Raw genomic sequence first — 57,671 nt, 5'->3', positions numbered from 1 at the left:
TTACGGTTGGCGTGGGGCTGATATGCAGAATATCTTGGATTTCGAGAAAGATTATCCTCAAGCCAAGGTAGTTTTGCTAGAGGAAAATTACCGTTCAACCAAAACCATTCTCCAAGCTGCCAATGACGTCATCAAAAACAATCAAAATCGCCGCCCCAAGAATCTCTGGACCCAGAATGCTGATGGGGAACAGATTATTTACTATCGTGCAAATGACGAACAAGATGAGGCTGTTTTTGTAGCCAAAACCATAGATGAACTTGGTCGTAGTCAAAACTTCCTCCACAAGGATTTTGCAGTTCTTTATCGGACTAACGCCCAGTCTCGTACTATTGAAGAGGCCCTCCTAAAGTCCAATATTCCTTATACCATGGTTGGTGGGACTAAGTTCTACAGCCGTAAGGAAATCCGTGATATTATTGCTTATCTGAATCTTATTGCTAATTTGAGTGACAATATCAGTTTTGAGCGCATTATTAACGAACCAAAACGTGGAATTGGCCCAGGAACCGTTGAGAAAATTCGCGACTTTGCTAATATGCAAGACATGTCTATGCTGGATGCTTCAGCCAATATCATGCTGTCTGGCATCAAAGGAAAAGCAGCACAGTCTATCTGGGATTTTGCCAATATGATTCTGGATTTGCGGGAGCAACTGGATCAATTAACTATCACCGAGCTGGTGGAGGCTGTTCTAGAAAAAACAGGTTATGTCGATATTCTTAATGCTCAGGCAACCTTGGAAAGCAAGGCGCGGGTTGAAAATATCGAAGAGTTCCTATCTGTTACCAAGAACTTTGATGACAATCCTGATAGCCAAGAAGAAACAGGTTTGGATAAACTCAGTCGTTTCTTGAATGACTTAGCCTTGATTGCAGATACGGATACAGGCAGTCAGGAGACATCAGAAGTGACCTTGATGACCCTCCATGCAGCTAAGGGACTTGAGTTCCCAGTTGTCTTTATCATTGGGATGGAGGAGAATGTCTTTCCCCTTAGCCGTGCGGCCGAGGATCCAGATGAATTAGAAGAAGAACGCCGTTTGGCCTATGTAGGTATCACGCGCGCGGAGAAAATCCTCTATCTAACCAATGCCAACTCTCGCTTGCTTTTCGGTCGTACAAATTATAACCGTCCAACACGTTTCATCAATGAAATTAGTTCGGACTTACTTGAGTATCAAGGTTTGGCTCGTCCAGCGAATACTAGCTTTAAGGCATCTTATAGCAGTGGTGGGATTGCTTTCGGTCAAGGCATGAGCTTAGCTCAAGCCCTTCAAGAACGGAAACGCAATGCCGCACCAAGCTCTATCCAGTCAAGTGGTCTCCCATTTGGACAATTTGCAGCTGGAAATAAAAAAGATTCAAGCGATACCAACTGGTCTATTGGGGATATTGCTCTCCACAAGAAGTGGGGGCAAGGGACAGTTCTTGAAGTTTCAGGTAGCGGTGATACTCAGGAATTGAAAATCAATTTCCCAGAAGTGGGGCTGAAAAAACTCTTAGCTAGCGTAGCCCCAATTGAGAAAAAAATCTAATTTTTCATCCTTCTCACGAATAATAAAGTGAGGAGGATTTTTATGTACAGTATTTCATTCCAAGAAGATTCACTCTTGCCTAGAGAAAGACTAGTTAAAGAAGGAGTAGAGGCTCTGAGCAATCAAGAATTGCTAGCAATTCTGCTCAGAACGGGAACGCGTCAGGCTAATGTATTTGAAATTGCCCAAAAAGTCTTGAATAGTCTTAACGGTCTAACTGATTTAAAGAAAATGACCCTGCAGGAATTGCAGAGTCTGTCTGGTATTGGACGGATTAAAGCCATTGAATTACAAGCGGTTATTGAACTGGGACATCGTATTCACAAACATGAAACCCTTGAGATGGATAGTATTCTCAGTAGTCAAAAGCTAGCCAAGAAAATGCAACAGGAACTTGGTGACAAAAAACAAGAGCACCTAGTGGCGCTCTATCTCAATACTCAAAATCAAATCATTCATCAGCAAACTATTTTTATCGGCTCTGCGACACGCAGCATTGCTGAACCGAGGGAAATTCTTCACTATGCTCTCAAGCATATGGCTACCTCCGTGATTCTCGTTCACAATCATCCATCTGGTGCTGTATCTCCTAGTCGAAATGATGATCATGTAACCAAGCTAGTCAAGGATGCCTGCGAACTGATGGGAATTGTTTTCTTGGACCATCTGATTGTCTCGCACTCGGATTACTTTAGTTACCGTGAAAAGACGGATCTGATTTAAGATTACACATGATCTTACTCAATCACTTTTAGAACATAGGAATCTACTTCTGCCATATTGATAACAGGAAGAGGTTTTATCGTGGGTACAAGTAAATTTTCTTGAAAGTAAAGACTTGAACGAAATTTACTTTTTAGTTTGGCATATGCCTTTTTACAAAATCGTTTTGCCTTTTTAGACATTTCTTTCAGCTGTTTTTCTTTTTCTTTTTGAGATAGTTTATCGAAATTCTCTTTATTCTTAGAAAAAGATTGGTAACTTTCCGCTGTTAAAAGTCTATAGAGATTAGAAAGATGAAAGCAAACCCTTATTTCTTTTTCATTGTTTGATAAGAAAAGATTAGCTTCCTTTTTCTTATAAGATATGAAAACATTAGCTTCTATATCTCTCAAAATCTCATAAGTAGAAGGTGTTTTAATTTCATTCATGATTTAATAACCTATTTATAAGTCCTAGAGTTCGTTAACAACATAGTCAAATAGCGTTTTATCTTTGGGGCGATTTTCAAATAGAAATTCAGGATGCCATTGAACACCAAGATAAGGAAAGCCATCCGTAGTTGTCACAGCCTCAATGATTCCATCTTTAGGATCATGTGCTACAACCTTAAGATTTGAAGCTAGATCTTTAATGCTTTGGTGGTGGAAGGAGTTGATGTGAGAGATTTCTCCATAGATTTCTCGGAGAATCGTATCAGGTTCCGTTACGAGACGTTGGGTCGTGTATTCGGCTGAACAGTCCTGCCAATGATCTTCGATATCTTGGTGAAGCGTGCCCCCCATAGCGACATTGAAAAGTTGAGTACCCCGACAAACAGAGAAAATTGGCTTCTTTTGTTTAATCGCTTCTTTGATAAGTGCTAGTTCAAAAATATCTCTTTGAAGGTGGTAGTCATCACTATCAATAGCCTTTGGTTCACCATAGTATTTTGGATCAACATTTTGCCCACCCGTTAGGATGAGCTTATCAATGATACTGATGTAATAGGCAGCCATTTCTTGATCACCAATCGGTAGGATGATTGGAATTCCGCCAGCGTCCTTGACTCCTTCAATAAAGCCCTTTGCTGCATAGCTCATCATGATGTCATCATCTGGATGAGCTTTTTCATTTCCTGTAATCCCAATAACTGGTTTTTTCATAAATGCTTTCGCTTTCTAATCCTCTTTACGCATAAAATAGAGGAGAGTTTGGAGTTCGCTTGTCAAATCGACATACTGAACGACCACATCTTTTGGGAGGTGAAGGTGAACAGGGGAAAAGCTGAGAATACCTTTTATACCTGCATCAACCAAAAGATTGGCAACTTCTTGTGATTGAACACTTGGAACTGTTAGGATAGCAGTTTTGACATCTGCTTCTTTGATTTTTTCTTTAATCTGTGAGATACCATAGATTGGAATCCCATCAGGTGTCTGGCTTCCAACTTCTGGATGGTCATCTAGGTCAAAGCCCATGATAATTTTCATCTTGTTACGCTCGTGGAAGCGGTAGTGGAGAAGGGCATGTCCCATATTTCCAATCCCAACCAGCATAACATTTGTAATTGAGTTATCATTTAGGAGATCAGCAAAAAAATTCATCAATTTTTTGACATCGTAACCAAAACCACGACGACCTAGTTCACCAAAATAGGAAAAATCCCGACGAACGGTCGCAGAATCGATACCGATAGCCTCTGCAATTTGCTTGGAGTTGGCACGTTCGATTTTTTCTGCATGAAATCTCTTGAAAATTCGGTAGTAAAGAGAGAGTCTTTTTGCTGTTGCTTTTGGAATAGCAGACTGTTTATCTTTCACAAAATCACAACCTTTCTATTCTTCTATTTTATAGAAACATTGTGAAAAAATCAACAAAAACAAGAAAAAACTAAGAAATTTCTTAGTTTTTATCTGAAAAATGAGCTTGCGATAGAAAACGGTAGAGATCGCCAACCAATCCTTGATAAATCACCATATCATTCAGCGTTAAGGAGCTGATTAGGAGAGTATCAGGTAGGGTCACACAGCCAGATAGAGATAACATGAGCTCTTCGTAATCCTTATATTCAAGTGTACGTTCTACGTGATAGTTATCTTGATAGGTAAGTCGATACATAGTCAATTATCTTTCTTCTTTAGTGAAGATACCGCGTTCTACAAGGCTGTCCATGAGGAAGTAGAATTTTTCCTGATGAATGTGGTGGTCTTCTGATTTAAAGATATTAACCAAACGAAGGCCAGACTTGTCAGTAATGTTGAGTTTAGCACCTGTAAGGTCTTTATTGATGATGATTTTTAGTTTGAAACCTTCACCACTGTTAGGTACTTTTTCAAGTAGACGAGTCAGTTCGTAGTTTCCAACCTTTGTTTCAAAGAAAGTATTATCTTTCAGTGTGAACTTTTTGACAGTAGGGCTAAGTGTGTAGTCGTAGCGGCAGTTTTGTAGTTTAATGGTTTTTTCGAATGCCATTAGATTAATCTCCAATAATATTTTTTAAGGTTTGTGCGAGTTGTTTCAGTTCTTCCTCAGTATTAAGAGGAGAGAGACTGATACGGACAGATTCTTTCAATCGATGTGAATCTGGTCCATAAAATGCTTTAAGCACATGACTGGTTTGCACAATACCAGCAGTACAAGCTGAACCGGTAGAAATTGAAATTCCTTCAAGGTCTAACCGAAGCAAGAGCAAATCATTTTTTTGACCAGGAAAGCCAATGTTGACAACATAAGGAAGCTGGTGTTGGCTTTCGTTGAGATAGTATTCTAGATTTGCAATCTCATCTAGAAAAGCAGATTTTAATCCCTCTAGTTTTTGGTAATGCTCAACTTGGTCATTTAAATCCTCTTTGAGAGCAGCGACCATACCTACAATAGCAGCGAGGTTTTCTGTTCCAGCCCGTTTCTTTTGTTCTTGGTCTCCACCGTGAAGGTAGGAATCAAAGTCCGCGGAAGAAGCGTAAAGAAATCCGACTCCTTTTGGTCCATGGAATTTATGGGCAGAAGCGCTGAGGAAATCAATTCCCAATTCCTCGGGATGGATAGGAATTTTTCCGATAGCTTGAACAGCATCTACATGATAAGCAACAGGATGGTCTTTTAAAATATGTCCAATCTCAGCGATAGGTAAGAGGCTACCTGTTTCATTATTAGCGTACATGGTGGAAACGAGAATGGTATCGTCACGTAAGGCTTCTTGAATTTGCTGGGCAGTTATTTCTTGATTTACTGGTTGGATGATAGTTGCTTCAAAACCAAAATGTTGCACCAGATAATCGATGGTCTCAAGTACAGAATGGTGTTCAATAGCTGTCGTGATAATATGTTTTCCACGATTTTGATGACGGAGACAATAGCCAATAATGGCTGTATTGTTACTTTCTGTACCGCCAGACGTGAAAAAGATATGTTGAGGTTTGGTTCCTAGTAAGTGGGCTAAGTCCTGACGAGCTTCTCGTAAGAGTTTGCCAGCCTGCCGACCATGACCATGAATACTAGAAGGATTACCATGAGTTTCTTGCATGACCTTGGTCATTTCTGCAATAGCTACTGCTGACATAGGAGTCGTAGCAGCATTGTCCAAATAAATCAAAGAATCACCTTATTTCTTTTTGTTGTAAGCAAAGAGTGGGCTTACTGGTTTTCTTTCATGGATGCGGACGATAGCATCTCCGATTAATTCACTAGCAGTAATGTAACATACATTTTCTGGAGTTCTTTCTTTGGTTGCTACTGAGTCTGTCACAAGGATTTCTTTGATGTTTGTAGCGTCAAGAAGGTCTGCTGCCCCTTCAACAAATAAACCGTGACTAGATACTGCATAAATCTCAGTTGCGCCTTCACGTTCAACGATTTTGGCTGCTTCAGAGAAAGTACGACCAGTATTTAGGATATCGTCAATCAAGATAGCCTTCTTGCCTTCAACATCCCCAATGATATAGCCTTCGTTACGATCAGAATCGTCTTGAGCGTAGTCAATGATAGCGATAGGAGCATCAAGGTATTCAGCCAAACTACGTGCACGTTTAACACCAGAGTTCTTTGGACTGACAACAACAACATCAGAGCCAAGAAGTCCTTTATCACAGTAGTGCTTAGCAAATAGAGGAACAGTATAAAGATTATCTACAGGAATATCAAAGAAACCTTGGACCTGAACAGCGTGGAGGTCCAGCGTTAGAACACGGCTTACACCAGCTTTGACAAGCATATTGGCAACCAGTTTCGCAGTGAGGGGTTCGCGAGAAGAAGCGATACGATCCTGACGCGCATAACCAAAGTAAGGAAGGACAACGTTGATGCTATGAGCACTTGCACGTACACAAGCGTCAACCATGATCAACAACTCCATCAAGTGGTTGCTAACAGGGTAGCTGGTTGACTGGATGATGTAGACATCGTAACCACGGACACTTTCTTCAATGTTGACCTGGATTTCGCCGTCAGAAAATTGACGAGAGGATAATTTCCCGAGAGGCACACCAACTGTATCCGCAATCTTTTGAGCGATTTCATGGTTAGAGTTTAGGGTGAAAAGTTTCATGTTGTTTCTATCTGACATTATAGACCGTCCTCTGTAAACTTTGTGAATCTTCTTTGAGAAAGTTTTGTTTTTCAAAGCCAGATTCTTTTATTTTTATCTTTTCTATTTTACCAAAAAAAGGAGATTATTTCAGCTTTTTTTAATGCTTTTAATAAAACGAATTAATTTTGATGGAGCTTTCTGATAAGTAATCTGTTTTTCATCTAAAAATCTCTGAAAATCTTCTTTCCCTTTTTCATGGTCGGTGACTTCAAGCTCGAGTTCATAGTCCGTCTGGTCAAAGTATCGACTTTCATCTAAGGCCATTAAGCCAATTTCAGTTTTCATTTCATAACGTAGAGTGGAAAGACAGCCTAGAACAAACCAGTCATGGCTTTCGATGCCAATCTTAGAGAGCTTCTCTAGAACGAGCCCTTGAGGTAGTTTTTGTTTTTCTAGGTATGATTCAGCTTCTGGAAGAGTTAGTTTCTGGTTGTATTCCATATTTCCTACAGTTTGAGGCACTTTCAAGGTCAATTCCGCCCAATCTGAAAAGGTGCGAATGCGCATGGCAACCTTCTTTTCACGCAATTGGAAATCTGGCGTGTCAATGTAGTAGTTCTTCTGAAGAACGGGTTGGATATGGGAAAACTTTTTTTTTAGATGATCATATTCCTCTTTTTTCAGAAGTGTTTTCAATTCTATTTCTAAATGTTTCATTTTTTCAACCTTTTCTATATCTTTGAAAGCGATTTATGGTATAATGGACAATGTATTTATTGTATACGAATGTACTGAAAAAATCAAAGATTTTCGACAGAGCAATCAAACATTACAAGGGAGAGAGTATGACCATAGAATGGGAAGAATTTTTAGATCCTTACATTCAGGCTGTTGGTGAATTGAAGATTAAACTTCGGGGAATTCGCAAACAGTATCGTAAGCAAAACAAGCATTCTCCGATTGAGTTTGTAACGGGTCGTGTCAAACCGATTGAAAGTATCAAAGAAAAAATGGCTCGTCGAGGAATTACATATGCAAGTCTGGAACATGATCTGCAAGACATTGCGGGTTTACGTGTCATGGTTCAGTTCGTTGATGACGTTAAAGAAGTAGTTGAGATTCTACGTAAACGCCAAGATATGAGAGTCGTTCAGGAACGAGACTATATCACTCATCGTAAGGCTTCGGGCTATCGTTCTTATCACGTGGTTGTCGAGTACACGGTTGATACGATCAACGGAGCTAAGACGATTTTGGCGGAAATTCAAATACGGACGTTAGCCATGAATTTCTGGGCTACGATTGAACACTCGCTCAATTATAAATACCAGGGCGATTTTCCAGAAGAAATCAGGACAAGATTGGAAATTACAGCGAAAATAGCTCATCAGCTAGATGAAGAAATGGGTAAGATTCGTGACGATATTCAGGAAGCGCAGGCTCTCTTTGATCCATTGAGCAGAAAATTAAATGACGGTGTAGGAAATAGTGACGATACAGATGAAGAATACAGGTAAACGAGTTGACCTCATAGCAAATAGAAAGCCGCAAAGTCAGAAGGTTTTGCATGAGCTGAGGGAAAAACTCAAGAAACAACATTTTATACTGAACGATACCAATCCCGACATCGTCATTTCTATTGGTGGCGACGGGATGCTTTTGTCTGCCTTTCACAAGTATGAGAATCAGTTAGACAAGGTTCGATTTGTAGGTGTTCATACAGGGCATTTGGGATTTTACACAGATTATCGTGATTTTGAGTTGGATCAATTGGTGACCAATCTCCTACTCGATACTGGTGCCAAAGTTTCTTATCCAGTCTTGAATGTTAAGGTAACGCTTGAAAATGGAGAAGTGAAAATCTTCCGGGCCTTAAATGAAGCCAGCATCCGTCGATCAGATCGCACCATGGTTGCGGATATCATCATTAACCACGTTCCGTTCGAGCGATTTCGTGGAGATGGAGTGACTGTTTCAACGCCGACGGGAAGTACTGCCTACAGCAAGTCCTTGGGTGGAGCTGTCTTGCATCCTACCATTGAAGCCTTGCAGTTGACGGAGATAGCGAGTCTTAACAACCGAGTCTATCGCACTTTGGGATCATCGATCATTATTCCCAAAAAAGATAAGATTGAACTTTTGCCGACACGCAATGATTATCACACGATATCAGTCGATAACAGCGTCTATTCATTCCGTAATATCGAACGGATTGAGTATCAAATCGATCATCACAAGATTCACTTCGTAGCGACTCCAAGCCACACTAGTTTCTGGAATCGTGTCAAAGATGCCTTCATTGGCGAGGTGGATGAATGAGGTTCGAATTTATCGCAGATGAGCACGTCAAAGTCAAAACTTTCCTCAAGAAACATGAGGTTTCCAAGGGACTTTTGGCTAAGATTAAGTTTCGAGGTGGGGCTATTCTGGTCAATGACCAACCTCAAAATGCGACTTATCTCTTAGATATTGGAGACAGGGTGACTATTGATATCCCTTCAGAAGAAGGGTTTGAGAGTCTTGAAGCAATTGAGCGTCCACTGGATATTATCTATGAGGATGACCATTTTCTGGTTTTGAATAAGCCTTATGGAGTAGCTTCCATCCCCAGTGTTAATCATTCCAATACCATTGCCAATTTTATCAAGGGCTACTATGTTAAGCAAGAATATGAAAACCAGCAAGTTCACATCGTGACTAGGCTTGATAGAGATACATCTGGTTTGATGCTCTTTGCCAAGCACGGCTACGCTCATGCACGTTTAGACAAGCAACTGCAACGAAAGTCTATCGAAAAACGCTACTTTGCTTTAGTTAAAGGAGATGGATATTTGGATCCAGAAGGGGAGATTATCGCACCAATTGCGCGTGATGTGGACTCTATTATCACGAGACGGGTTGCCAAAGGTGGGAAATACGCTCATACGTCTTACAAAGTTGTAGCGTCTTATGGAAATATTCACCTAGTCGATATTCGCCTGCATACTGGACGAACTCATCAGATACGAGTGCATTTTTCTCACATCGGTTTTCCTTTGTTGGGAGATGATCTCTATGGAGGTAGTCTGGATGACGGCATTCAGCGTCAGGCCTTGCATTGTCATTATTTATCTTTTTATCATCCTTTTCTAGAGCGAGATTTGCAATTAGAAAGCCCCTTACCGGATGATTTCAGCAATCTTATTACTCAGTTATCAACTAATACTCTTTAAAAACTATTTGGAGTATAATTTATTTTCTTAAAGGAGAAAACTCATGGAAGTTTTTGAAAGTCTCAAAGCCAACCTGGTTGGCAAAAATGCTCGTATCGTTCTCCCTGAAGGAGAAGAGCCACGTATTCTTCAAGCAACAAAACGCTTGGTAAAAGAAACAGAAGTAATCCCTGTTTTGCTTGGAAACCCTGAAAAAATTAAAATTTATCTCGAAATCGAAGGGATCATGGATGGTTATGAAGTCATTGACCCTCAACACTATCCTCGATTTGAAGAAATGGTTGCTGCTTTAGTAGAGCGTCGTAAGGGCAAAATGACTGAAGAAGAAGCGCGCAAAGTTTTGGTTGAAGACGTCAATTACTTTGGTGTGATGCTAGTCTACTTGGGCTTGGTTGACGGTATGGTATCTGGTGCGATTCACTCAACTGCCTCAACAGTTCGCCCAGCCCTTCAAATCATCAAAACTCGTCCAAATGTAACTCGTACTTCAGGTGCCTTCCTCATGGTACGTGGTACGGAACGTTACCTATTTGGTGACTGTGCCATTAACATCAATCCAGATGCAGAAGCCTTGGCTGAAATTGCGATCAATTCAGCAATCACAGCTAAGATGTTTGGTATTGAACCTAAAATTGCAATGCTAAGCTATTCTACTAAAGGTTCAGGATTTGGTGAAAGTGTTGATAAGGTCGTAGAAGCAACTAAAATTGCTCACGACTTGCGCCCTGACCTTGAGATTGATGGTGAATTGCAATTTGACGCTGCCTTTGTTCCTGAAACTGCAGCTCTAAAAGCTCCAGGAAGTAACGTAGCTGGTCAAGCAAATGTCTTTATCTTCCCAGGTATCGAAGCCGGAAATATCGGTTACAAGATGGCCGAGCGCCTTGGTGGTTTTGCGGCTGTCGGACCTGTTTTACAAGGTTTGAACAAACCTGTTAACGACCTTTCTCGTGGATGTAATGCAGATGATGTGTACAAGTTGACCCTTATCACAGCAGCTCAAGCAGTTCATCAATAAGATTTAGTCCTCTTTCCCATGGGAAGAGGCTTTTTAGTACTGAGAAAAGGACAGTTAGAAGCTTCTATGTTATACTAGATATATGTTAGATTTGAAAGAATACGGTATCGTCATGTGGCCAGAGGAGAAGATTATTTCTTTTCGAGAGAAACTCCTCAACTGGTATGATGAAAACAAGCGAGATTTACCTTGGCGGAGAAGTAAAAATCCTTATAACATCTGGGTATCTGAAATCATGCTCCAGCAGACCAGAGTGGATACAGTTATTCCATACTACGAACGATTCTTGGACTGGTTTCCAACTATTGAAAGTCTGGCGAATGCCCCTGAAGAGCGTCTGTTGAAGGCTTGGGAGGGATTGGGTTATTATTCTCGAGTACGCAATATGCAGACTGCAGCCCAGCAGATTATGGCTGACTTTGGTGGTCAATTTCCAAACACCTATGAAGGAATATCTCGCCTGAAAGGGATTGGCCCTTATACTGCGGGAGCTATTTCCAGTATCGCTTTTAATTTGCCTGAGCCAGCGGTCGATGGCAATGTCATGCGAGTTTTGGCACGCTTGTTTGAGGTTAATCATGATATCGGAGTTCCCAGCAATCAAAAGATTTTCCGAGCTATGATGGAAATCTTGATTGACCCGAAACGACCAGGTGATTTTAACCAAGCTCTGATGGATTTAGGTTCTGACATAGAGGCTCCGGTTAACCCTCGACCAGAAGAAAGTCCTGTTAAGGACTTTAGCGCAGCCTATCAGAACGGAACTATGGATGTATATCCGATTAAAGAACCCAAGAAAAAACCTCTCCCAATTTATCTCAAGGCTTTGGTTGTACGCAACGACCATGGTCAATATCTACTTGAAAAAAATGAAAGCGAGAAACTACTAGCTGGTTTTTGGCATTTCCCCTTGATCGAAGTTGATGATTTCTCAAGTGATGACGATCAGCTAGATCTCTTTTCACAAGTCAAAGAGGAAAGCAGAGCATTTGGACCAAGCCCTCAAGAAAACTTTGAGCAGGATTATGATTTAAAAGTGAATTGGTCCCATCAAGTATTTGACCAGGTCAAGCATGTATTTAGTCATCGGAAATGGCATATTCAAATCCTAGCAGGTCAAGTGACGGAAACAAAACAGTTTTCTGACAGAGAAGTTCGTTGGGTTACTCCTCAGGAGTTTTCTGATTATCCACTTGCTAAACCTCAACAAAAGATTTGGCAGGCTTATAAAACAACTCTTGAAGATGAAGGCCTACAGTAGCCATTTGTGCCTTCTTTGCATTTTTTTGTTATAATAGATAGAGAAAAGGTGATAAAATGAAAAAAATATTAATTGTAGATGATGAGAAACCAATCTCAGATATTATTAAGTTTAATATGGCCAAGGAAGGTTATGAAGTCGTTACAGCCTTCAATGGTCGTGAGGCAATCGAGCTATTTGAAGCTGAGCAACCGGATATTATTATCCTCGACTTGATGCTACCTGAAATTGATGGTTTAGAAGTTGCTAAAGCTATTCGTAAGACTAGTAGCGTGCCGATTATCATGCTATCAGCTAAGGATAGCGAGCTTGACAAGGTTATTGGTTTAGAGTTAGGTGCAGACGATTATGTTACAAAACCTTTCTCAAACCGTGAGTTGCAAGCACGTGTTAAGGCTCTCCTTCGTCGTACAGACCTGGTTTCTGTGGATAGCCAAGAGTCCGATGAGAAGAAGACGCAGCCTTTACAAATTGGTGATTTGGAAATCGTTCCAGATGCTTACGTGGCTAAGAAATATGGTGAGGAATTAGATTTGACCCACCGTGAGTTTGAACTCTTGTATCACTTGGCATCTCATATTGGACAAGTGATTACACGTGAACACTTGCTTGAGACTGTATGGGGTTATGACTATTTTGGTGATGTTCGTACTGTGGACGTGACCATTAGACGCTTGCGTGAAAAGATCGAAGACACACCAAGCCGTCCAGAGTACATTCTCACACGTCGTGGTGTTGGATACTATATGAGAAATAATGATTGAAGATATTAGACAAACTATCTTGACCAGCGATTTTATCTTTATCTTGATTTTACTGGGCTTTATCCTGGTGGTGACCTTGCTGTTACTGGAAAATCGTCGGGATAATATCCGTCTGAAGGAGATAAATCAAAAGGTTAAGGACTTGATTGCAGGTGATTATTCTCAAGTTTTGGACTTGCAAGGAAGTACAGAAATCACCAATATCACCAATAATCTGAACGATTTGTCAGAAGTTATTCGTTTGACCCAAGAAAATCTGGAACAAGAGAGTAAACGATTGAACAGTATTCTTTCTTACATGACAGATGGCGTTCTTGCGACCAATCGTCGTGGCCAGATTACTATGATCAACGATATGGCCAAGAAACAGCTCGGTGTGCAGAAAGAAGATGTTCTGAATAAAAGCATCCTTGAATTGCTTAAGATAGAAGATGAGTATGAGCTGCGTGATCTAATTACACAGATTCCTGAGTTGACGATTGACTCCCAGGATGTGAATGGGGAATACCTGAGCCTTCGTGTACGTTTTGCTCTGGTTCGTCGTGAGTCAGGTTTCATCTCTGGTTTGGTTGCCGTTTTACATGATACGACCGAGCAGGAGAAGGAAGAGCGTGAGCGAAGACTCTTTGTTTCGAACGTGAGTCACGAGTTGCGAACTCCTTTGACCAGTGTTAAATCTTATCTTGAAGCCTTGGACGAGGGAGCTCTGTATGATCCTGTTGCTCCTGATTTTATCAAGGTTTCACTCGATGAAACCAACCGTATGATGCGGATGGTGACAGATCTCTTGCATCTCTCTCGTATTGATAATGCGACCACTCAGTTAGATGTGGAATTGATTAATTTTACAGCATTCATCACCTTTATTCTCAACCGCTTTGATAAGATGAGAAGCCAGGATGACGAGAAAAAATATGAGCTTGTCAGAGATTACCCTATTAATTCAGTTTGGATCGAGATTGATACCGATAAGATGACTCAGGTGATTGATAATATTCTTAACAATGCCATTAAGTACTCACCAGATGGTGGGAAAATCACTGTCAGCATGAAAACTACTGATGACCAGATGATTTTATCCATCAAAGACCAAGGTCTAGGTATTCCAAAGCAAGATTTGCCTAAGATTTTTGACCGCTTCTACCGTGTGGATCGTGCAAGAAGTCGGGCTCAAGGTGGAACCGGTCTAGGTCTGGCTATCGCAAAAGAAATCATCAAACAACACAATGGCTTTATATGGGCCAAAAGTGAATACGGTAAGGGCTCAACCTTTACAATAGTGCTCCCTTATGATAAGGATGCCGTAAAAGAAGAAATATGGGAGGACGAAATAGAAGACCAGAATGAGTGAAAAAGGCTTTAAATACAGTATTTTAGCATCAGGTTCTAGTGGGAATTCCTTTTACCTGGAAACCCCAAAAAAGAAAATCCTAGTAGATGCGGGCTTGTCTGGTAAGAAAATTACCAGCCTGCTAGCTGAAATCAATCGCAAACCTGAAGATTTGGATGCGATTCTGATTACGCATGAGCATTCAGACCATATTCATGGGGTCGGTGTCTTGGCTCGTAAATATGGCATGGATCTTTACGCCAATGAAAAGACTTGGCAGGCTATGGAAAATAGCAAGTATCTTGGCAAGGTTGATTCTTCGCAAAAGCATATCTTTGAAATGGGTAAAACCAAAACCTTTGGCGATATCGATATTGAGAGTTTTGGTGTTAGCCATGATGCGGCAGCACCCCAGTTTTACCGATTTATGAAAGACGACAAGAGTTTTGTCGTGTTGACCGATACAGGCTATGTAAGTGACCGTATGGCTGGAATAGTCGAAAATGCGGACGGTTATCTCATAGAGTCCAACCACGATGTAGAGATTTTGCGAGCAGGATCTTATGCTTGGCGACTCAAACAGCGAATTCTATCGGATCTCGGTCACCTTTCTAACGAGGATGGTGCTGAGGCCATGATTCGTGCAATGGGAAATCGGACTAAGAGAATCTATCTTGGGCATTTATCCAAAGAGAACAATATTAAAGAACTAGCCCACATGACCATGGTCAATCAGTTAGCTCAAGCAGATCTAGGAGTAGGAGTGGATTTTCAAGTTTACGATACGTCTCCAGACACTGCAACACCTTTAACGGATATATAAAAATGAACACCAAGTGGTGTTCATTTTTAATGAATCGTAGTTTTAAATTTATGCTATAATAAATTCATAAGCGATTATAATGGAGAAATATAAATTGAAGAAGACTTGGACATTTTCAGATTACTATGACACAATCATATTATTATTAGCATTGATATCTGTGGTGCTAGTTATTTTTGGATTTATGGATGTTATAGATTTGCATAATCCGCCTTACAATATTATTGATTTAATGATTTGGATAGTGTTTATAGTAGACTATCTATGGCGTTTCTTTACTAGTAAAGAAAAATTTCGTTTCATTATTGATAATATTTTTGATTTATTGGCAATCCTTCCATCAAATGCTATTTTTACAGTTTTCCGTTTGGGACGTATTTTTCGTTTAGCAAAATTAACAAAATTAGTTAAACTTACAAGGTTATTAAGAATAATTGGCTTAAGTGGAAAATTAGAAAGAAAAGCTAGTAGATTACTACGAACGAATGGCTTGCTTTATATCTTATATGTCAATGTATTTATTGTATTTGTTGGAAGCTCAATCTTCTCAGTTGTAGAGGAGAAGGCTTTCTCAGATAGTCTTTGGTGGGCTATTGTTACAGTAACAACTGTTGGTTATGGTGATATTATTCCTGCGTCGATTTTTGGGAAGTGGTTAGCTGTTTTACTAATGCTTGTTGGTATTGGCACAATAGGAATGTTAACGAGTTCCTTGACAAACTTTTTTGTAAAGGATAATCCAGATGATCAGATAAAGCTTGATAAACTCCAAGACGAATTAATAACTCAAAGATTATTACTAGAGAAACAATCTGAGAAGATAGAAGAACTGCATAGAATAATACAAGACTTGCTTGAAAAAAAGTAATTTAGACTATACAAAAACCACTCGATGAGTGGTTTTTTTACAATCCAGCAAAGTCCTTGATTTCTTGTGCGGACATAGAAGAGTCGCAACGGACATTGATTTGGCCATCTAAAATGTGAACAAATCCTGGTACGGTTGGGATTCCATAACGTGAGCGGAATTCTTGCAATTCATTGAGTTGGCTTGGTTCTTCACTGTTGATGAAGTAGATGTGAGCTTTGGTTTCAGCTACGACACCTGCCAATGTGCCTGCAAATTTACGGCAGTAAGGGCAAGTTTTGCGGCCGATAAAGAAAGTTGCAGTTTCTTTCTTATCAAGTGCTTCTTGGGCACGCGCAACAGTTGTAACTTCAAGATCTTTAATGTTTTCTAAAAATTGTTCCATGAGATTACCTCGCTTTCATTGATAAGTCTAGTATGCCATAAAGTTTCCAAAAATGCTTAGATTTGATACGAAAAAAAGATGAGATTGGTTGGTCTCATCTTTTATAATTTCTTATTTTACAAACACATTGATTTCCGCTTCGATGTTAGCGATTTTAGCTTGTGATTCTTCGTTGCTTTCACCTACAACGGCAATGTAGAACTTGATTTTTGGTTCAGTACCTGAAGGGCGAACTGCAATCCATGAACCGTCAGCAAGTGTATATTTCAAAACATCACTTGGAGGAGTTGTCAAGTTTGTAACAGTTCCGTCAGCAGCAGTAGCAGTTTGTGCCTTGAAGTCTTCTACGACAGTGATAGCTGTTGCGTTCCATTCTTTTGGAGCATTGTTGCGAAATTTAGCCATAGTCGCTTTGATTTGTTCAGCACCATCAACACCAGAAAGGGTAACAGAGATAGTCTTTTCTGCGTAGTAGCCGTATTCTTTATAGATTTCTTTGATACCGTCAGCAAGTGTCAAACCACGTGAACGGTAGTAGGCAGCAAGCTCAGCAACGACAAGAACGGCTTGGATAGCATCTTTATCACGTACGAATGGCTTAATCAAGTAACCGAAGCTTTCTTCAAATCCCATCATGTAAGTGTGATTGTGTTTTTCTTCAAATTCTTGAATTTTTTCAGCGATAAATTTGAAACCTGTCAAAACGTTGAACATGGTTGCGCCGTAGCTTTCAGCAATCTTCGTTACCAAGTCAGTTGATACGATGGATTTGCAGAGGGCTGCATTTTCAGGAAGAGTTCCAGCATTTTTGTGGGCTTCCAAGATGTATTTAGCCATGATAGCGCCGATTTGGTTACCTGAAAGGTTGAGGTAGCTACCATCTTTTTGAAGAACTTCAACACCAACACGGTCAGCGTCAGGGTCAGTTGCAACAAGCACATCTGCACCAACTTGACGACCAAGTTCTTCAGCAAGGGCAAAGGCTGCTTGGCTTTCTGGGTTTGGAGATTTTACAGTAGAGAAATCAGGGTCTGCAGTTGCTTGTGCTTCAACAACCTGAACAGAGTCAAATCCTGCTTGAGCAAGAGCACGACGAGCCAACATTTCACCCGTACCATGAAGTGGTGTGTAGACAATCTTCATGTCTTTACCGAATTCTTCAATCAATGTTGGGTTGATGTTTACGTCCTTAACTTCTTTAAGATATTCAACATCGACAGCTTCGCCAATTACTTCAATCAAGCCAGAAGCTTTTTCAGCTTCGACATCAGCAACTTCCACAGCGAATGGATTTTCGATTGCACGAATGTAAGTTGTCAAAGCATCTGCATCATGTGGAGGCATTTGTCCACCGTCTTCTCCGTAAACCTTGTAACCGTTAAATGGAGCAGGATTGTGACTGGCAGTAATCATGATACCTGCGAAACAGTTGAGGTGACGAACAGCGAATGAGAGTTCTGGAGTTGGACGGAGGCTTTCAAATACGTAAGATTTGATACCGTGTTTAGCAAGAACTGCCGCAGATTCAAAGGCAAACTCAGGTGAGAAGTGACGGCTATCATAGGCAATCGCCACACCACGTTCTTTTTCATTTCCACCTTTTGACTCAATCAAACGAGCCAAACCCTCAGTTGCTTGACGAACAACATAGATATTGATACGGTTTGTACCAGCACCGATCAAACCACGCATACCTGCAGTACCAAATTCAAGATTTGTATAGAAGGCATCTTCCTTTGTTTTTTCGTCCATATTTTCCAAATCTTGACGAAGGTAGTCTGGAAGGTCAGCAAAATCGACCCATTTTTGATAATTTTCTTGGTAAGTCATAGAGTGTCTCCTTTGTTTATTTGCTTTAATCGCTTTCATTATATCACGATTTGACATTTTAGTAAAACGTTAGCATAACTTAAAATGTAGGAAATTTACTTATGCACTTTAGCGGGAAAATGGTGGGTACCATGCTTACTTATACTAAGTTAGGGATGAATATCAATTATCTAATTTTTAAAAATACTAAAAGTTATAGTATTTTTGTGGGATTTTAAATAAAATAAATCGTAAATATTGTTATATTCTATTTATTTTATAAAGAATTCTTTAATGTATCAAATGAAGGTATAGAAAAATTTAATGTAAAACTCTATAAATTTAAGATATTTTGAAAATATCTGGTTTCTGTTTTGAATTTTATAGTGCGTATGGTAAAATATAGTAAATCATTAAAGGAGAATCCATTATGAAAAAAATTCTTAAGCATTCTGCTTTGCTTTTATCAGCTTTAGCACTTGTTGCCTGTGGAGCTCAAAAAAAAGCAAGCGACAATGGTACTGCCTCAAACTCAAACTTTGAAGTTTCTGTAAAAGACGGTATGTTTGTATTGCCTAAAGACGAAGATTCATCTTCAAGCTACCTTGCACTTCAAGTCGAAATCAAGAACAATCGTGATAAACAGTTTAGTTTTACTAGCCAAGATATTACGCTTTATAATGAAAAAGATGAAAAATTACAACCAATTCAAATCCACGAAAGCGACAGTAAAACTAAGTTTATGTCATATGGAGACAGTCTTTCTAAAGGAAAGAGCGTTGCTGGTTATGTAGTGTATGAGGTTGACAAGAACGCTAAGTATGAACTCCACTTTGCGCCTAGCTTTTACGATGATATCAAAGAAAATTCTAAAAAGAATAACGATGTAGCAATCAAGGTGGATCCAAGTCAGTACGAAGATCATATTGATGAAGCTAAAGATGTTATGAAAAAATATGTTGATGCTGTTTATCTTAATGGGGAAAGTTCTGGTGGTGGAACGAACCTGAGCGCTACTGATAATAAGTCGCAAGTTGTAGCACTTGCTGATGATAAAAAATCTTCTGATAATAGTGCTGAATTCACAAACGATGCGAAAGCTGATAAAGAAGAGTTTATCAAGAAATTTACAGAATCATTCGGAAAAGGCTTCTATAACTACAAACCGTCTGATTCAGAACTTAGAACATTCGCAGATGCCTACATCAAAGCAAATGCTAAGAGAGCAAAAGTTGATTATAAAGTGAAGACATATTTGCCAGACTATGCTGTTGTTTATGTTAGACCAGAAACAATCGACTTGGATAATTTGAATGTTCATGAATTGAGCCGTAAATTCTACGAAGAAAACAAAGGTAAATATAGCAACTACTCAGAAGCTATGAAAGCTGGTGAAAAATACATTTTAGAAAATGCACCAAGTCAATTTGATTCAACTCCACTAGACACTAGTGATAACATGAAAAAAGAGGGTTATGAAATTAAAATGACCAAGAAAGATGGTAAATGGACCATTGATACCTCTTCTAAAAACTATGACTTAAAAGATATGGCTCGCACATTCCGTGGAGGCATTGGATACTAAGATGAAAGGTTCGAGTTTATGACTCGAACTTTTTTTGTTGCAATTGTGCAAAAGAGAAAAAGATAGTAAAATAGAGATATGATTATTTTACAAGCTAATAAAATTGAACGATCTTTTGCTGGTGAGGTTCTCTTTGAACATATCAACCTGCAAGTAGATGAACGAGACCGGATTGCTCTTGTTGGGAAAAATGGTGCAGGTAAGTCTACTCTTTTAAAGATTTTGGTTGGAGAAGAGGAGCCAACTAGTGGAGAAATCAATAAGAAAAAAGATATCTCTCTGTCTTACCTAGCTCAAGATAGCCGTTTTGAGTCTGAGAATACCATATACGATGAAATGCTTCACGTCTATGATGACTTGCGTCGGACAGAGACACAACTGCGTCAGATGGAGTTGGAGATGGGTGAAAAGTCTGGTGAGGATTTGGATAAACTGATGGCGGATTATGATCGTTTATCAGAGAATTTCCGTCAGGCTGGTGGCTTTACCTACGAAGCTGATATCCGCGCTATCTTGAATGGTTTCAAGTTTGACGAGTCTATGTGGCAGATGAAAATTGCCGAGCTTTCGGGTGGTCAAAATACCCGTCTGGCACTGGCTAAAATGCTCCTTGAAAAGCCCAATCTCTTAGTCTTGGACGAGCCAACCAACCACTTGGATATTGAAACGATTGCTTGGTTAGAGAATTACTTGGTGAACTATAGCGGCGCCCTCATTATTGTCAGTCACGACCGTTACTTTTTGGATAAGGTTGCGACGGTTACACTGGATTTGACCAAGCATTCCTTGGATCGTTATGTGGGCAATTATTCTCGTTTTGTTGAGTTGAAGGAGCAAAAGCTAGCTACTGAGGCAAAAAACTATGAAAAGCAACAAAAGGAAATCGCTGCTCTAGAAGACTTTGTCAATCGCAATCTAGTCCGAGCTTCAACGACCAAGCGTGCCCAATCTCGCCGTAAACAACTAGAAAAAATGGAGCGTTTGGACAAGCCTGAAGCTGGCAAGAAATCAGCTAATATGACCTTCCAGTCTGAAAAAACGTCGGGAAATGTCGTTTTGACTGTTGAAAATGCGGCTATTGGCTATGATGGGGAAATATTGTCAGAACCTATCAATCTTGACCTTCGTAAAATGAATGCTGTTGCCATCGTTGGACCAAACGGCATCGGGAAATCAACCTTTATCAAGTCGATAGTAGACCAGATTCCTTTTATCAAGGGAGAAAAGCGATTTGGAGCCAATGTTGAGGTTGGCTACTATGATCAGACTCAAAGTAAGCTAACACCGAGTAATACTGTTCTGGATGAACTCTGGAATGATTTTAAACTGACTCCAGAAGTTGAAATTCGCAACCGTCTTGGCGCCTTCCTTTTTTCAGGAGATGATGTCAAAAAATCAGTAGGCATGTTGTCAGGTGGCGAGAAAGCTCGTATGTTGCTTGCCAAACTTTCAATGGAAAACAATAACTTCTTGATTTTGGACGAGCCGACCAACCACTTGGATATTGATAGCAAGGAAGTGTTAGAAAATGCTCTGATTGATTTTGATGGGACCCTTCTGTTTGTCAGTCATGACCGTTACTTTATCAATCGTGTAGCCACTCATGTACTGGAATTGTCTGAAAACGGCTCAACCCTCTACCTTGGAGATTATGACTACTATGTTGAAAAGAAAACAGAAGTAGAAATGGCTCAGGCTGAGGAAGCTTTAATTAGCAATCAAGCAAAAGAAGCAAGCCCAGCTAATGACTATCAGGCCCAGAAAGAAAGTCAGAAAGAAGCCCGTAAGCTCATGCGCCAAATAGAGAGTTTAGAGGCTGAAATCGAAGAGTTAGAAACTCAAAGCCAAGCCATTTCTGAAAAAATGCTGGAAACCAACGATGCTGAAAAACTCATGGAATTTCAGACAGAACTGGACAAAATTAGCCATCGTCAGGAAGAAGCCATGCTTGAGTGGGAAGAATTATCAGAGCAGGTGTAAAGATGAAACATCTAGGAAAGGTTTTTCGTGAATTTCGAACAAGTGGGAAGTACTCCTTGAAAGAGGCGGCAGGTGAATCATGTTCAACCTCTCAGTTATCTCGCTTCGAGCTTGGGGAGTCTGATCTAGCAGTTTCTAGGTTCTTTGAGATTTTGGACAATATTCATGTGACTATTGAAAATTTCATGGACAAGGCTAGGGATTTTCAAAATCATGAACATGTTGCCTTGATGGCACAGATTATTCCGCTTTACTACTCAAATAATATTGCAGGTTTTCAAAAGCTTCAAAGAGAACAACTTGAAAAGGCTAAGAATTCGACCAATCCCCTCTATTTTGAGCTGAATTGGATTCTGCTACAAGGACTGATTTGTCAAAGAGATGCTCATTACACGATGAGGCAGTGTGATTTGGAAAAGGTAGCAGATTATCTTTTTCAAACAGAAGAATGGACCATGTATGAGTTGATTCTTTTCGGAAATCTCTATACTTTCTACAATGTGGACTATGTGGCTCGGATTGGCAGAGAAGTTATGGAGCGAGAAGACTACTACAAAGAAATTGGTCGGCATCGTAAACTTGTTTTGATTTTAGCTCTTAACTGTTACCAGCATTGTTTGGAAAATCGATCCTTTATGGATGCGGACTATTTTGAGGGCTATGTGGAGAAGTTGATTGGAAATGGTATCAAGCTTTATGAGCGCAATATCTTCCATTATCTCAAAGGTTTCGCCCTCTACCAGATAGACTTGAAAGAAGAGGGGTGTAGTCAGATGCAGGAGGCTATGCATATTTTTGATGTGCTTGGACTTCCAGAGCAAGTGGCTTACTATCAGGAACATTATGAAAAATTTGTAAATGCTTAAATTTCCCAAATAAGGGAAAAATAAAGAGGCTCCTTTCAGTTTTGATACAATAGTTTCAAAATTTGAGAGGAGCTTTTTATATGAATCGACATGCAATCCAGTTGATTAGTCGTGGGGCTATTAATAAGGTAGGGAATATGCTCTATGACTATGGAAACAGTGTTTGGTTGGCATCAATGGGAACGATAGGACAGACTGTTCTTGGGATTTATCAAATTTCTGAACTCGTCACATCGATTCTGGTCAATCCCTTTGGAGGAGTGATTTCAGACCGATTTTCGCGTCGCAAAATTTTGATGACGACAGACTTGATTTGTGGCATTCTCTGTTTAGCTATTTCTTTCATCAGAAATGATAGCTTGATGATTGCTGCTCTGATCTTCGCAAATATTGTTCAGGCAGTTGCCTTTGCATTTTCTCGTACAGCCAATAAAGCCATTATAACTGAGGTTGTAGAGAAAGACGAGATAGTGACCTATAACTCTCGCTTGGAGTTAGTTTTACAGATTGTAGGAGTTAGTTCTCCGGTGCTTTCTTTTCTCGTTTTACAATTTGCCAGTCTCCATATGACTCTTGTTTTAGATGCCATTAGTTTTTTCATTGCATTTACCTTAGTAGCTTTCCTTCCCAAAAAAGAGACTCAGTTACAAGAGAAAAAGACTTTCAGCTGGAAAAATATTTTTGCTGATATGAAAGAAGGGCTTCGCTATATTTGGCGCCAGCAAGAGATCTTTTTCCTTTTGGTAGTAGCTTCCAGTGTTAATTTCTTTTTTGCAGCTTTTGAATTTCTCCTCCCTTTTTCAAATCGACTATATGGGGTAGAAGGAGCTTATGCAACTATTTTGACTATGGGTGCTATTGGTTCGATTATCGGAGCTCTTCTAGCTAGCAAAATAAAGGCAGGTGTTTATAATCTTTTGATTCTATTGGCCTTGACTGGAGTTGGAGTATTTATGATGGGATTACCACTGCCAACTTTTCTTTCCTTTTCTGGAAATTTAGTTTGTGAACTGTTTATGACGATTTTTAATATTCACTTTTTTACTCAGGTGCAAACCAAGGTTGAGGGGGAATACTTGGGAAGAGTACTAAGCACCATTTTTACCTTAGCCATCCTATTTATGCCGATTGCAAAAGGCTTTATGACGGTGCTACCAAGTGTCGATCTCTCTTCTTTTCTGATAATTGGAAGCGGGGTTATTGTCCTGTCTTGTCTATCCCTCGTTTATGTGCGAAGTCATTTTGAAAAAGAGTTATAATTTCTCTTTTTTAGAAAATATTACACTACAAACCATTTTTCAGTCCTTCTCTATTGTGAGGAGGGCTTGCTTTGTGGTAAAATGGGATTATGAATGAAAGAATGAATGAGTTAGTTGCCTTACTTAACCGCTATGCGAACGAGTACTATACGAGTGACAATCCCTCAGTTTCAGATAGCGAGTATGATCGCCTCTACCGAGAGTTGGTCGAATTGGAAGCTGCCTATCCAGATCAAGTTTTAGCGGACAGTCCGACTCATCGTGTTGGTGGTAAGGTTTTAGATGGTTTTGAAAAATACAGTCATCAGTATCCTCTTTATAGTTTGCAGGATGCTTTTTCACGTGAAGAGTTAGAAGCTTTTGATGCGCGTGTGCGAAAGGAATTACCCCACCCGACCTATATTTGCGAGCTGAAAATCGATGGTTTGTCTATCTCGCTTACGTATGAAAAGGGAATTTTGGTAGTCGGTGCGACACGTGGGGATGGTTCTGTTGGTGAAAATATCACAGAAAACCTCAAGCGTGTTAAGGACATTCCTTTGACCTTGCCAGAAGAACTAGATATCACCGTTCGTGGAGAGTGTTATATGCCACGCGCTTCCTTTGATCAGGTCAACCAAGCTCGCCAAGAAAATGGGGAGCCTGAATTTGCCAATCCTCGTAACGCGGCAGCAGGCACTTTGCGTCAGTTGGATACAGCAGTAGTAGCCAAACGCAATCTTGCAACTTTCCTCTATCAAGAAGCAAGCCCTTCTACTCGTGATAGCCAAGAAAAGGTCTTGGAGCATCTTGAACAACTTGGCTTTGTAGTTAATCCTAAACGAATATTGGCAAAAAGCATAGATGAGATATGGGATTTTATCCAAGAAATAGGACAAGAACGGGAGAAACTGCCTTACGATATCGATGGAGTGGTAATCAAGGTCAATGACCTTGCAGGTCAAGAAGAACTCGGTTTTACCGTTAAAGCACCTAAGTGGGCAGTCGCCTATAAATTTCCCGCTGAAGAAAAAGAAGCCCAGCTCCTTTCAGTTGACTGGACGGTAGGCCGTACGGGTGTTGTGACTCCGACTGCAAATCTAACACCTGTTCAGCTTGCTGGGACAACTGTTAGCCGTGCAACACTGCACAATGTAGATTATATTGCTGAAAAGGATATCCGCAAAGATGATACGGTTATCGTTTATAAGGCTGGAGATATCATCCCTGCTGTTTTGCGTGTAGTAGAGTCCAAGCGTGTTTCTGAAGAAAAACTAGATATTCCGACTAACTGTCCGAGCTGTGACAGTCAGTTGCTTCATTTTGAAGATGAAGTGGCTCTTCGTTGTATCAATCCACGATGTCCTGCCCAAATCATGGAAGGTTTGATTCACTTTGCTTCTCGAGACGCCATGAATATTACAGGGCTTGGTCCATCTATCGTTGAAAAGCTTTTTGCTGCTAATCTGGTTAAGGATGTGGCAGATATTTACCATTTGAAAGAAGACGATTTCCTTCTTTTAGAGGGCGTCAAGGAAAAGTCTGCTTCTAAACTATATCAGGCCATTCAAGCATCCAAGGAAAATTCTGCTGAAAAGCTCTTGTTTGGTCTGGGAATTCGCCATGTCGGAAGCAAGGCTAGCCAACTCTTGCTCCAACATTTCCATACGATTGAAAATCTAGCCCAAGCTGATCCTGAGGAAGTAGCAAGTATCGAGAGCTTGGGTAGTGTGATTGCTCAAAGTCTTCAGACTTATTTTGCTACAGAAGGGTCGAAGATTCTCTTAGACGAGTTGAAAGAAGCTGGAGTCAATCTGGACTACAAAGGACAGACAGTAGTTGCGGATGCGGCCTTGTCAGGTTTGACCGTTGTATTAACTGGAAAATTGGAACGTCTCACACGTTCTGAAGCCAAAAGTAAACTCGAAAGCCTTGGTGCCAAAGTTACAGGAAGTGTATCTAAGAAAACGAATCTTGTCGTAGCAGGAGCAGATGCAGGAAGCAAGCTCCAGAAAGCGCAAGAACTTGGTATCGAAGTTAGAGATGAAGCTTGGCTAGAAAGTTTGTAAGGAATAGTTGAAAACTAGATGTAAGATAGTCTGGAACTATCTCTCCTGATGTGTTTTTATATCTATTAAACTATTCTCTATTGTGCTGAAATTCCCGTTAAAACCTTCAGCATGACTTAAAAAATTAAAATTGAAATTAGGAATTAGGAAAAGAAATGTATAGATACCCTGTAGTCATCCATTTTCACCGAAAGAACGGGGATTATGATGCTTGTTCATTCAGTAGAAAACAGGCAGATGTTAAAGAAAATTTGTATTATGAAAATGACTATTTTGGAGCAAAATTCTCCTTTACAGTCACAAGTGCAGAAAGGCTAGATACTTTGGTCTTTTCTGTCGAAATAGATGGAAAAACAAAAGACTATCTCCTACGGTTTAACTATTATCCACTGTTGACTGAGGTTTGGATTTTGGATGGTGATGAGACGGTTTATTATTCTGAAAATCCAGCCATTGCAAGTCCTTGCTATAAAGATCGAAACCCGTTTGCTTTTGATAAAGCCTTTCACAGTGAAAGTTTTGATCACCATTGGGGATACCAAGGAGAGTTGGGCTATAGTATCTCTGACTACCAGACAAGCTTTAAACTCTGGGCTCCAACAGCTACAGCAGTTCAAGTGGTCGTTTATGAAAATACAAGTAACGACGCGCCGATTTGGAAAACCTTTAATCTTGAGCGTGGGAATAGCTATTCATATAGTCATAAGTACAATACCATTGGTGTTTGGAGTGTAGACCTGGATGAAAATCTTGCAGGTAAAGCCTATCAGTATCAGATTGAGTTTCCGCACCACCAGACCTTGATACGAGACCCATACACTATCGCTACAAGTCCTGATGGGAAACGTTCTGTCATCCTCTCTCAGCAAGATAGACAGGTAGAAGGATTTAAAGTCAAACATGGGACAGACGCCCCTTGGCGTTTGGAAAATCCATGTAAAGCCGTTATCTGTGAGATGCATATTCGTGATTTTACAAAATCGCCGACATCTGGAGTTCCAGAAAACCTTCGAGGGACCTTCCTTGGGGCTGCGCAGACAGGAACGATTAACCAGTATGGTCAAGCAACAGCCTTTGATTATATCAAAGAACTCGGCTGTAATTATGTTCAACTCCAACCAATCTTTGATCGCCATAAGGAATATGACGAGGACGGGAATGTAACCTATAACTGGGGTTATGACCCTCAAAACTACAATGCGCCAGAACCAAGTTTCTCTAGTAATCCAGATGATCCTGGACAGGTTATTCGAGACCTCAAGACCATGATTCAGGCTTATCATGATGCAGGAATCGGTGTCATTATGGATGTCGTTTACAACCATACCTTTTCAACGGTCGATGCACCTTTCCAAACAACTGTTCCTGATTATTACTATCGTATGAATCCAGATGGAACCTTCCAAAACGGCACTGGTGTAGGAAATGAAACCGCAAGCGAACACGAAATGTACCGCAAGTATATGATTGACTCACTTCTTTATTGGGTGAAAGAATACAATATTGACGGATTCCGTTTCGACTTGATGGGAATTCACGATGTTAAAACCATGCAGGCAATCCGTTGGGCACTTGATGAAGTTGATCCTCGTATTATCACCTATGGAGAAGGCTGGGATATGGGGACAGGTCTTGCACCTTATGATAAGGCCAAGAAGGATAATGCCTACCAGATGCCAAATATTGGATTCTTCAACGACAATCAGCGTGATGCCATCAAAGGAGGAGAAGTTTATGGCTCAATTAAAGCAGGATTTGTTAGTGGTGCAGCTACAGAACCGATTGTAGCCAAAGCTATTCTTGGTAGCCGAGAGTTGGGTTCATATCTTAGTCCAAACCAAGTACTTAACTATGTGGAAGCCCATGATAATTACAACTTGCATGATTTGTTAGTAACCCTTCATCCAGATCATAGTTCAGATAAGATTATGCGACAGGTCGAGACAGCAACAGCGATGAGCATTCTTATGCAAGGCATGTCCTTTATAGAGCTGGGTCAAGAATTTGGACGCACCAAACTCCTTGCTACAGGAGAAAATGGCGAGCTGACTCCGGCAGATAGAGAACGGGCCATGAATAGTTACAATGCTCCAGATAGTGTCAACCAGGTCAATTGGGATTTAATCAATGAGAGACAAGAGAGCATTGACTTTATTCGCCAGATTATTCGCCTAAAAACACAAAGGCGTGCTTTCTCTTATCCTACATACGAAGAAGTTTATCGTCATGTCTTCGTCCATACGGCTGCTGAAAATAGTGGATGGATTGTTTACGAAATTCACGGTGGAGCAGAGCACTTATTGGTGGTATTCAATGCCAAGGGAACTTCCTTCTACTTTGAAAATGCAGGAAATCTTGAAATGCTTGTGTCCAATAGTCGTTCTCAAGAGTCTAATGTGATTGATGATATCAGCGTTGCAGTCTTGAAGGTACTTTCATAGTAAATGCCACAAAAAGGTTTAGTTAACTCTAGACCTTTTTTGATTTTTATTGAAAAACCAATATCTAATAGGAATAAATTTCAAATAATTTGAAGAATCAAGTTTGTGAAAAAAATATCAATATTTTCCAAAAAGGGGTTGTAATTTTCTGAAAATTTGATAAAATAAGTTTTAATCATTTTCAGGAGGAAGAGAATTTGACACATTATCAGAATTTAGTGAATGGAAAATGGAAATCATCAGAGAATGAAATTGCCATCTATTCTCCCATCAATCAAGAAAAGCTAGGTACAGTACCAGCTATGAGTCAGGCTGAAGTAGATGAGGCTATGAAAGCAGCGCGTGCAGCTCTCCCAGCATGGCGTGATTTAGCACCAGTTGAGCGTGCAGCTTATTTGCATAAGACAGCAGACATTTTGGAACGAGATAAAGAAAAAATTGGTACCATTCTTGCCAAAGAGGTTGCAAAAGGAATTAAAGCAGCCATTGGAGAAGTAGTACGTACAGCAGAATTGATTCGTTTTGCTGCTGAGGAAGGTCTCCGTATCACTGGACAAGCAATGGAAGGTGGCGGTTTTGAAGCTGCAAGTAAAAACAAACTAGCCGTTGTCCGTCGTGAGCCAGTTGGAGTTGTGTTAGCTATTGCGCCATTTAACTACCCAGTCAACCTTTCTGGATCTAAGATTGCTCCGGCATTGATTGCCGGAAATGTCGTTATGTTTAAACCACCAACACAAGGATCTATTTCTGGTCTTTTGTTGGCTAAAGCATTTGACGAAGCCGGAATCCCAGCAGGTGTCTTTAACACCATAACTGGACGTGGTTCTGAAATCGGAGACTACATCATCGAACACAAGGAAGTAAATTTCATTAACTTTACAGGTTCAACACCGATTGGGGAGCGTATTGGTCGTTTAGCTGGTATGCGCCCAATTATGCTGGAACTTGGCGGGAAAGATGCAGCAATTGTTTTAGAAGATGCAGATTTAGAAAATGCAGCTAAGCAGATCGTAGGTGGTGCCTTTAGCTACTCTGGTCAGCGTTGTACCGCTATCAAACGTGTTTTGGTTGTGGAAAGCGTAGCAGACAGATTGGCTGAATTGCTCCAAGCTGAAGTTACTAAGCTAACAGTCGGTGATCCATTTGACAATGCAGATATCACACCTGTTATTGATAATGCTTCAGCTGATTTCATCTGGGGATTGATTGAAGATGCTCAGGAAAAAGGAGCCAAAGCGCTCAGCCCAATCAAACGTGAGAACAATCTCATTTGGCCAGGACTTTTTGATTATGTCACAAGAGATATGAAATTAGCCTGGGAAGAACCATTTGGACCTGTTCTCCCAATTATCCGAGTTGCAGATGCTAACGAAGCACTAGAAATTGCTAATGAATCAGAATTCGGTCTTCAATCTTCAGTCTTTACAAATGACTTTAAGAAGGCGTTTGAAATTGCTGAAAAACTTGAAGTGGGAACCGTTCATATTAATAATAAAACACAACGTGGACCAGATAATTTCCCATTCCTTGGTGTAAAAGGTTCTGGTGCAGGAGTGCAAGGAATTAAATATAGTATCGAAGCGATGACAAATGTCAAATCCATTGTTTTTGATGTGAGATAATTTATAAAATCAGGAAAATAACTTCCTGATTTTATTTTTTTCAAAATAATACAGTAAAAAATTGATAAAAAACGAATATTCTGGTATTATAATAAAAAAATATATGGAAATTGTTTCGTATTCTATTTTCAGTATATCTTTTTTAAAATGCTAGGTAATTTTTTGATGGCTTTCATAAAAAAATATGATTTCCTTCGTAAATTACTTGAAAGTTATCTTAAAAGAGTGTATAATAGAATTATAGAAAACGCTTACAAAAGAAAGGGGATTCAATGAATAATCAAGAAGCATTAAGAACCTTTACTACAGGTGAAAACTTTCACCTCCAGCATTATTTAGGAGCGCATAGAGAGGAGAAAAACGGAGAAATAGGCTATACCTTTAGGGTTTGGGCACCAAATGCACAAGCAGTTCATCTAGTTGGTGATTTTACTAATTGGGTTGAGAATCAAATTCCTATGGTTCGTAATGAAGCAGGTGTTTGGGAAGTCTTTACTAGTCAGGCTCAGGAAGGTCAGATTTATAAATATCATATCACGCGTGCAAATGGTCACCAGATTATGAAGATTGATCCGTTGGCAGTTTATTTTGAAGCTAGACCGGGTACAGGAGCAGTTCTGACCAATATCCGTGAAAAGAAATGGAAAGATGGTCTTTGGCTAGCACGTCGCAAACGTCTGGGATTTTTCGAGAGACCAGTTAATATATACGAGGCCCATGCAGGATCTTGGAAGAGAAATCCAGATGGTAGTCCCTATACTTTTTCGCAACTGAAAGACGAGTTGATTCCATACTTAGTTGAGATGAACTATACACATATTGAGTTCATGCCTTTAATGGCTCACCCACTTGGATTGAGCTGGGGCTATCAGCTTATGGGTTACTTTGCTTTTGAACATTCCTATGGCAGACCTGAGGAGTTCCAAGATTTCGTTGAAGAGTGTCATATAAATAATATCGGTGTTATCGTCGACTGGGTTCCAGGTCATTTCACTATTAATGATGATGCCTTGGCATATTATGACGGTACACCAACTTTTGAATATCAAGACCACAACAAGGCTCACAACTACGGATGGGGTGCGCTGAATTTTGACCTCGGGAAAAATGAGGTCCAGTCTTTCTTAATTTCAAGTATTAAATTTTGGATTGATTTTTACCACTTAGATGGTATTCGGGTCGATGCAGTGAGCAATATGCTTTACCTAGATTATGATAATGCTCCTTGGACTCCAAACAAAGACGGTGGAAACCTTAACTATGAAGGTTATTATTTCCTTCAACGTTTAAACACAGTGATTAAGTTAGCTCATCCAGATATCATGATGATTGCAGAAGAAAGTTCATCAGCAACAAAGATTACTGGTATGAAAGAAATGGGCGGCCTTGGATTTGACTATAAATGGAATATGGGCTGGATGAACGACATTCTCCGTTTCTACGAGGAAGATCCGATTTATCGCAAGTATGACTTTAATCTTGTGACTTTCAGCTTTATGTATGTTTTCAATGAAAACTATCTCCTACCTTTCTCACATGATGAAGTGGTTCATGGCAAGAAGAGTATGATGCATAAGATGTGGGGAGATCGCTACAATCAGTTCGCTGGTCTGCGTAATCTCTACACCTATCAAATTTGTCATCCAGGTAAGAAACTCTTGTTCATGGGTAGTGAGTACGGGCAATTCCTAGAATGGAAGTCTGAAGAGCAGTTGGAATGGTCTAATCTAGAAGATCCGATGAATGCCAAGATGAAGCATTTTACTTCTCAACTCAATCAATTCTATAAAGACCATCGCTGTCTTTGGGAAATTGATACTAGTTATGATGGTATCGAGATTATCGATGCTGATAATAGAGATCAGAGTGTCCTTTCCTTTATTCGTAAGGGCAAGAAGGACGAAATGTTAGTCTGTGTCTTTAATATGGCACCAGTTGAACGTAAGGACTTTACGATTGGTTTACCTGTTGCAGGTATTTACGAAGAAGTTTGGAATACAGAATTAGAAGAATGGGGAGGTGTGTGGAAAGAACACAATCAAACAGTTCAGACTCAAGAAGGCTTATGGAAAGATTATGAGCAGACTTTGACCTTTACCTTGCCTGCCATGGGAGCAAGTATCTGGAAGATCAAGCGTCGTTTGAAACCAGCTAAGAAAAAAGAATAATGAGCTGTTGATTACAATTTTTTAGATTTTAAAAACGGATGTACTTGTATTGGACTTGAAACACAAGAGAAATGGATTTCCTATTATTTTTATAAAAGTTTGACTTCCGACCTTCCTTCGATTTTAACGTTCACATGTCTTTATAAAGGAGTAGAAAATGAAGAATGAAATGCTAGCTTTGATCCTTGCGGGTGGGCAAGGAACACGTCTCGGAAAACTCACTCAAAGCATTGCCAAACCGGCAGTGCAATTCGGTGGGCGCTACCGTATCATTGACTTTGCTCTTTCCAACTGTGCAAACTCTGGAATCCATAATGTTGGTGTGATTACGCAATACCAACCTCTTGCTTTGAATAACCATATCGGAAATGGTTCTAGCTGGGGATTGGATGGTATCAATTCAGGTGTCTCTATTTTACAACCTTATTCAGCCAGCGAAGGAAACCGTTGGTTTGAAGGGACTAGTCACGCTATCTACCAAAACATTGACTACATCGACAGTGTTAATCCTGAGTATGTTTTGATTCTTTCTGGTGACCACATCTACAAGATGGACTACGATGATATGCTTCAGTCCCACAAGGATAACAATGCCAGTTTGACAGTAGCTGTCCTAGACGTACCTCTCAAAGAAGCTAGCCGTTTCGGTATCATGAATACAGATGCCAATAACCGTATCGTTGAATTCGAAGAAAAACCTGCGCAACCTAAGTCTACAAAGGCTTCGATGGGGATTTATATTTTTGACTGGAAACGACTTCGCAATATGCTTGTTGCTGCTGAAAAGAGCAATGTGGATATGTCAGACTTTGGGAAGAACGTTATCCCTAACTATCTCGAGTCTGGTGAAAGTGTCTATGCTTATGAATTTAATGGCTACTGGAAAGATGTTGGTACGATTGAGTCACTTTGGGAAGCTAATATGGAGTACATTTCGCCAGAAAATGCCTTGGATAGCCGCAATCGTCAGTGGAAAATTTACTCTAGAAACTTGATTTCACCACCAAACTACTTTGGTGCGCATGCACACGTTGAAGATTCATTGGTCGTGGATGGCTGTTTTGTAGATGGAACTGTAAAACGTTCGATTCTTTCAACAGAAGCACAAGTACGTGAAGGCGCTGAGGTCGTTGATTCTGTCATCATGAGCGGAGCTATTATTGGCCATGGCGCAAAGATTACTCGTGCTATCATTGGTGAGGGTGCCATTATTGCTGACGGCGTAGAGATTGACGGAACGGACGAAGTACAAGTAGTAGGATACAATGAAGTAGTGGGGGTAGCAACAGATGAAGATTGATAAATATTCAGCCATTTTAGGAAACACAGTTGGTTTTCATGATATGTCAACGTTAACAGAACACCGTCCGGTGGCTAGCTTGCCTTTCGGTGGGAAATACCGTTTGATTGACTTCCCCCTTTCCAGTCTTGCAAATGCAGGTGTTCGTAGTATCTTTGGTATTTTCCAACAAGATAATATCAGCTCAGTTTTCGACCATATCCGTTCAGGTCGTGAGTGGGGCTTGTCAACCCTTCTAAGTCACTACTATCTAGGAATTTACAATACTCGTGTTGAAAGCAGTACAGTTGGAAAAGAGTATTACCAACAGCTTCTCACCTACTTGAGACGTTCAGGTTCAAACCAAACCGTTTCGATTAACTGCGATGTGCTGGTGAATATTGACTTGAATCAAGTCTTCCACCTACACAATACAACAAATGGTCCGATCACAGTTGTATATAAGAAACTTCCGAAGAAAGACATTTCAGATGTGAATGCTATCTTAGAAATTGATGAAACTGACCATGTTCGTTCGCACAAACTCTTTGATAACAAATCTACGGATGAACTCTTCAACATGTCTACAGATATCTTTGTTGTGGATACTCCTTGGTTGATTGAACGACTTGAAGAAGAAGCTCAGAAAGAATATCCTGAAAAGTTACGCTATGTTCTTCGTGATTTAGCTGCAAAAGAAGGAGCTTTTGCTTACGAATACACAGGCTACTTAGCGAACATTCATTCTGTTCAGTCCTATTATCAAGCAAACATCGATATGCTTGAATCTAAAAAATTCTACTCTCTTTTCTCACCAAATCAAAAGATTTATACAAAAGTTAAGAATGAAGAACCAACCTACTATGCGAATACTTCAAAAGTAAGAAGTTCTCAGTTTGCTTCTGGTAGTATCATTGAGGGTGAAGTAGTTCAGTCAGTCCTATCTCGTAACATTTATGTTCACAAAGATAGTGTGGTGAAGGACAGCATTCTATTCCCTCGAGTTGTGATTGGTCAAGGTGCCCAAGTTGAATATGCCATCCTAGACAAAGGAGTTGAAGTTGCGGACGGTGTTGTCATTCGAGGCACAGCAGAACATCCAGTTGTAGTTAAGAAGGGTGAAACAGTAACAGAGGACATTTATTCATGAAAATTTTATTTGTAGCGGCAGAAGGAGCACCCTTTTCAAAAACAGGTGGTTTGGGCGATGTTATTGGCGCACTTCCCAAATCACTTGTAAAAGCGGGGCACGAAGTTGCAGTTTTCTTGCCTTATTATGATATGGTAGAAGCTAAGTTCGGAGACCAGATAGAGGATGTTCTCCACTTTGAAGTTAGTGTAGGATGGCGTAGACAGTACTGTGGTATTAAGAAAACGGTTTTGAATGGTGTAACCTTCTACTTCATTGATAATCAGTATTATTTCTTCCGTGGTCATGTCTACGGTGATTTTGACGATGGTGAACGCTTTGCTTTTTTCCAACTGGCTGCTCTTGAAGCCATGGAACGCATCGGCTTTATCCCTGACCTTCTCCATGTTCATGATTACCACACAGCCATGATTCCCTTTTTGTTAAAAGAAAAGTACCATTGGATTCAGGCTTATCAAGGAATCAGAACCGTTTTAACCATTCATAATTTGGAATTTCAAGGTCAATTTTCTGAAGGAATGTTGTGGGATTTGTTCGGTGTTGGGTTTGAACGCTATGCTGATGGAACGCTTCGCTGGAATGATTGTCTCAACTGGATGAAATCAGGTATTCTCTACGCGGATCGTGTCTCAACCGTTTCCCCTAGCTATGCGCACGAGATTATGACCAGTCAGTTTGGTTGCGGTTTGGACCAGATTCTTCGGATGGAGTCAGGTAAGGTTTCAGGTATTGTCAATGGTATTGACGCAGATCTTTATAATCCTCAAACAGACCCACTTTTAGACTATCATTTTGATAAAGAAGATTTGTCTGGAAAAGCTCAAAACAAAGCAAAATTGCAAGAGAGAGTTGGGTTGCCTGTGAGAGCAGATGTTCCGCTAGTTGGGATTGTCTCTCGTTTGACACGCCAAAAAGGTTTTGATGTTGTTGTAGAAAGTTTGCATCGTTTCTTACAGGAGGACGTTCAAATAGTCCTTTTAGGAACAGGAGATCCTGCTTTTGAACATTCCTTCTCCTGGTTTGCGCAAGTCTATCCAGACAAGCTATCAGCAAATATCACTTTTGATGTCAAACTTGCTCAAGAAATCTACGCAGCTTGTGATCTCTTCCTCATGCCAAGTCGTTTTGAACCATGCGGCTTGTCTCAAATGATGGCGATGCGCTATGGAACTCTACCATTGGTTCATGAGGTTGGTGGACTAAGAGATACAGTTCAATCCTTCAATCCAATCGAAGGAAGTGGAACTGGATTTAGCTTTGATAATTTAACACCTTACTGGCTTAACTGGAGTTTCCAAACAGCCTTGGATGTTTATAAGTACCAGCCAGAAGTTTGGAGAAATCTACAAAAACAAGCTATGGAATGTGATTTCTCATGGGATACAGCCTGCAAATCTTACCTGGACTTGTACCATAGTTTAGTCAACTAATAGATAAAATCGTATGATTCTTTCATACGATTTTTGGGCTGTTTAGAAAGGAAAGTTTATGTCTCAAGTAAAAGGCTTGTGTGTCATGGATGTTGACGGCACCCTGATAGCAGAGGAAGTGATTGATCTTTTAGGAAGAGAAGCAGGTTGCGAAGAAGAAATATCGCAGATTACAAGCCATGCAATGCGAGGTGAACTGGACTTTGAAACAAGCTTACGAGCGAGGGTAGCTTTGTTAAAAGGTCTTCCGGTCTCGGTTTTTGATACTGTCTTCAAATCCATCCATCTGTCCAAAAATGCTCAAGAATTTATCTCCGTACTTCAAAAGAAGGGTATTCTAGTCGGTCTAGTGTCTGGTGGATTTGCACCAATAGTTGAGAGATTAGCAAAATCCCTTGGTATCTCCTATTTCTCTGCCAACCAGTTGGAAGTCAAAGACGGTTTTTTAACAGGTCGACTAGTTGGTGAAATTGTGACAGGTCAAGTAAAACAAGATACGCTTAAGAAATGGAGAAAGGAATCAGGACTTTCCAAAGAAAGAACGATTGCCATCGGTGATGGCGCCAATGACCTCTTGATGTTGAAATCAGCAGGACGTGGTATTGCATTTTGTGCCAAAGAGGTCGTAAAATCCGAGATAGCTTGTCGTGTAGATACGAGGGATTTTTTGGAAGTTCTACCTTTGATTGATTTCTTAGAATGAGAGGAACTATGAAAATTGTAATTGCACCCGATTCTTTTAAAGAAAGTTTGACGGCAGAAGAGGTCGCTCAAGCTATAAAAAGGGGCTTCCAAAAATCGATAGCAAATGTAGAATGTCTGCTTTGCCCTGTAGGTGATGGCGGGGAAGGAACTGTAGACGCTATCCGACATTCTCTTGAACTAGAAGAAAAATGGTTCCAAGTGACAGGACCTTTTGGCCTAAAAGAAGCCATGCGCTACTTTTATAAAGATCAAATAGCGCTCTTTGAAGTTGCTGACTTGGTTGGTCTTGGAAAGATTCCGCGGGAGAAACGAAATCCCCTTCACATCCAAACCAAAGGTATCGGAGAGTTGATTCGCCATCTCGTTGATCAAGGGATGAAAGAAATCTATATCGGAGTTGGTGGTACGGCTAGTAATGACGGCGGGATAGGTATTGCTGCTGGTTTAGGTTATCGTTTTTATGATAAGAGTGGAAAAGAATTGCCAGCTTGCGGTCAGACTTTGCTTGAATTCGAGTCAGTTTCAAATAGCAAGCTGTATAGGATTCCTGAAGATGTGAAAATCCGCATTTTAGCAGATGTCGCGAGCCCTTTATGTGGTCATCAAGGGGCAACCTATACATTTGGAAAACAAAAGGGCTTGGATCCTGCTTTGTTTGAGACAGTAGATTTGGCTATACAGCGGTTCTATGAAAAATTTTCACCAGCAATCCTCTCTCTCAATGGAGTAGGAGCTGGGGGTGGGATTGCGGCTGGGCTCTGTGCCTTTGCTGAGGCCAGTATCGTATCTGGGATTGATACTTGCTTGGATTTGATTGGCTTTGACAGGAAGGTTGCAGGGGCAGACTTGGTTATCGTTGGAGAAGGTAGACTGGACAGTCAAAGCTTTGTTGGAAAAGCTCCTATCGGTGTAGCAAAAAGAACTCCTGAAGGAGTTCTAGTTATCGCTATTTGTGGTAGTCTTTCTGAGGATTTACCTTTCCTACCATTCGAAAATATACAAGCAGCCTTTTCCATTTTAGAGAAAAGTGAATCTTTGGAAGACAGTTTGAAAAATGCAAGTCTCTATTTGGAGCACACAGCTACTAATATTGGTCGTTTATTAAATATGAGAAATCATTAACCAAACCATTTCTTCCAAATAGATTTTTTAGGAGCCTCTGCCTTTTTCTCCTCCCAAAGACTTGAAAATGCAAGTCTAAGGTCCTTTTCTTCTACTTGAACAGGTTCATTTGTATGAATGACCAGACCGAAAGGAGAGGTGATATGATTGTCTGAAACAATAGTCGCCTGACAGTTGCTTTCCTTTGCTTGCTTTAAGTAAAAGACCTGTTTGTCAAACTCGATATTTGGTGAGATCTTCACAAAAAGTATCTCTACCTTTTCTTGAAAACTTTCTAAAATAGAGAAAAATCCATGTTCTAATTCAGAACTATTGGCAGTGCTGATATCCGCGTAGCCAAGAACTCTTTCCTCAAAAGTGCCGAGATAGCGGCGTTGTTCGTCAGGGTTTAATTTCGGCCCGCCATGGGCTTTTTCAAGTAGTTGTTTTGATAAATCTGTCATAGATTGATTTTACCATAATTCAAGTTGAATTCCAAAATAAAATCTCCTTCAAAATATGAAAGAGATAAGATGATCTAGTTATTTTTCTTTACGTAATCTACAATGTCTGCAACCTTTTTATCAAGATCAGCAAATACAGTGAAATTTTTAGAAATCAAGTATTTATTAAGTTCTTCTTTGCTTGAACCTGTTTCAGAACTCCCATCTGCGTTATTAATTAAATATGAACCATTTGCATAGAGGATGACATTGTCATCAGAAGGAAGTTGAATGGTATAAGAGCCACCACTATCTTTTGAGACAAAACTACCGTCAGTACCATGGTACTGATAGGTCTTGTCGTTGTCAAGATAAATAATTGATGAACCATCTTCTTGTAAAAATGTAAAATCTTTACCGTTTGTCCCAATTACACTACCATCAGTATAAGTAATAGTTGAAGTACCATCACTGTTCTTCTCTACAACCTTACTACTATTATTAGCACAGGCAGTAAGTAAAATAACTGATATAAATAAAACAATTAATAAGAATTTCTTCTTCATTTTTGATCTCCTTAATATTTTTCTTATAGTATAGTATCAAATTTAACTCAATTTTTAAAGTGAATAAAGTATTTGATATGGAATTGTAAAATACTAACACTTGTGACATATATTTTAAATTACTTGTAAAATTAAATGTAGAACTTGTTTAATCGACATAAATGAATTATTATTTTGATTAATATTAATAAAGGTTATAACGATTTCATATTTAAACAAGTTGATAATTTTAAGTGGATAAACAGGAAATTGTGAAAGCGATTACTTTATAAAGTTAAGGAAAATTTGCACAAAGATAACGTTTTTTCTTGAAAAACGCTTATTTTTAAGGTATCATAGAGGTGTAAAAAATTTAACTCAAAGGAGAGTAAAAAATGTCAATTATTACTGATGTTTACGCTCGCGAAGTCCTAGACTCACGCGGTAACCCAACACTTGAAGTAGAAGTTTATACTGAATCAGGTGCTTTCGGACGTGGTATGGTTCCATCAGGAGCTTCTACTGGTGAACACGAAGCAGTTGAACTTCGCGACGGTGACAAATCTCGTTACGGTGGTCTTGGTACACAAAAAGCTGTTGACAACGTAAACAACATCATCGCTGAAGCAATCATCGGCTACGATGTACGTGACCAACAAGCTATTGACCGTGCTATGATCGCACTTGACGGTACTCCTAATAAAGGTAAATTGGGTGCAAACGCAATTCTTGGTGTATCTATCGCTGTAGCTCGTGCTGCTGCTGACTACCTTGAAATCCCACTTTACAGCTACCTTGGTGGATTCAACACTAAAGTTCTTCCAACTCCAATGATGAACATCATCAACGGTGGTTCTCACTCTGATGCTCCAATTGCTTTCCAAGAATTCATGATCGTACCTGCTGGTGCACCATCATTCAAAGAAGCTCTTCGTTGGGGTGCTGAAATCTTCCACGCACTTAAGAAAATCCTTAAATCACGTGGTTTGGAAACTGCCGTAGGTGACGAAGGTGGATTCGCTCCTCGTTTCGAAGGAACTGAAGACGGTGTTGAAACTATCCTTGCTGCGATCGAAGCTGCTGGATATGTTCCTGGTAAAGACGTATTTATCGGATTTGACTGTGCATCATCAGAATTCTACGATAAAGAACGTAAAGTTTACGACTACACTAAATTCGAAGGTGAAGGCGCTGCTGTACGTACTGCTGCAGAACAAATCGACTACCTTGAAGAATTGGTAAACAAATACCCAATCATCACTATCGAAGATGGTATGGATGAAAACGACTGGGACGGTTGGAAAGCTCTTACTGAACGTCTTGGTGGTAAAGTTCAATTGGTTGGTGACGACTTCTTCGTAACAAACACTTCTTACCTTGAAAAAGGTATTGCAGAAGGTGCTGCTAACTCAATCCTTATCAAAGTTAACCAAATCGGTACTCTTACTGAAACATTCGACGCTATCGAAATGGCGAAAGAAGCTGGTTACACTGCAGTTGTATCACACCGTTCAGGTGAAACTGAAGATTCAACAATCGCTGACATCGCAGTTGCAACAAACGCAGGACAAATCAAGACTGGTTCACTTTCACGTACAGACCGTATCGCTAAATACAACCAATTGCTTCGTATCGAAGACCAACTTGGTGAAGTAGCTGAATACCGTGGATTGAAATCATTCTACAACTTGAAAAAATAAAATAGTTCAGTGAACTATTTTATCCCGAACCTTGAAATTCAAAAGTTCGGCCGTTGATTTAGCAACGTTTTAAGCCCCTCGGATTTTTTCCGAAGGGCTTTTTTCTGTTCCGGGGGCAAAAAGGGGGCTGAGATTATGGTATAATAGACAAAAACACTTGTATTAGAAAGAAACTATGTCTAAAGAAATTGATATTGAGTATTACCACCAACTAGTACTGCAAAAGCAGAAGGAGCATCGTAAAGTTTTAGCTAATCTAAAGAAAAAACCTCCTAAAAACTTAGATAAGATTGCGCAGCAGATTCACCAAGAAGTCTTTGCTGAGATTGATTGTACTGCCTGTGCTAACTGTTGCAAGACTTTGGGGCCCGACTTCAAAGAAGCGGATATTACCCGTATCGCCAAGTACTTTAAGATGAAATTACCGGCTTTTGAAGCGGAATTTCTTCAGGTGGATGAAGATGGGGATAAAGTTTTCAAATCCATGCCTTGCCCCTTTCTAGGAGGAGATAATCTCTGTTCCATCTATGACGTTCGTCCCAAGGCTTGCCGTGAATTTCCCCATACAGACCGGAAAAAGATCCATCAAATCAACCATTTGACGATTAAGAATACCTTGACCTGCCCTGCAGCCTATCTCTTTGTTGAGAAATTAAAAGATAAGTTATAGAATTTACACCTTTAAATCTTGTACAAAGATTCTAGGGTGGAAGTATCTTGTATTTGTTAGAATATAGATAGAATTGAACACGGACAAAAAGCTATGCGAAAAAGAAAAAATTGCCTAGAATTAGAAGAACCACGTTAATTTTCCTATTTTCACTTTGCTTTTAACGGCCTTAGTATCTTTTATGAGGTGAAAAAGAATATGATGCATCAATTCAATCAAACCATGGATTATTTGGAGCAGCAGCTGACTGGAGAAGTGGATATGAAAAGATTTCAGCAGTTATCGGGCTATTCTTACCCTCTCTTTAGCAGGCTATTTTCTATCCTGGCAGATATGACATTAGCAGAATACTTGCGCAATCGCAGGTTGTCAGAAGCTGTGACAGACTTGCGGGAAGGTGCTGAGAAAGTCATTGACATAGCACTGAAATACGGCTATGAGTCTGCTGACGCCTTCAGCGCAGCATTTAAGAAATTCCATGGTGCAACCCCCTCAGAAGTTCGAAATGGAAAACCTTATCGGGTCTTTCCTAGACTTCAATTATCCTTAAAAATCACAGGAGGAAAGACTATGGATATCAAGATTCAAAAGAAACCTGCTTTGTCCGTGGCAGGCGTCCTATTGGAAACTATTGACAATAGCCAGTGCCCGTCTGCTTGGGAGGATCTCTATAACAATCACAGCTTGGAAAGCCTAGAGAACCTAGGCAGTGGCCAATCCTTCGGCATCTGCTCGGATGTCAAAGAAGGCGAAATCATCAACTACATGGCTGCTTATGATGTGACGGATAAAGTCAAAGCAGACGAGCTAGGTCTGTTCATCAAAGATATCCCAGCCGCTGAATATGCTATTGTCCCAGTCAAAGGTCCTATACCAGCTAGCATTCACAATGCTTGGAAATATGTCTTGGAGGTCTTTTTCTCTGAAACAGGCTATCGCCACTCAGGAGCGCCAGACTTTGAAGTCTATACTGAAGGAGACATGTCGTCACCAGACTATCAAATGGAATTATGGATACCAGTGATTAAGTACTAGATCATTTTCTGACATTTTATAAAGATGCAAATCGAACTCTGTAGAAGATAGCTTTTACAGAGTTTTTCTTTCTTTGATTGAACGAATTTATGAGAAAAACAATAAATCTGATTTTACTTTAATTTAAGTATAAGGAATTTTTAAGCATTTACTTGTATACTTTTCCAATCATCAAAGAAAGAGGTGTAAATATGAACTATCTAGTTATTCCAGCTTACGAACCTGACTACAATCTCATCAAATTGATTGAAAAGATTCACAATAAGAGCGATTTTTACATCATTGTCATTGATGATGGAAGTTCGGCAGAATGCCAAGACATTTTTGCTCGAGCGAAGGATTTTGCGACGGTGCTTCACCACCAGGTCAATCAAGGAAAAGGTCAAGCTCTGAAAACAGCTTTTGAGCACATTCAGTCTCTCAATAAGCCAGGGACTGTGGTTACAGCAGACGCAGATGGACAGCACAGGATCTGGGACATATTTCGCAGCTTGACCAAATCAAATGAAAATCCTAATACACTTGTCCTTGGTGTCCGTGCCTTTACTGGCAAGGTTCCCTTGCGTAGTCGCTTTGGAAATAGCTTGACTCGTATCTTGTTTAAACTGCAAACGGGTGTCGCTGTATCCGACACACAGACAGGATTACGTGCCTTTTCAACGGATATGATCCCTTTTATGCTCAAGGTAGAAGGACAACGGTATGAATACGAGATGAACATGCTCCTCGAAGCAAGTCAAGCCTACCCACTCTTAGAAGTTCCGATTGAAACAGTCTATATCAACGACAATGAGGCTTCTCACTTCCGACCTATTCGAGATGGCTTGATGATTTATAAAAATATTTTAAAGTTTGCTCTCTCGTCTTTTAGTAGTTTTATCGTAGATTATGTGGTCTACGCTCTCTCTATTCTATGCTTGAGCTTTATTCCGACAGGTCTTCATGTTCTCCTCTCAAATGGTTTGGCACGTGTGACTAGCTCCATCTTTAACTTTTCTACCAACAAAAAATTGGTCTTTAAGAACAAGGCGAGCAGTTTTAAAACAGGAACAGGTTATTTTGGATTAGCAGTTGGTCTCTTTATCTTAGACACCATCCTGATTCGTCTCTTTAATTCAGGTCTTGGAGTCAATTTGCTGATTGCGAAGATTCTTGTCGGAATCATGCTCTTTATTCTCTCTTGGACAGTTCAAACTCGCTTTATTTTCAAAGAAAGGACCTGTAGCCCATTATGAAAGTTTTAAAGAAACCCTATCTATACGCTTCGGTCTTGGGCTTGCTCCTGACAAGCTCCTTTACCTATTCAATGTTGAAGACCTTTGTACTCGCTGAAACGATTTCCACTGTATCTAATACCGGCTCAGCCTCTAACACCGCAGCAGCAAGTCAGGCAGCAAAAAATGCCCAGGTGACGGATACTAGCTATTCAGATGGAAATATCAGTGTCACCCTCACTGAAAAGACTGTCAATGAAACGCAAGTCTATGTGGCAGATATAACCCTTAGTTCATCGGACTATCTGAAAACAGCTCTAGCTCAAAACTCCTATGGAACCAACGTCACAGCTAAAACCTCTGTAACGGCTGCTGAAAACAATGCTATTCTAGCTGTCAACGGTGACTACTATGGAGCCAATAGTTCTGGTTATGTTATCCGTAATGGAGTTGTCTATCGGGACAGTGTCCGTGAAGACGCTAGTAACGGTGACCTTGCTATTTACAAGGACGGCTCCTTTAAAATCATCTACGAGGACCAAGTTTCAGCCGATCAGTTGGTTCAGGACGGTGTCGTCAATTTACTGGCATTTGGTCCGTCTCTAGTTGAGAATGGAGAAATATCTGTTGATACCAATACAGAAGTCGGTCAGGCCATGTCATCGAATCCTCGTACTGCCATCGGGATTATCGATGAAAATCACTACATCATCGTCGTTTCGGATGGTCGTACCTCTGAAAGCAAAGGCTTATCACTTTACCAGATGGCAGAAGTGATGAAATCTTACGGAGTGAAGACAGCCTATAACCTCGATGGTGGTGGATCCTCAACTCTCTACTTTAACGGTCAGGTAATCAATAAACCGACTACAGGTGGAAGCAAGATATCAGAAAGGGCGGTGAGTGATATTGTCTACATCGGTTACTAAAAACAAAAACAAACGCCTCAAAAAGATACTCGTTAGCTATAGTCTTTTCACTATTTTCTTCTTTGCATTTAGCCGTATCTACGAGTTCCTTAGTTTTGGGGAGACGTCGCTTCATATGCACTATCTCTTTGCAGTTCCTCTACTAGGAGGCGCCATACTTGCATTTTTGTTGAAAATCATGCCAAACCTAGGACGAATCAGCCTAAACTTGTGGAACTCGGCAGTTGCAGTCCTAACAGCCGGAATGCTCTTTCGAGGAATTGTCAATCTATCAGGTCGTTCAACGACCTTAGATCAACCCTACTGGTATGTCGGCCTAGCCTTTGGTATTTTGGCTATCGCCTCACTTTTCTTTCATAAGGAAAACAGTCAAAAATTAGCTTAAAAATTGAAAACTGGTTGTTGAGAGAAACAGCCAGTTTTCTTGTTGAAGTTCATGACTATAGATCACAAATACCCATATTTTTTGTTTGGAATTTATGGGGTATGAGTAAAGTTATCTCGGTATAATAGTCCCATAGAAGATAAGGAGGCAGGAATATGCAGATGTATTTTGGAGATGTATCACTTTGCTATAGCTATTCATTGGCAATGGCACTCGACGCCTATGGTTATGACTTTAAAGCAGAGTTTTTAGAGGCAATTATGGTGATGGGAAATGGCGCTAGTATCGTAAAGGAAGATGAGCAGCACCCTCTAGTATTCTTTGATAATGGAATGCCAGACCTTTCCATCTCACATTCCTTAAAAATACTAGGTTTTGACTATGAGGATTTCTATCTAAAAAATGGAACAGAAGTAGATTTGGAAGAGATTAAAGGAAAGTTGGAAACGTTTCTGTCCAATGGACCAGTCGTACTGGGTCCTCTTGATATGGGCCACTTGACTTACAATCCAAATCACACAATGCTTTATGGTGTAGATCACTTTGTAATAGTGTATGCTGTTGATGGTCAGTATCTCTATTTGCATGATCCAGCTGGTTTTGCCTGTATGAAGGTTGCTTTTAATGACATTTTAGAAGCTTGGAAGGCAGAAGCTATTGACTATAAGCGTGGAGCATACTCCATGTGGGGAAATTTTAAGAAGGTCAAGAGTCCTAGTCAAACTCAAATCTATCAAGAAACGGCGAGGATTATGAGATCCAGATATCTGGATGGACAAAGTAATGTCTTGGAATGTTATGCAAAAGCAATTGCTGAAAACGGCTTAAATACGGAGCAAAAGCAATTGCATCAGTATTTCAGCTTTAAACTTGCTGCTGTTCGAAATCTCTATCTCAGTAAATTCTTAAAAGACCATGATCCCGAAGGGGCAAGATTAAAAGAGGAATTGGCTTCTTTATTTGGTCAAGCTCACCTTTCGTGTTTAAAAGAAGATTACCAAGAATTAGCCCACTTGCTCTATCAGATAGCTGAAGTGGATGACCGCTTTAGAGATTTATATGTAAAGTAGTGACTATAAGTATAAAATAACTAGTCAGTAAAAGCAGTTTTTCGTAAAAAGAAGAACTGTTTTTTGATTATGGTATAATGAAGTAAGAAAACACCTTAACCTACTAGAAAATGAGGGGAGAAATCCTATGCCAAGACCAAAAACAAAAGATGAGCTAGTGTTAGCCTCTAAGGAAAACTATGAAAAGCTCAATCACCTTATATCTAAATTAAGTGAAGAGGAGCTACGGATTCCTTTTGATTTTTCAAAAGACAAAAAGAAAAAAGAAGCTCACTGGAATAGAGATAAAAATTTACGGGATGTCCTGATCCATCTCTATGAATGGCATCAGCTGCTTTTGACCTGGGTACATTCCAATCAAAAGGGTCATGAAAGATCTTTTCTCCCTGAACCTTATAATTGGAAAACTTATGGGGAAATGAATGTCGCTATTTGGAAGAAACACCAGAAAACGTCTTTAGAAGAAGCGACTAGGTTACTAGAGCAATCGCATAAAGAGGTTTTAGAGTTGATGGAAGGCTTTAGCAATGACCAACTCTTTAACAAAGGTGTCTATAAGTGGACGGGTGGGACAAGTCTAGGCTCCTACTTTGTGAGTGCCACTTCCAGCCACTATGATTGGGCTATTAAAAAACTCAAAGCTCATCAGAAAAATTGTAAGAATAGCTAGTTGAAGTGCTAATGAAATTTAGAAAAGGTTCTTCTAAGCTTCGAATAGCTTCATTCTCGTGATTTTTGAACAATTTTAGCTTTAGAATCCTTCAAAAATTAAAATTCAAGGCTATCATAGACTTAGAATAGCTCTAAAACATTTATTTTAATGTAATTTTAAGTTTAGGATTGCATTTATATTAAAGAAATTGGGCTGTTCTATTCTTAGAATGCCTTTATTCTGTGAAATGTTGACTAGAAACTGGTTCGAATGGCTTTTTTTCTGATATAGGATGATAGATAGATGGGGGAGATGATGAACATACAAAAAGAGAAAGTTAGAAAAGAGTTGGTGTCCCTCTGTTTGGGAGAGTTCACAGCCGTCCTATCCTTTTGGTTTTGTTTTTTCCTTTTGAAAAACCGGCTTGCTGATTGGAATAGTCTAGTAACTGTTCTCTATCCTTTGTCTTTACTGACATTTATTTTGCTTCAAGGTTTAATCTATTGGGCGATTTTGATTAGAAGGCTGTCGAAACCTCAGTTCGGAAGCGGAAATGTCCCTAAACTATATGGTGGTTTCAGAATACTAGACCTTGTTTTACTTATTTTAGGCTTTCCTTTTATTTTCTGGAATACACAGAGTCTCCAAGTAGCCATCTTAGCCACACTGATACAACTTTTTGCCCTTATCGAATGGGTTAATTATTTCCTCCTACGCCTATCTTATAGTTTGAACCCACTTGTTTTATGGAAACGAATTACCAAGGGGAAACTTGAAAAGAGCAGAATAGCCAAGGAGTTGGGGTAGGGGGAATGAGGAGGTTACCCATTCGTTTTGTAATATGCTATAATAAATCTATCATTTTTTAATAACTACTTTAAGAGAGATAAGTATGCAAATTAACTATAATAGAAGACAGAAATCAGATATTGTTATTTCTAAACCGTCAGCCAGCGAAGTAGGAAAATACTTGAAATCGTGGAAAAATCTTAAAAATTATAAGTTGCAAGAAGATGCTTTAGATAAATTATTTTTTTAGCTATTGCCAAGCAACGAAGAAATTTCTGACATCTTATTAAAGGTTGCTACGTTGAATGATTTTTACAGCACAAATATTTTTTCAGTTTATCCAGTTGCAGAACATATACTGAGTCTTAAAATTGACGAGAGGTTGAGACAAGGTGATGTAACTTTAGTCAATGAAATTCAAAATGTTACGATCAATGGTGTAACTAGAAAGTTTTATTCTTTTTCTACTAAATACTGTTCCCATCACAATCCTAAAGAATACCCTATTTATGATAGCTACGTAGAAAAGGTATTGAAATACTTTAGAAAAACAGATAAATTTTCTAAATTTAAGAATGCAGACCTAAAAGATTATCAAAAATTTAAAAATATAATTATTGCTTTTAGAGAATACTACGGATTAGAAGAATTTAATCTTAAAGAGATTGATCAGTATTTATGGCAGTTGGGAAAAGAATATTTCCCTAATAAATACTAGTAACTTGTTCTCACTTAGAAAGGAAAACTCTCAAATTGTCCTACAAATTTCTACTCTTCGATCTCGACCACACCTTGCTTGATTTTGATGCTGCTGAGGATGTGGCTTTGACGCAACTTCTAAAGGAAGAAGGAGTTGAGGATATCCAAGCCTACAAAGATTATTACGTTCCGATGAACAAGGCTCTCTGGAAAGACTTGGAGCAAAAGAAAATTAGTAAACAAGAGCTGATTAACACGCGCTTTTCTCGTTTATTTGCTCATTTTGGACTGGAGAAAGACGGTAGGTTACTTGCTCAGCGTTACCAGTTTTTTCTAGCCCAGCAGGGGCAAACTCTTTCGGGCGCTCATGAACTTTTGGACAGCCTCATCGAACGTGATTATGACTTGTATGCTGCGACAAATGGCATTACTGCCATTCAGACGGGTCGTCTGGCTCAATCAGGTCTGGCTCCCTGTTTCAACCAAGTTTTTATCTCTGAGCAGTTGCAAACTCAAAAACCTGATGCACTATTTTATGAAAAAATCGGTCAAGAGATTGCTGGATTTGATAAAGAAAAGACGCTGATGATTGGAGATTCCCTTACAGCTGATATTCAAGGTGGTAATAATGCTGTAATTGACACTATCTGGTACAACCCTCATCGCCTTGAAAATCACACACAAGCCCAGCCAACTTATGAAGTCCATTCTTACCAGGACTTGCTGGATTGTTTGGATGCTATGTAGTGCTTTTCCTAAGAGGGGATGATATGGAAGCTAAAGTCATTGAAGAGATTGACAATTTACTAAACCTCATCGAGCAATATCAGTTAAAAGGTGTGATTGCTCAAGTAAATACGTTAAAAGAGTTAAAGTATATCATAAGCAATCATATAGAGTTAAGTACTCGAGAGAAGATGAATATCCACTATTCACTCTTTCTCCCTAGGGGTGGTTTATCTGAACTCTACTATATGGACGCTAATCTTGAACGGATGATGTCTGTAAATAATCAACTTTCCTATGCTATTGATTCAATCGAAAAGTTTTTAATGGCTGATTGATACTGTGAATACTAATGTCCAATACTAGGATGAATAACAGTATATATAAGAACTGTAAAAAGTGGTTTCAATAGCCACTTTTTGCTATAATAGAGGCAGTAAAAATGAAGGAGTAGTAAATGATGTCAAGACCAGCTCTTTCTCTTTATGCACCATTGTATACACTAAAGGAAGTTGATCAAAATATCTGGATAGTAGACGGTGATCTGATTCAAATGGATATGAAGATCTTCAAACTACCTTTTCAGACACGTATGACGGTGGTTAAGTTAAATGATGGCAAACTCTGGATTCATTCTCCTATCGCGCCAAACGAGGAGCTCTTTACTGAACTGGATGCTTTGGGCAGAGTCGCTTACCTGATTTCTCCAAATAAGATTCACTATACCTATATTGCAGATTGGAAAAAAAGATATCCTCATGCGCAAGCATGGTCTAGTCCAGGAGTTGAAGAGAGAGCGAAAAGTCAGAAAGTAAAGCTGGTATTTGATGCTCCCTTAACAGATGAGTCTCCTGACTTATGGTCTGACGAGATTGATCAACTTATTTTTAAGGGAAGTTCTGTGATTGAAGAAGTGGTGTTTTTTCATAAATCGACTAAAACACTCATTGTAACGGACCTTATAGAGAATTTTGAACCAGAAAAGATAGCTAGTCCAATCCGAAGAAAAGTTTATCGTTTAGCCCGAGTAACAGCCCCTGATGGGCAAACTCCTATCGATTATAGGATGACCTTTTTTAGAAGACAAATAGAGGCAAAGGTTTCCTTTTCCCGTATGTTAAACTGGGAACCTGATAAGATTATACTTGCACACGGCCTATGCTTTTTTGAGAATGGTACGGATGAATTAAGACGTGCTTTTAGATGGATACGGTAAAGGAGAGAAAGATGCAACACTCGTCTTGGCATGCTTTGATTAAGGAGCAATTACCTGAGGGGTATTTCGGGAAAATCAATCAGTTTATGAATCAGGTCTATGCTCAGGGAACTGTATACCCACCCAAGAAAAAAGTTTTTCAGGCTCTATTAACTACACCGCTTGAAGAGGTTAAGGCGGTGATTCTGGGGCAGGATCCTTATCATGGACCAGGTCAGGCGCAGGGCTTGAGTTTTTCGGTTCCAGATGCTATTCCAGCTCCGCCATCCTTGCAAAATATCTTGAAAGAATTAGCTGATGATGTTGGAGTTAAGGAATCCCATGATTTGACAGCTTGGGCTGAGCAAGGTGTCTTACTTCTCAATACTTGCTTGACGGTTCCTGCTGGTCAGGCCAATGGTCATGCTGGTCAAATATGGGAGCCATTTACAGATGCTGTGATTCAGGTTGTAAATACTCTAGACAGACCTGTAGTCTTTGTACTCTGGGGAGCATATGCACGTAAGAAGAAGTCCTTGGTTACCAATCCTCACCACTTGATTATCGAATCAGCCCATCCTAGTCCTTTATCGGTTTATAGAGGATTTTGGGGTTCCAAGCCTTTTTCCAAGGCCAATGCATTCTTAAAAGAGACAGGACAAGAGCCAATCGATTGGCTTAGATAAGGAGAGAATATGCCTCAGTTAGCGACGATTTGCTACATTGATAACGGAAAAGAACTGCTCATGCTCCATCGCAATAAGAAGCCCAACGATGTCCATGAAGGCAAATGGATTGGTGTGGGTGGAAAGCTAGAGCGAGGTGAGACTCCACAGGAATGTGCAGCGCGTGAAATCCTCGAAGAAACAGGGCTCAAAGCCAAGCCGGTTCTAAAAGGTGTTATCACTTTTCCAGAATTCACACCAGATTTAGACTGGTACACCTATGTTTTTAAGGTGACGGAGTTTGAGGGTAACTTGATTGACTGCAATGAGGGGACGCTGGAATGGGTTCCCTATGATGAAGTTTTGAGCAAGCCAACTTGGGAGGGTGATCACACTTTTGTTGAGTGGCTTTTAGAAGATAAACCCTTCTTTTCAGCCAAGTTTGTTTATGATGGGGATAAATTATTGGATACCCAAGTTGATTTCTATGAATAAAGGAGAAAGCAGATGCTACTTATCAAAAATGGTCGTGTAATGGATCCCAAGTCTGGTTTGGATCAAGTGTGTGATGTTTTGGTCCAAGACGGAAAAATTGTCAAAATTGCGCCCGAAATCAAGGAAGAAGGAGCAGAAGTGATTGACGCTACGGGTCTTGTGGTAGCTCCTGGACTGGTTGATATCCATGTTCATTTCCGTGAACCTGGTCAAACCCACAAGGAGGACATCCATACTGGGGCCCTAGCAGCCGCTGCAGGTGGCTTTACAACCGTTGTTATGATGGCTAATACTAGTCCAACCATTTCGGATGTAGAGACTCTTCAAGAAGTTCTCCAGTCAGCTGCCAAGGAAAAGATTAACGTCAAGACAGTTGCGACCATTACTAAGAACTTTAATGGCCAAGACTTGACAGACTTTAAGGCGCTTTTAGAAGCAGGTGCGGTTGGTTTTTCTGATGACGGTATTCCGCTTGAGAGCAGTAAAGTGGTCAAGGAAGCCATGGAAGAAGCTAAAAAACTTAATACTTTTATTAGTCTTCATGAGGAAGATCCTGGTTTGAATGGGATTCTTGGATTTAACGAAAACATCGCTAAGGAACATTTTCATATCTGTGGAGCGACTGGGGTTGCTGAGTACGCTATGATTGCGCGTGATGTTATGATTGCCTATGCAACAAAGGCCCATGTGCACATTCAGCATTTGTCTAAGGAAGAAAGTGTCAAGGTAGTGGAGTTTGCTCAGGGATTAGGGGCGCAGGTCACAGCAGAAGTAGCGCCACAGCATTTCTCTAAGACAGAAGCTCTTCTTTTAACTCAAGGAAGCAATGCCAAAATGAATCCTCCACTTCGTTTGGAGTCAGACCGTCGTGCCGTTATCGAAGGTCTCAAGTCAGGTGTTATCACAGTTATCGCAACGGACCACGCTCCTCACCATGCAGATGAGAAAAATGTAGAAGATATCACCAAAGCACCATCTGGTATGACCGGTTTGGAAACCTCTCTTTCTCTTGGTTTGACTTATTTGGTGGAAGCTGGTGAGTTGAGCTTGATGGAATTGCTAGAAAAAATGACTGTTAATCCAGCCAAGCTTTACAACTTTGAAGCAGGTTATTTGGCTGAGAATGGTCCAGCGGACATCACTATCTTTGATGCCAAGGCTGATCGTACTGTTGGTCCAAACTTTGCTTCAAAATCAGCTAATTCTCCATTTATCGGTGAAACTTTAAAAGGGCAAGTTAAATATACCATCTGTAAGGGACAAATCGTCTACAAAAAATAGATGGGATTCTGCTCTATAAACTATAAGAATAGAGAGCGTATATGTATCCAACCCATCAATTTAAAGACAAATTTGTCTTATTTCTTAAGATATTTTTTCCTATCCTGATTTATCAGTTTGCCAATTATTCTGCCTCATTTGTTGATACAACCATGACTGGGCAGTACAATACCATGGACTTAGCAGGAGTATCAACTGCAACGAGTCTATGGAATCCTTTCTTTACTTTTTTAACAGGGATTGTTTCGGCCATGGTTCCCATCATAGGCCATCATCTGGGACGGGGCAAAAAGGAAGAAGTAGCATCTGATTTTTACCAATTTATCTACTTGGCTTTCGGACTGTCTTTGGTCTTGCTTGGAATGGTAGTATTCTTAGCGCCACCTGTCTTAAACAACATCGGACTAGAAGCTCAAGTGGCGGCAGTTGCAGTTTCCTATCTTTGGTACCTTTCTATCGGGATTATTCCCTTGTTGCTTTTTAGTGTCATTCGGTCATTGTTAGATTCTCTTGGTTTGACCAAACTATCTATGTATCTCATGCTCCTATTACTTCCGCTCAATAGTGGTTTTAACTATCTCTTGATATATGGAGCTTTCGGTTTCCCTGAGCTTGGTGGCGCAGGAGCAGGGCTAGGAACTTCGCTAGCCTATTGGGTTTTATTGGGCATTTCCCTGCTTGTTTTGTTCAAACAAAAAAGATTAAAAGCGTTACATCTTGAAAAACGCATTCCACTAAATATAGATAAAATCAAGGAAGGTGTTCGATTAGGTCTACCAATCGGGGGAACCGTATTTGCTGAAGTAGCCATTTTCTCCGTGGTTGGACTAATCATGGCTAAGTTTTCATCGCTCATCATTGCCAGTCACCAGTCAGCTATGAATTTTTCGAGTCTCATGTATGCTTTTCCTATGAGTATTTCCTCTGCTATGGCGATTGTTGTGTCTTACGAGGTGGGGGCCAAACGTTTTGAGGATGCAAAAATCTATGCTCGTCTGGGGAGAGTAACCGCCCTTATTTTTGCAGGTCTTACCCTATCTTTTCTCTACATTTTTAGAGATCGTGTAGCAAGTCTATATGGGAATGACTCTCAGTTCATTGAAACAACTGCTGTATTTCTAACCTACAGTCTCTTTTTCCAGCTAGCTGATACCTTTGCGGCTCCGCTCCAAGGAATTTTAAGAGGGTATAAGGACACTATCGTTCCTTTCTATCTTGGCTTAATCGGATATTGGGGAGTAGCGATACCTCTAGGATATTTACTAGATCAAGTAACTGACTTAGGGGCATTTGCTTACTGGATTGGGTTAATAGCCAGCTTGATTGTTTCTGGTTGTTTGTATCAATGGCGTTTGAAAACCATAATGAAAAGATTGAGCTAATTTCAAGAAATTATCCTGAAAAACAACTTTGTGAAAAAATGCTCTAACTAGAGAGAATCCCTGTTTTAACAGGGATTTATTTTTTTATATTGTGAAATTTTATTAGCCATATACTTTGACAGTGTATACTAAAAAAGGTAAAATAGTAAGGTAAGAACAAAGTTAGAAAGGCAAGATTATGTCAACTTTAGATAAGAATCTTTTGCTAGAGATGTTCCGTAAGATGGAAGAAATCCGTCGCATGGACTTAAAAATTGCTCAGTTAGTGAAAAAGGGAAAAGTTCCCGGTATGACTCACTTTTCTGTCGGAGAGGAAGCTGCTAACGTCGGAGCGATGCTGGCTCTTAATCCAGATGATCTGATTACCTCAAATCACCGTGGACACGGGCAAGCTATTGCTAAGGGGATTGACCTCAATGGAATGATGGCTGAAATCCTCGGGAAATACACTGGAACCTGTAAAGGAAAAGGTGGTTCTATGCATATCGCTGACCTGGATGCTGGTAACCTTGGTGCCAATGGTATCGTAGGTGGTGGTATGGGAATCGCTGTCGGTGCAGCCCTCAGTCAGCAAATGCAACATACTGGTAAAATCGTTGTCTGCTTCTTTGGAGATGGTGCGACCAACGAAGGTGTTTTCCACGAATCAGTGAACATGGCTTCTATTTGGAAACTTCCTGTTATTTTCTACTGCATTAACAACGGTTATGGGATTTCTGCGGATATCAAGAAAATGACCAATGTGGAGCATATCCATCAACGTAGTGCGGCATATGGAATTCCTGGAATGTTTATCGAAGATGGGAACAATGTCATCGATGTTTATGAAGGATTTAAGAAAGCTGTAGATCATGTTCGTGGTGGCAATGGCCCAGTCTTGATCGAAAGTGTAACCTATCGCTGGCTTGGCCACTCATCATCTGACCCTGGTAAATATCGTACGCGTGAAGAAGTGGAATTGTGGAAACAAAAAGACCCAATCGAAAACCTTCGTAACTACCTCGTTGAGAACAACATTGCAAGTGCAGAAGAATTGGAAGAAATTCAAGCACAAGTCAAGGAAGCAGTAGAAGCTTCTGTTAAATTTGCAGAAGAAAGTCCATTCCCACCGCTTGAATCAGCATTTGAAGATATTTACGCAGACTAAGGAGAAAGAGATAAAAATGGAAACAAAAACAATGTCGTTCCGTGACACCATTATCCTTGCTATGTCTGAGGAAATGCGTCGCGATGAAAATGTATTCTTGATGGGAGAAGACGTAGGTGTCTTTGGAGGGGACTTCGGAACTTCTGTTGGAATGCTCGAAGAATTTGGTCCAGAACGTGTCCGTGACTGTCCGATTTCTGAAGCTGCTATCTCAGGTGCAGCAGCAGGAGCAGCCATGACAGGACTTCGTCCAATTGTCGATATGACCTTCATGGACTTCTCTGTTATTGCCATGGACAATATCGTCAACCAAGCTGCTAAAACACGTTATATGTTTGGTGGGAAAGGTCAGGTTCCAATGACTGTCCGATGTGCAGCTGGTAACGGAGTTGGTTCTGCAGCTCAGCACTCTCAGTCTTTAGAGTCTTGGTTTACACACATTCCTGGTCTTAAGGTTGTAGCTCCAGGTACACCTGCTGACATGAAAGGACTGCTCAAGTCTTCTATCCGTGATAACAACCCTGTTATCATCCTTGAATACAAGTCAGAATTTAACCAAAAAGGGGAAGTGCCAGTTGATCCAGACTACACAATTCCACTTGGGGTTGGGGAAATCAAACGTGAAGGTACAGATGTAACAGTCGTTACTTATGGAAAAATGCTTCGCCGTGTGGTTCAAGCTGCCGAAGAATTGGCAGAAGAAGGAATTTCAGTTGAAATTGTGGACCCACGTACCCTTGTACCGCTTGATAAGGATATCATCATTAACTCAGTGAAGAAGACTGGTAAGGTCGTTCTGGTCAACGACGCTCACAAAACAAGTGGCTATATTGGAGAGATTTCAGCTATTATTTCAGAATCAGAAGCATTTGACTATCTAGATGCCCCAATCCGCCGTTGTGCAGGAGAAGATGTGCCAATGCCTTACGCACAAAATCTAGAAAATGCAATGATTCCAACAGTTGAAAGCATCAAAGATGCAATCCGAAAAACTTATAACAAGGAATAATACATAATATAAGTTATGTAAATAAAATAAAAAAGACGAGAAACTTTGTATCTTTTAGGTGCAAAACTCTTTTCGTCCTTGATATTATAGATTAGAGCACGGGCTAAAAGCTCGGAAAAAAGATAAATCTCCTTGACTTCATCGAAGTCTGCGTTGATTTCCTATTTTTCGGTCGCTTTTTACGCCCTTTACATCATGTAATTGAATTCGGACGGAGGTCTGTGAAAAAAAGATAGATTTCCTTGTGTTCATCGAACACATCGTCAATCTCCTATTTTTTCATTGCCCTCTTCGTCCTAAATATCTTAGTATAGAATTGGAGAGGTCATGGCTGATGACAAGCTAAGAGCGACTCCTGCGGCTAGAAAGTTAGCGGATGATCTAGGGATCAACCTCTACGACGTTTCTGGCTCAGGTGCAAACGGTCGTGTCCACAAAGAAGACGTGGAAACTTATAAAGACACAAACGTGGTTCGCATTTCGCCACTTGCAAAACGAATTGCCCTCGAACATAACATTGCTTGGCAGGAAATCCAAGGAACGGGTCACCGTGGTAAAATCATGAAGAAGGACGTTTTGGCCTTGCTTCCTGAAAATATCGAAAACGACACCATCAAGTCTCCTGCTCAGATTGAAAAAGTGGAAGAAGTTCCAGACAATATCACTCCTTATGGTGAGATTGAGCGTATTCCAATGACACCAATGCGTAAGGTTATCGCGCAACGTATGGTTGAATCCTACCTAACTGCGCCAACCTTCACACTCAACTATGAAGTTGATATGACTGAAATGCTGGCTCTTCGTAAGAAGGTTCTTGATCCGATTATGGAAGCGACTGGTAAGAAGACTACTGTAACAGACCTTCTTTCACTCGCTGTTGTGAAAACATTGATGAAACACCCATACATCAACGCTTCATTGACAGAAGATGGCAAGACCATTATCACTCATAACTATGTCAACCTTGCGATGGCGGTTGGTATGGATAACGGTCTAATGACACCAGTTGTTTACAATGCTGAGAAGATGAGCTTGTCAGAGTTAGTAGTAGCCTTTAAAGACGTGATTGGTCGTACCTTGGATGGTAAATTGGCTCCAAGCGAACTGCAAAATTCAACCTTCACAATCAGTAACTTGGGAATGTTTGGCGTTCAGTCCTTTGGTCCGATTATTAACCAACCAAACTCAGCAATCCTCGGGGTTAGCTCAACAGTAGAGAAACCTGTAGTTGTCAATGGTGAGATTGTCATTCGCCCTATCATGAGCCTTGGATTAACCATTGACCACCGTGTTGTAGATGGTATGGCTGGTGCTAAGTTTATGAAAGACTTGAAAGCCTTGATTGAGAACCCAATCTCAATGTTGGTTTAAGTTAGCTATTGTTATTTTAGAGTTTTAGATAAAGGAAGTAAGACATGGCCTTAGAAGTAATTATGCCAAAAGCCGGCGTGGATATGACAGAAGGACAAATCGTCCAATGGAATAAGAAAGTCGGAGAATTTGTAAAAGAAGGAGAAATCCTTTTGGAAATCATGACTGACAAAGTCAGCATGGAATTGGAAGCCGAAGAAGATGGATACTTGATTGCCATCCTCAAAGGAGATGGTGAAACTGTCCCTGTAACGGAAGTTATCGGTTACCTTGGGGAAGAAGGGGAAAACATCCCAACAGCTGGAGTAGCAGCACCAGAAGCTAGCCCTGCTCCCGCAGCTAGTGTTTCAAACGACGATGGCAAGAGCGATGATGCCTTTGATATCGTTGTGATTGGTGGA

At 40.1% G+C, this 57,671-nt stretch carries 56 protein-coding genes and 1 pseudogene (2 of these 57 cut by a window edge); 45 read left to right on the top strand and 12 right to left on the bottom strand.

The features are described from left to right. Positions 1-1,537 carry the 3' portion of a DNA helicase PcrA gene (pcrA, locus tag FD735_RS05600; RefSeq protein ID WP_139658694.1) on the top strand. Its footprint begins 752 nt before the window's first position, so 1,537 of the gene's 2,289 nt are visible here — the last part of the coding sequence; its start codon lies off the left edge, out of view; its stop codon occupies positions 1,535-1,537. 42 nt (positions 1,538-1,579) lie between these two features. Next, positions 1,580-2,260: a DNA repair protein RadC gene (gene radC, locus FD735_RS05595; RefSeq protein ID WP_139658693.1), complete on the top strand. Its 681-nt coding sequence runs from the start codon at positions 1,580-1,582 to the stop codon at positions 2,258-2,260. A gap of 14 nt (positions 2,261-2,274) precedes the next feature. Here the strand turns inward: radC and FD735_RS05590 are convergent, their stop codons facing one another. The 8 genes from FD735_RS05590 to FD735_RS05555 all read right to left on the bottom strand — a co-directional run bounded on the left by FD735_RS05590 (position 2,275) and on the right by FD735_RS05555 (position 7,481). Further along, complete coding sequence (locus tag FD735_RS05590) at positions 2,275-2,688, bottom strand: hypothetical protein (protein WP_139658692.1); 414 nt, start codon at positions 2,686-2,688, stop codon at positions 2,275-2,277. A gap of 24 nt (positions 2,689-2,712) precedes the next feature. Then, the gene (locus tag FD735_RS05585) at positions 2,713-3,402 is read right to left on the bottom strand and encodes a gamma-glutamyl-gamma-aminobutyrate hydrolase family protein (protein ID WP_061588202.1); all 690 of its coding nucleotides are present in this window, start codon (positions 3,400-3,402) and stop codon (positions 2,713-2,715) included. Positions 3,403-3,417: 15 nt separating this feature from the next. Beyond that, positions 3,418-4,059: a redox-sensing transcriptional repressor Rex gene (locus tag FD735_RS05580; RefSeq protein WP_000653412.1), complete on the bottom strand. Its 642-nt coding sequence runs from the start codon at positions 4,057-4,059 to the stop codon at positions 3,418-3,420. Positions 4,060-4,141: 82 nt separating this feature from the next. Further along, complete coding sequence (locus FD735_RS05575) at positions 4,142-4,357, bottom strand: DUF4649 family protein (RefSeq protein ID WP_125389437.1); 216 nt, start codon at positions 4,355-4,357, stop codon at positions 4,142-4,144. 6 nt (positions 4,358-4,363) lie between these two features. Next, positions 4,364-4,711: a DUF1831 domain-containing protein gene (locus FD735_RS05570; RefSeq protein ID WP_000863526.1), complete on the bottom strand. Its 348-nt coding sequence runs from the start codon at positions 4,709-4,711 to the stop codon at positions 4,364-4,366. A gap of 4 nt (positions 4,712-4,715) precedes the next feature. Then, positions 4,716-5,831, bottom strand: a complete 1,116-nt coding sequence (locus tag FD735_RS05565; RefSeq protein WP_139658691.1) for a cysteine desulfurase family protein — start codon at positions 5,829-5,831, stop codon at positions 4,716-4,718. Between the two features lie 9 nt (positions 5,832-5,840). After that, complete coding sequence (locus tag FD735_RS05560; protein WP_001283843.1) at positions 5,841-6,800, bottom strand: ribose-phosphate diphosphokinase; 960 nt, start codon at positions 6,798-6,800, stop codon at positions 5,841-5,843. Between the two features lie 111 nt (positions 6,801-6,911). Continuing rightward, positions 6,912-7,481 carry a CYTH domain-containing protein gene (locus tag FD735_RS05555; RefSeq protein ID WP_139658690.1) on the bottom strand — a complete coding sequence of 190 codons (570 nt, stop codon included), beginning with the start codon at positions 7,479-7,481 and terminating at the stop codon, positions 6,912-6,914. A 128-nt stretch (positions 7,482-7,609) separates the two neighbouring features. Here FD735_RS05555 and FD735_RS05550 point away from each other — a divergent pair, with 128 nt between their 5' ends. The 9 genes from FD735_RS05550 (at position 7,610) to FD735_RS05510 (ending at position 16,040) form a co-directional block, all read left to right on the top strand. Beyond that, the gene (locus FD735_RS05550; protein ID WP_000151556.1) at positions 7,610-8,281 is read left to right on the top strand and encodes a GTP pyrophosphokinase family protein; all 672 of its coding nucleotides are present in this window, start codon (positions 7,610-7,612) and stop codon (positions 8,279-8,281) included. Next, positions 8,265-9,083 (top strand): NAD kinase, encoded by an 819-nt coding sequence (locus FD735_RS05545; RefSeq protein ID WP_139658689.1) that lies wholly within the window; start codon positions 8,265-8,267, stop codon positions 9,081-9,083. Before FD735_RS05550 ends, FD735_RS05545 begins: the two co-directional genes overlap by 17 nt. Then, the gene (locus FD735_RS05540; RefSeq protein WP_139658688.1) at positions 9,080-9,976 is read left to right on the top strand and encodes an RluA family pseudouridine synthase; all 897 of its coding nucleotides are present in this window, start codon (positions 9,080-9,082) and stop codon (positions 9,974-9,976) included. Before FD735_RS05545 ends, FD735_RS05540 begins: the two co-directional genes overlap by 4 nt. 43 nt (positions 9,977-10,019) lie before the next feature. Further along, positions 10,020-10,994 carry a phosphate acetyltransferase gene (gene pta, locus FD735_RS05535; protein WP_033629713.1) on the top strand — a complete coding sequence of 325 codons (975 nt, stop codon included), beginning with the start codon at positions 10,020-10,022 and terminating at the stop codon, positions 10,992-10,994. Between the two features lie 82 nt (positions 10,995-11,076). Continuing rightward, entirely contained in the window at positions 11,077-12,255 is a 1,179-nt protein-coding gene (gene mutY, locus FD735_RS05530; RefSeq protein ID WP_139658687.1) for an A/G-specific adenine glycosylase, read from the top strand. Between the two features lie 56 nt (positions 12,256-12,311). Continuing rightward, a complete protein-coding gene (yycF, locus tag FD735_RS05525) occupies positions 12,312-13,019 on the top strand; it encodes a response regulator YycF (RefSeq protein ID WP_139658686.1) in 708 nt (235 codons plus the stop codon). Continuing rightward, positions 13,012-14,370 (top strand): cell wall metabolism sensor histidine kinase VicK, encoded by a 1,359-nt coding sequence (gene vicK, locus FD735_RS05520; protein ID WP_139658685.1) that lies wholly within the window; start codon positions 13,012-13,014, stop codon positions 14,368-14,370. Before yycF ends, vicK begins: the two co-directional genes overlap by 8 nt. After that, complete coding sequence (locus tag FD735_RS05515; protein ID WP_084943449.1) at positions 14,363-15,172, top strand: MBL fold metallo-hydrolase; 810 nt, start codon at positions 14,363-14,365, stop codon at positions 15,170-15,172. The genes vicK and FD735_RS05515 overlap by 8 nt, the downstream gene beginning before the upstream one ends. A gap of 94 nt (positions 15,173-15,266) precedes the next feature. Then, entirely contained in the window at positions 15,267-16,040 is a 774-nt protein-coding gene (locus FD735_RS05510) for an ion transporter (protein ID WP_084943882.1), read from the top strand. A gap of 37 nt (positions 16,041-16,077) precedes the next feature. Here the strand turns inward: FD735_RS05510 and FD735_RS05505 are convergent, their stop codons facing one another. After that, a complete protein-coding gene (locus FD735_RS05505) occupies positions 16,078-16,425 on the bottom strand; it encodes a thioredoxin (RefSeq protein ID WP_139658684.1) in 348 nt (115 codons plus the stop codon). A gap of 111 nt (positions 16,426-16,536) precedes the next feature. After that, on the bottom strand, positions 16,537-18,255 hold the full coding sequence (locus FD735_RS05500) for a phospho-sugar mutase (protein ID WP_139658683.1): 1,719 nt from the start codon (positions 18,253-18,255) through the stop codon (positions 16,537-16,539). 409 nt (positions 18,256-18,664) lie between these two features. Between FD735_RS05500 and FD735_RS05495 the strand changes: the two genes are divergently transcribed. From FD735_RS05495 to FD735_RS05435, 13 genes are all read left to right on the top strand, one after another. Next, positions 18,665-19,819 carry a DUF4352 domain-containing protein gene (locus FD735_RS05495; protein WP_125391804.1) on the top strand — a complete coding sequence of 385 codons (1,155 nt, stop codon included), beginning with the start codon at positions 18,665-18,667 and terminating at the stop codon, positions 19,817-19,819. A 78-nt stretch (positions 19,820-19,897) separates the two neighbouring features. Then, a complete protein-coding gene (locus FD735_RS05490; RefSeq protein ID WP_139658682.1) occupies positions 19,898-21,799 on the top strand; it encodes an ABC-F family ATP-binding cassette domain-containing protein in 1,902 nt (633 codons plus the stop codon). Positions 21,800-21,801: 2 nt separating this feature from the next. After that, positions 21,802-22,665, top strand: a complete 864-nt coding sequence (locus tag FD735_RS05485) for a MutR family transcriptional regulator (RefSeq protein WP_139658681.1) — start codon at positions 21,802-21,804, stop codon at positions 22,663-22,665. Between the two features lie 80 nt (positions 22,666-22,745). After that, positions 22,746-23,924 (top strand): MFS transporter, encoded by a 1,179-nt coding sequence (locus FD735_RS05480; RefSeq protein ID WP_139658680.1) that lies wholly within the window; start codon positions 22,746-22,748, stop codon positions 23,922-23,924. A gap of 89 nt (positions 23,925-24,013) precedes the next feature. After that, positions 24,014-25,972: an NAD-dependent DNA ligase LigA gene (gene ligA, locus FD735_RS05475; RefSeq protein WP_139658679.1), complete on the top strand. Its 1,959-nt coding sequence runs from the start codon at positions 24,014-24,016 to the stop codon at positions 25,970-25,972. A gap of 155 nt (positions 25,973-26,127) precedes the next feature. Continuing rightward, complete coding sequence (gene pulA, locus FD735_RS05470; RefSeq protein WP_139658678.1) at positions 26,128-28,413, top strand: type I pullulanase; 2,286 nt, start codon at positions 26,128-26,130, stop codon at positions 28,411-28,413. Between the two features lie 197 nt (positions 28,414-28,610). Next, the gene (locus tag FD735_RS05465; protein ID WP_139658677.1) at positions 28,611-30,035 is read left to right on the top strand and encodes an NADP-dependent glyceraldehyde-3-phosphate dehydrogenase; all 1,425 of its coding nucleotides are present in this window, start codon (positions 28,611-28,613) and stop codon (positions 30,033-30,035) included. 272 nt (positions 30,036-30,307) lie between these two features. After that, positions 30,308-32,203, top strand: a complete 1,896-nt coding sequence (gene glgB / locus FD735_RS05460; RefSeq protein ID WP_139658676.1) for a 1,4-alpha-glucan branching protein GlgB — start codon at positions 30,308-30,310, stop codon at positions 32,201-32,203. Positions 32,204-32,360: 157 nt separating this feature from the next. Next, positions 32,361-33,503, top strand: coding sequence for a glucose-1-phosphate adenylyltransferase (locus tag FD735_RS05455; RefSeq protein ID WP_000787250.1), 1,143 nt, complete (start codon positions 32,361-32,363; stop codon positions 33,501-33,503). Further along, positions 33,493-34,632, top strand: a complete 1,140-nt coding sequence (glgD, locus tag FD735_RS05450) for a glucose-1-phosphate adenylyltransferase subunit GlgD (RefSeq protein WP_000687055.1) — start codon at positions 33,493-33,495, stop codon at positions 34,630-34,632. Before FD735_RS05455 ends, glgD begins: the two co-directional genes overlap by 11 nt. Continuing rightward, entirely contained in the window at positions 34,629-36,062 is a 1,434-nt protein-coding gene (gene glgA, locus FD735_RS05445; protein ID WP_139658675.1) for a glycogen synthase GlgA, read from the top strand. Before glgD ends, glgA begins: the two co-directional genes overlap by 4 nt. 58 nt (positions 36,063-36,120) lie before the next feature. Beyond that, positions 36,121-36,765, top strand: a complete 645-nt coding sequence (serB, locus tag FD735_RS05440; protein ID WP_139658674.1) for a phosphoserine phosphatase SerB — start codon at positions 36,121-36,123, stop codon at positions 36,763-36,765. Positions 36,766-36,773: 8 nt separating this feature from the next. Next, a complete protein-coding gene (locus tag FD735_RS05435; RefSeq protein ID WP_139658673.1) occupies positions 36,774-37,889 on the top strand; it encodes a glycerate kinase in 1,116 nt (371 codons plus the stop codon). On the opposite strand, the gene FD735_RS05430 is transcribed toward FD735_RS05435, so the two are convergent. Together FD735_RS05430 and FD735_RS05425 are read right to left on the bottom strand one after the other, a co-directional pair. Continuing rightward, positions 37,886-38,332 (bottom strand): DUF1694 domain-containing protein, encoded by a 447-nt coding sequence (locus FD735_RS05430; protein ID WP_139658672.1) that lies wholly within the window; start codon positions 38,330-38,332, stop codon positions 37,886-37,888. The genes FD735_RS05435 and FD735_RS05430 overlap by 4 nt on opposite strands. 74 nt (positions 38,333-38,406) lie before the next feature. Continuing rightward, positions 38,407-38,877 (bottom strand): hypothetical protein, encoded by a 471-nt coding sequence (locus FD735_RS05425; protein WP_139658671.1) that lies wholly within the window; start codon positions 38,875-38,877, stop codon positions 38,407-38,409. A gap of 374 nt (positions 38,878-39,251) precedes the next feature. Between FD735_RS05425 and eno the strand changes: the two genes are divergently transcribed. The 21 genes and pseudogenes from eno to lpdA form a co-directional block, all read left to right on the top strand. After that, positions 39,252-40,556, top strand: a complete 1,305-nt coding sequence (gene eno, locus FD735_RS05420) for a surface-displayed alpha-enolase (protein WP_000022821.1) — start codon at positions 39,252-39,254, stop codon at positions 40,554-40,556. Between the two features lie 175 nt (positions 40,557-40,731). After that, positions 40,732-41,226, top strand: coding sequence for a YkgJ family cysteine cluster protein (locus FD735_RS05415; RefSeq protein ID WP_139658670.1), 495 nt, complete (start codon positions 40,732-40,734; stop codon positions 41,224-41,226). 198 nt (positions 41,227-41,424) lie between these two features. Next, a complete protein-coding gene (locus FD735_RS05410) occupies positions 41,425-42,261 on the top strand; it encodes an AraC family transcriptional regulator (protein WP_139658669.1) in 837 nt (278 codons plus the stop codon). Between the two features lie 191 nt (positions 42,262-42,452). After that, positions 42,453-43,496, top strand: coding sequence for a bifunctional glycosyltransferase family 2/GtrA family protein (locus FD735_RS05405; protein ID WP_001108588.1), 1,044 nt, complete (start codon positions 42,453-42,455; stop codon positions 43,494-43,496). Then, the gene (locus tag FD735_RS05400; protein ID WP_070567417.1) at positions 43,493-44,404 is read left to right on the top strand and encodes a phosphodiester glycosidase family protein; all 912 of its coding nucleotides are present in this window, start codon (positions 43,493-43,495) and stop codon (positions 44,402-44,404) included. The genes FD735_RS05405 and FD735_RS05400 overlap by 4 nt, the downstream gene beginning before the upstream one ends. Further along, complete coding sequence (locus tag FD735_RS05395; RefSeq protein ID WP_139658668.1) at positions 44,379-44,789, top strand: hypothetical protein; 411 nt, start codon at positions 44,379-44,381, stop codon at positions 44,787-44,789. The genes FD735_RS05400 and FD735_RS05395 overlap by 26 nt, the downstream gene beginning before the upstream one ends. Positions 44,790-44,944: 155 nt before the next feature. Next, on the top strand, positions 44,945-45,859 hold the full coding sequence (locus tag FD735_RS05390; protein WP_139658667.1) for a peptidase: 915 nt from the start codon (positions 44,945-44,947) through the stop codon (positions 45,857-45,859). A 127-nt stretch (positions 45,860-45,986) separates the two neighbouring features. Continuing rightward, positions 45,987-46,529, top strand: a complete 543-nt coding sequence (locus FD735_RS05385; RefSeq protein WP_139658666.1) for a ClbS/DfsB family four-helix bundle protein — start codon at positions 45,987-45,989, stop codon at positions 46,527-46,529. A gap of 285 nt (positions 46,530-46,814) precedes the next feature. After that, positions 46,815-47,318 carry a hypothetical protein gene (locus tag FD735_RS09940; RefSeq protein ID WP_139658665.1) on the top strand — a complete coding sequence of 168 codons (504 nt, stop codon included), beginning with the start codon at positions 46,815-46,817 and terminating at the stop codon, positions 47,316-47,318. A gap of 85 nt (positions 47,319-47,403) precedes the next feature. After that, a pseudogene (locus FD735_RS05375) lies at positions 47,404-48,018 on the top strand (hypothetical protein). 35 nt (positions 48,019-48,053) lie between these two features. Continuing rightward, the gene (locus FD735_RS05370; RefSeq protein ID WP_139658664.1) at positions 48,054-48,746 is read left to right on the top strand and encodes a YjjG family noncanonical pyrimidine nucleotidase; all 693 of its coding nucleotides are present in this window, start codon (positions 48,054-48,056) and stop codon (positions 48,744-48,746) included. Between the two features lie 23 nt (positions 48,747-48,769). After that, the gene (locus FD735_RS05365) at positions 48,770-49,063 is read left to right on the top strand and encodes a hypothetical protein (RefSeq protein ID WP_061427397.1); all 294 of its coding nucleotides are present in this window, start codon (positions 48,770-48,772) and stop codon (positions 49,061-49,063) included. 122 nt (positions 49,064-49,185) lie between these two features. Next, on the top strand, positions 49,186-49,941 hold the full coding sequence (locus tag FD735_RS05360; RefSeq protein WP_139658663.1) for a DUF4336 domain-containing protein: 756 nt from the start codon (positions 49,186-49,188) through the stop codon (positions 49,939-49,941). An 11-nt stretch (positions 49,942-49,952) separates the two neighbouring features. Beyond that, positions 49,953-50,606 carry a uracil-DNA glycosylase gene (locus tag FD735_RS05355; RefSeq protein WP_139658662.1) on the top strand — a complete coding sequence of 218 codons (654 nt, stop codon included), beginning with the start codon at positions 49,953-49,955 and terminating at the stop codon, positions 50,604-50,606. Between the two features lie 9 nt (positions 50,607-50,615). Continuing rightward, positions 50,616-51,080 carry an 8-oxo-dGTP diphosphatase gene (locus FD735_RS05350; RefSeq protein ID WP_050227747.1) on the top strand — a complete coding sequence of 155 codons (465 nt, stop codon included), beginning with the start codon at positions 50,616-50,618 and terminating at the stop codon, positions 51,078-51,080. 12 nt (positions 51,081-51,092) lie between these two features. Next, positions 51,093-52,361 (top strand): dihydroorotase, encoded by a 1,269-nt coding sequence (locus FD735_RS05345; RefSeq protein ID WP_076984553.1) that lies wholly within the window; start codon positions 51,093-51,095, stop codon positions 52,359-52,361. Between the two features lie 41 nt (positions 52,362-52,402). Beyond that, a complete protein-coding gene (locus FD735_RS05340; RefSeq protein WP_139658661.1) occupies positions 52,403-53,743 on the top strand; it encodes an MATE family efflux transporter in 1,341 nt (446 codons plus the stop codon). 178 nt (positions 53,744-53,921) lie between these two features. Next, positions 53,922-54,890 carry a thiamine pyrophosphate-dependent dehydrogenase E1 component subunit alpha gene (locus tag FD735_RS05335; protein ID WP_139658660.1) on the top strand — a complete coding sequence of 323 codons (969 nt, stop codon included), beginning with the start codon at positions 53,922-53,924 and terminating at the stop codon, positions 54,888-54,890. Positions 54,891-54,906: 16 nt separating this feature from the next. Further along, a complete protein-coding gene (locus FD735_RS05330; RefSeq protein WP_000448714.1) occupies positions 54,907-55,899 on the top strand; it encodes an alpha-ketoacid dehydrogenase subunit beta in 993 nt (330 codons plus the stop codon). Positions 55,900-56,226: 327 nt separating this feature from the next. Further along, positions 56,227-57,270, top strand: a complete 1,044-nt coding sequence (locus FD735_RS05325) for a dihydrolipoamide acetyltransferase (RefSeq protein ID WP_000752714.1) — start codon at positions 56,227-56,229, stop codon at positions 57,268-57,270. A 44-nt stretch (positions 57,271-57,314) separates the two neighbouring features. Next, positions 57,315-57,671, top strand: the beginning of a protein-coding gene (gene lpdA, locus FD735_RS05320) for a dihydrolipoyl dehydrogenase (protein ID WP_139658659.1). Its footprint extends 1,347 nt past the window's final position; the window shows 357 of its 1,704 coding nt (coding positions 1-357); the start codon lies at positions 57,315-57,317; its stop codon lies beyond the right edge, outside the window.

The organism is Streptococcus sp. 1643, from assembly GCF_006228325.1.
Taxonomy (GTDB): Bacteria; Bacillota; Bacilli; order Lactobacillales; family Streptococcaceae; genus Streptococcus.
The sequence above is the reverse complement of the archived record's forward strand: the minus strand, read 5'-3'. Positions and strand labels throughout refer to the sequence as shown.

Coding starts and splice junctions, on each gene's coding strand:
- FD735_RS05350 (WP_050227747.1), top strand. CDS start 50,616: ATGCCTCAGTTAGCGACGATTTGCTACATTGATAACGGAAAAGAACTG.
- FD735_RS05415 (WP_139658670.1), top strand. CDS start 40,732: ATGTCTAAAGAAATTGATATTGAGTATTACCACCAACTAGTACTGCAA.
- eno (WP_000022821.1), top strand. CDS start 39,252: ATGTCAATTATTACTGATGTTTACGCTCGCGAAGTCCTAGACTCACGC.
- FD735_RS05505 (WP_139658684.1), bottom strand. CDS start 16,425: ATGGAACAATTTTTAGAAAACATTAAAGATCTTGAAGTTACAACTGTT.
- FD735_RS05590 (WP_139658692.1), bottom strand. CDS start 2,688: ATGAATGAAATTAAAACACCTTCTACTTATGAGATTTTGAGAGATATA.
- FD735_RS05480 (WP_139658680.1), top strand. CDS start 22,746: ATGAATCGACATGCAATCCAGTTGATTAGTCGTGGGGCTATTAATAAG.
- FD735_RS05355 (WP_139658662.1), top strand. CDS start 49,953: ATGCAACACTCGTCTTGGCATGCTTTGATTAAGGAGCAATTACCTGAG.
- FD735_RS05485 (WP_139658681.1), top strand. CDS start 21,802: ATGAAACATCTAGGAAAGGTTTTTCGTGAATTTCGAACAAGTGGGAAG.
- FD735_RS05500 (WP_139658683.1), bottom strand. CDS start 18,255: ATGACTTACCAAGAAAATTATCAAAAATGGGTCGATTTTGCTGACCTT.
- FD735_RS09940 (WP_139658665.1), top strand. CDS start 46,815: ATGGGGGAGATGATGAACATACAAAAAGAGAAAGTTAGAAAAGAGTTG.
- FD735_RS05430 (WP_139658672.1), bottom strand. CDS start 38,332: ATGACAGATTTATCAAAACAACTACTTGAAAAAGCCCATGGCGGGCCG.
- FD735_RS05385 (WP_139658666.1), top strand. CDS start 45,987: ATGCCAAGACCAAAAACAAAAGATGAGCTAGTGTTAGCCTCTAAGGAA.
- FD735_RS05325 (WP_000752714.1), top strand. CDS start 56,227: ATGGCTGATGACAAGCTAAGAGCGACTCCTGCGGCTAGAAAGTTAGCG.
- FD735_RS05545 (WP_139658689.1), top strand. CDS start 8,265: ATGAAGAATACAGGTAAACGAGTTGACCTCATAGCAAATAGAAAGCCG.
- glgA (WP_139658675.1), top strand. CDS start 34,629: ATGAAAATTTTATTTGTAGCGGCAGAAGGAGCACCCTTTTCAAAAACA.
- FD735_RS05490 (WP_139658682.1), top strand. CDS start 19,898: ATGATTATTTTACAAGCTAATAAAATTGAACGATCTTTTGCTGGTGAG.
- FD735_RS05575 (WP_125389437.1), bottom strand. CDS start 4,357: ATGTATCGACTTACCTATCAAGATAACTATCACGTAGAACGTACACTT.
- mutY (WP_139658687.1), top strand. CDS start 11,077: ATGTTAGATTTGAAAGAATACGGTATCGTCATGTGGCCAGAGGAGAAG.
- yycF (WP_139658686.1), top strand. CDS start 12,312: ATGAAAAAAATATTAATTGTAGATGATGAGAAACCAATCTCAGATATT.
- glgD (WP_000687055.1), top strand. CDS start 33,493: ATGAAGATTGATAAATATTCAGCCATTTTAGGAAACACAGTTGGTTTT.
- FD735_RS05455 (WP_000787250.1), top strand. CDS start 32,361: ATGAAGAATGAAATGCTAGCTTTGATCCTTGCGGGTGGGCAAGGAACA.
- FD735_RS05330 (WP_000448714.1), top strand. CDS start 54,907: ATGGAAACAAAAACAATGTCGTTCCGTGACACCATTATCCTTGCTATG.
- FD735_RS05515 (WP_084943449.1), top strand. CDS start 14,363: ATGAGTGAAAAAGGCTTTAAATACAGTATTTTAGCATCAGGTTCTAGT.
- FD735_RS05435 (WP_139658673.1), top strand. CDS start 36,774: ATGAAAATTGTAATTGCACCCGATTCTTTTAAAGAAAGTTTGACGGCA.
- FD735_RS05585 (WP_061588202.1), bottom strand. CDS start 3,402: ATGAAAAAACCAGTTATTGGGATTACAGGAAATGAAAAAGCTCATCCA.
- FD735_RS05425 (WP_139658671.1), bottom strand. CDS start 38,877: ATGAAGAAGAAATTCTTATTAATTGTTTTATTTATATCAGTTATTTTA.
- FD735_RS05335 (WP_139658660.1), top strand. CDS start 53,922: ATGTCAACTTTAGATAAGAATCTTTTGCTAGAGATGTTCCGTAAGATG.
- FD735_RS05540 (WP_139658688.1), top strand. CDS start 9,080: ATGAGGTTCGAATTTATCGCAGATGAGCACGTCAAAGTCAAAACTTTC.
- FD735_RS05570 (WP_000863526.1), bottom strand. CDS start 4,711: ATGGCATTCGAAAAAACCATTAAACTACAAAACTGCCGCTACGACTAC.
- FD735_RS05555 (WP_139658690.1), bottom strand. CDS start 7,481: ATGAAACATTTAGAAATAGAATTGAAAACACTTCTGAAAAAAGAGGAA.
- FD735_RS05550 (WP_000151556.1), top strand. CDS start 7,610: ATGACCATAGAATGGGAAGAATTTTTAGATCCTTACATTCAGGCTGTT.
- ligA (WP_139658679.1), top strand. CDS start 24,014: ATGAATGAAAGAATGAATGAGTTAGTTGCCTTACTTAACCGCTATGCG.
- FD735_RS05390 (WP_139658667.1), top strand. CDS start 44,945: ATGCAGATGTATTTTGGAGATGTATCACTTTGCTATAGCTATTCATTG.
- pulA (WP_139658678.1), top strand. CDS start 26,128: ATGTATAGATACCCTGTAGTCATCCATTTTCACCGAAAGAACGGGGAT.
- radC (WP_139658693.1), top strand. CDS start 1,580: ATGTACAGTATTTCATTCCAAGAAGATTCACTCTTGCCTAGAGAAAGA.
- FD735_RS05340 (WP_139658661.1), top strand. CDS start 52,403: ATGTATCCAACCCATCAATTTAAAGACAAATTTGTCTTATTTCTTAAG.
- pta (WP_033629713.1), top strand. CDS start 10,020: ATGGAAGTTTTTGAAAGTCTCAAAGCCAACCTGGTTGGCAAAAATGCT.
- serB (WP_139658674.1), top strand. CDS start 36,121: ATGTCTCAAGTAAAAGGCTTGTGTGTCATGGATGTTGACGGCACCCTG.
- FD735_RS05405 (WP_001108588.1), top strand. CDS start 42,453: ATGAACTATCTAGTTATTCCAGCTTACGAACCTGACTACAATCTCATC.
- FD735_RS05360 (WP_139658663.1), top strand. CDS start 49,186: ATGTCAAGACCAGCTCTTTCTCTTTATGCACCATTGTATACACTAAAG.
- FD735_RS05495 (WP_125391804.1), top strand. CDS start 18,665: ATGAAAAAAATTCTTAAGCATTCTGCTTTGCTTTTATCAGCTTTAGCA.
- glgB (WP_139658676.1), top strand. CDS start 30,308: ATGAATAATCAAGAAGCATTAAGAACCTTTACTACAGGTGAAAACTTT.
- FD735_RS05400 (WP_070567417.1), top strand. CDS start 43,493: ATGAAAGTTTTAAAGAAACCCTATCTATACGCTTCGGTCTTGGGCTTG.
- FD735_RS05345 (WP_076984553.1), top strand. CDS start 51,093: ATGCTACTTATCAAAAATGGTCGTGTAATGGATCCCAAGTCTGGTTTG.
- vicK (WP_139658685.1), top strand. CDS start 13,012: ATGATTGAAGATATTAGACAAACTATCTTGACCAGCGATTTTATCTTT.
- FD735_RS05410 (WP_139658669.1), top strand. CDS start 41,425: ATGATGCATCAATTCAATCAAACCATGGATTATTTGGAGCAGCAGCTG.
- FD735_RS05560 (WP_001283843.1), bottom strand. CDS start 6,800: ATGTCAGATAGAAACAACATGAAACTTTTCACCCTAAACTCTAACCAT.
- FD735_RS05365 (WP_061427397.1), top strand. CDS start 48,770: ATGGAAGCTAAAGTCATTGAAGAGATTGACAATTTACTAAACCTCATC.